This window comes from Polaromonas sp. (genome assembly GCF_016185115.1).
Classification (GTDB): Bacteria; Pseudomonadota; Gammaproteobacteria; order Burkholderiales; family Burkholderiaceae_C; genus Polaromonas.
In genome coordinates this window covers 1-53,967 of the sequence record NZ_JACPOF010000005.1, presented here as the reverse complement: position 1 = coordinate 53,967, position 53,967 = coordinate 1, and the positions used below count along the sequence as shown (strand labels likewise).

62 protein-coding genes and 1 pseudogene (1 of these 63 only partly in view) are annotated in these 53,967 nt (G+C 60.5%); 21 read left to right on the top strand and 42 right to left on the bottom strand.

Annotation, left to right across the window (positions count from 1 at the left end):
• The 7 genes from atpG to HYX42_RS04470 form a co-directional block, all read right to left on the bottom strand.
• Positions 1–800 carry the 5' portion of a F0F1 ATP synthase subunit gamma gene (gene atpG / locus HYX42_RS04500; protein ID WP_293400290.1) on the bottom strand. 67 nt of this gene lie to the left of the window's left edge, so the window shows 800 of its 867 coding nt (coding positions 1–800); its start codon is at positions 798–800; its stop codon lies off the left edge, out of view.
• A 52-nt stretch (positions 801–852) separates the two neighbouring features.
• The gene (gene atpA, locus HYX42_RS04495) at positions 853–2,406 is read right to left on the bottom strand and encodes a F0F1 ATP synthase subunit alpha (protein WP_293400288.1); all 1,554 of its coding nucleotides are present in this window, start codon (positions 2,404–2,406) and stop codon (positions 853–855) included.
• 58 nt (positions 2,407–2,464) lie between these two features.
• Positions 2,465–2,995, bottom strand: coding sequence for a F0F1 ATP synthase subunit delta (locus tag HYX42_RS04490; protein ID WP_293400286.1), 531 nt, complete (start codon positions 2,993–2,995; stop codon positions 2,465–2,467).
• A gap of 22 nt (positions 2,996–3,017) precedes the next feature.
• A complete protein-coding gene (locus HYX42_RS04485; protein ID WP_293400284.1) occupies positions 3,018–3,488 on the bottom strand; it encodes a F0F1 ATP synthase subunit B in 471 nt (156 codons plus the stop codon).
• A gap of 37 nt (positions 3,489–3,525) precedes the next feature.
• Positions 3,526–3,774 carry a F0F1 ATP synthase subunit C gene (gene atpE / locus HYX42_RS04480; RefSeq protein ID WP_293400282.1) on the bottom strand — a complete coding sequence of 83 codons (249 nt, stop codon included), beginning with the start codon at positions 3,772–3,774 and terminating at the stop codon, positions 3,526–3,528.
• A 75-nt stretch (positions 3,775–3,849) separates the two neighbouring features.
• The gene (gene atpB / locus HYX42_RS04475; RefSeq protein WP_293400280.1) at positions 3,850–4,707 is read right to left on the bottom strand and encodes a F0F1 ATP synthase subunit A; all 858 of its coding nucleotides are present in this window, start codon (positions 4,705–4,707) and stop codon (positions 3,850–3,852) included.
• A 13-nt stretch (positions 4,708–4,720) separates the two neighbouring features.
• Positions 4,721–5,209, bottom strand: coding sequence for an ATP synthase subunit I (locus HYX42_RS04470; RefSeq protein WP_293400345.1), 489 nt, complete (start codon positions 5,207–5,209; stop codon positions 4,721–4,723).
• 284 nt (positions 5,210–5,493) lie between these two features.
• On the opposite strand from HYX42_RS04470, the gene HYX42_RS04465 reads away from it, so the two are divergent.
• The 8 genes from HYX42_RS04465 to HYX42_RS04430 all read left to right on the top strand — a co-directional run bounded on the left by HYX42_RS04465 (position 5,494) and on the right by HYX42_RS04430 (position 11,751).
• Positions 5,494–5,937 carry a CopD family protein gene (locus HYX42_RS04465; RefSeq protein WP_293400343.1) on the top strand — a complete coding sequence of 148 codons (444 nt, stop codon included), beginning with the start codon at positions 5,494–5,496 and terminating at the stop codon, positions 5,935–5,937.
• 17 nt (positions 5,938–5,954) lie between these two features.
• The gene (locus HYX42_RS04460; protein WP_293400278.1) at positions 5,955–7,064 is read left to right on the top strand and encodes an MBL fold metallo-hydrolase; all 1,110 of its coding nucleotides are present in this window, start codon (positions 5,955–5,957) and stop codon (positions 7,062–7,064) included.
• Complete coding sequence (locus HYX42_RS04455) at positions 7,061–7,561, top strand: DUF2062 domain-containing protein (RefSeq protein WP_293400276.1); 501 nt, start codon at positions 7,061–7,063, stop codon at positions 7,559–7,561. Before HYX42_RS04460 ends, HYX42_RS04455 begins: the two co-directional genes overlap by 4 nt.
• A gap of 169 nt (positions 7,562–7,730) precedes the next feature.
• Positions 7,731–8,651: a D-amino acid aminotransferase gene (locus HYX42_RS04450; protein ID WP_293400274.1), complete on the top strand. Its 921-nt coding sequence runs from the start codon at positions 7,731–7,733 to the stop codon at positions 8,649–8,651.
• Positions 8,648–8,968: a DUF493 family protein gene (locus HYX42_RS04445; protein ID WP_293400272.1), complete on the top strand. Its 321-nt coding sequence runs from the start codon at positions 8,648–8,650 to the stop codon at positions 8,966–8,968. The genes HYX42_RS04450 and HYX42_RS04445 overlap by 4 nt, the downstream gene beginning before the upstream one ends.
• A gap of 227 nt (positions 8,969–9,195) precedes the next feature.
• A complete protein-coding gene (lipB, locus tag HYX42_RS04440; protein ID WP_293400270.1) occupies positions 9,196–9,882 on the top strand; it encodes a lipoyl(octanoyl) transferase LipB in 687 nt (228 codons plus the stop codon).
• Positions 9,883–9,907: 25 nt separating this feature from the next.
• Positions 9,908–10,921 carry a lipoyl synthase gene (gene lipA / locus HYX42_RS04435; protein WP_293400268.1) on the top strand — a complete coding sequence of 338 codons (1,014 nt, stop codon included), beginning with the start codon at positions 9,908–9,910 and terminating at the stop codon, positions 10,919–10,921.
• A gap of 47 nt (positions 10,922–10,968) precedes the next feature.
• Positions 10,969–11,751, top strand: a complete 783-nt coding sequence (locus tag HYX42_RS04430; RefSeq protein ID WP_293400266.1) for a hypothetical protein — start codon at positions 10,969–10,971, stop codon at positions 11,749–11,751.
• A gap of 12 nt (positions 11,752–11,763) precedes the next feature.
• Here HYX42_RS04430 and HYX42_RS04425 read toward each other — a convergent pair whose 3' ends face one another.
• Complete coding sequence (locus HYX42_RS04425) at positions 11,764–11,964, bottom strand: hypothetical protein (RefSeq protein ID WP_293400264.1); 201 nt, start codon at positions 11,962–11,964, stop codon at positions 11,764–11,766.
• 155 nt (positions 11,965–12,119) lie between these two features.
• Here HYX42_RS04425 and HYX42_RS04420 point away from each other — a divergent pair, with 155 nt between their 5' ends.
• Together HYX42_RS04420 and HYX42_RS04415 are read left to right on the top strand one after the other, a co-directional pair.
• Positions 12,120–12,959, top strand: coding sequence for a DMT family transporter (locus HYX42_RS04420; RefSeq protein WP_293400262.1), 840 nt, complete (start codon positions 12,120–12,122; stop codon positions 12,957–12,959).
• Positions 12,960–13,145: 186 nt separating this feature from the next.
• A complete protein-coding gene (locus HYX42_RS04415; RefSeq protein ID WP_293400260.1) occupies positions 13,146–16,136 on the top strand; it encodes a CHAT domain-containing tetratricopeptide repeat protein in 2,991 nt (996 codons plus the stop codon).
• Between the two features lie 23 nt (positions 16,137–16,159).
• On the opposite strand, the gene HYX42_RS04410 is transcribed toward HYX42_RS04415, so the two are convergent.
• The 9 genes from HYX42_RS04410 to HYX42_RS04370 form a co-directional block, all read right to left on the bottom strand.
• Entirely contained in the window at positions 16,160–18,175 is a 2,016-nt protein-coding gene (locus tag HYX42_RS04410) for a caspase family protein (protein WP_293400258.1), read from the bottom strand.
• Complete coding sequence (locus HYX42_RS04405; protein WP_293400256.1) at positions 18,172–19,881, bottom strand: CHASE2 domain-containing protein; 1,710 nt, start codon at positions 19,879–19,881, stop codon at positions 18,172–18,174. Before HYX42_RS04405 ends, HYX42_RS04410 begins: the two co-directional genes overlap by 4 nt.
• Positions 19,882–19,930: 49 nt before the next feature.
• Positions 19,931–20,473, bottom strand: a complete 543-nt coding sequence (locus HYX42_RS04400) for an OmpA family protein (protein WP_293400254.1) — start codon at positions 20,471–20,473, stop codon at positions 19,931–19,933.
• Positions 20,474–20,538: 65 nt separating this feature from the next.
• Positions 20,539–22,239, bottom strand: coding sequence for a caspase family protein (locus HYX42_RS04395; RefSeq protein ID WP_293400252.1), 1,701 nt, complete (start codon positions 22,237–22,239; stop codon positions 20,539–20,541).
• Positions 22,240–22,351: 112 nt separating this feature from the next.
• Positions 22,352–24,124, bottom strand: coding sequence for a phosphoenolpyruvate--protein phosphotransferase (gene ptsP / locus HYX42_RS04390; protein ID WP_293400250.1), 1,773 nt, complete (start codon positions 24,122–24,124; stop codon positions 22,352–22,354).
• Between the two features lie 139 nt (positions 24,125–24,263).
• A complete protein-coding gene (locus HYX42_RS04385; RefSeq protein ID WP_293400248.1) occupies positions 24,264–24,533 on the bottom strand; it encodes an HPr family phosphocarrier protein in 270 nt (89 codons plus the stop codon).
• The gene (locus HYX42_RS04380; RefSeq protein ID WP_293400246.1) at positions 24,502–24,945 is read right to left on the bottom strand and encodes a PTS fructose transporter subunit IIA; all 444 of its coding nucleotides are present in this window, start codon (positions 24,943–24,945) and stop codon (positions 24,502–24,504) included. Before HYX42_RS04380 ends, HYX42_RS04385 begins: the two co-directional genes overlap by 32 nt.
• Positions 24,942–26,201, bottom strand: a complete 1,260-nt coding sequence (locus HYX42_RS04375) for an MFS transporter (protein WP_293400244.1) — start codon at positions 26,199–26,201, stop codon at positions 24,942–24,944. The genes HYX42_RS04380 and HYX42_RS04375 overlap by 4 nt, the downstream gene beginning before the upstream one ends.
• Before the next feature lie 52 nt (positions 26,202–26,253).
• A complete protein-coding gene (locus HYX42_RS04370; RefSeq protein WP_293400242.1) occupies positions 26,254–26,793 on the bottom strand; it encodes a hypothetical protein in 540 nt (179 codons plus the stop codon).
• Positions 26,794–26,972: 179 nt separating this feature from the next.
• On the opposite strand from HYX42_RS04370, the gene HYX42_RS04365 reads away from it, so the two are divergent.
• The 7 genes from HYX42_RS04365 (at position 26,973) to cynS (ending at position 33,326) form a co-directional block, all read left to right on the top strand.
• Positions 26,973–28,181 carry a PAS domain-containing sensor histidine kinase gene (locus HYX42_RS04365; protein ID WP_293400240.1) on the top strand — a complete coding sequence of 403 codons (1,209 nt, stop codon included), beginning with the start codon at positions 26,973–26,975 and terminating at the stop codon, positions 28,179–28,181.
• The gene (locus tag HYX42_RS04360) at positions 28,178–28,837 is read left to right on the top strand and encodes a response regulator transcription factor (RefSeq protein ID WP_293400238.1); all 660 of its coding nucleotides are present in this window, start codon (positions 28,178–28,180) and stop codon (positions 28,835–28,837) included. The genes HYX42_RS04365 and HYX42_RS04360 overlap by 4 nt, the downstream gene beginning before the upstream one ends.
• A 125-nt stretch (positions 28,838–28,962) precedes the next feature.
• Positions 28,963–29,382: a CBS domain-containing protein gene (locus HYX42_RS04355; RefSeq protein ID WP_293400236.1), complete on the top strand. Its 420-nt coding sequence runs from the start codon at positions 28,963–28,965 to the stop codon at positions 29,380–29,382.
• Between the two features lie 327 nt (positions 29,383–29,709).
• Positions 29,710–31,113: a CmpA/NrtA family ABC transporter substrate-binding protein gene (locus tag HYX42_RS04350; protein ID WP_293400234.1), complete on the top strand. Its 1,404-nt coding sequence runs from the start codon at positions 29,710–29,712 to the stop codon at positions 31,111–31,113.
• 2 nt (positions 31,114–31,115) lie between these two features.
• Positions 31,116–31,985: a nitrate ABC transporter permease gene (gene ntrB / locus HYX42_RS04345; RefSeq protein ID WP_293400232.1), complete on the top strand. Its 870-nt coding sequence runs from the start codon at positions 31,116–31,118 to the stop codon at positions 31,983–31,985.
• A gap of 55 nt (positions 31,986–32,040) precedes the next feature.
• The gene (locus HYX42_RS04340) at positions 32,041–32,835 is read left to right on the top strand and encodes an ABC transporter ATP-binding protein (protein WP_293400230.1); all 795 of its coding nucleotides are present in this window, start codon (positions 32,041–32,043) and stop codon (positions 32,833–32,835) included.
• Between the two features lie 47 nt (positions 32,836–32,882).
• A complete protein-coding gene (cynS, locus tag HYX42_RS04335) occupies positions 32,883–33,326 on the top strand; it encodes a cyanase (RefSeq protein ID WP_293400228.1) in 444 nt (147 codons plus the stop codon).
• A 175-nt stretch (positions 33,327–33,501) separates the two neighbouring features.
• Here cynS and HYX42_RS04330 read toward each other — a convergent pair whose 3' ends face one another.
• From HYX42_RS04330 to HYX42_RS04290, 9 genes are all read right to left on the bottom strand, one after another.
• The gene (locus HYX42_RS04330; protein ID WP_293400225.1) at positions 33,502–34,155 is read right to left on the bottom strand and encodes a cysteine hydrolase; all 654 of its coding nucleotides are present in this window, start codon (positions 34,153–34,155) and stop codon (positions 33,502–33,504) included.
• A gap of 14 nt (positions 34,156–34,169) precedes the next feature.
• The gene (gene fahA / locus HYX42_RS04325) at positions 34,170–35,504 is read right to left on the bottom strand and encodes a fumarylacetoacetase (protein ID WP_293400222.1); all 1,335 of its coding nucleotides are present in this window, start codon (positions 35,502–35,504) and stop codon (positions 34,170–34,172) included.
• 72 nt (positions 35,505–35,576) lie between these two features.
• Complete coding sequence (locus tag HYX42_RS04320) at positions 35,577–36,383, bottom strand: cyclase family protein (protein ID WP_293400219.1); 807 nt, start codon at positions 36,381–36,383, stop codon at positions 35,577–35,579.
• 49 nt (positions 36,384–36,432) lie between these two features.
• Positions 36,433–37,485 (bottom strand): SMP-30/gluconolactonase/LRE family protein, encoded by a 1,053-nt coding sequence (locus HYX42_RS04315; protein ID WP_293400216.1) that lies wholly within the window; start codon positions 37,483–37,485, stop codon positions 36,433–36,435.
• A complete protein-coding gene (locus HYX42_RS04310) occupies positions 37,482–38,186 on the bottom strand; it encodes an ABC transporter permease (RefSeq protein ID WP_293400341.1) in 705 nt (234 codons plus the stop codon). Before HYX42_RS04310 ends, HYX42_RS04315 begins: the two co-directional genes overlap by 4 nt.
• A 98-nt stretch (positions 38,187–38,284) precedes the next feature.
• Positions 38,285–39,058, bottom strand: a complete 774-nt coding sequence (locus HYX42_RS04305; RefSeq protein ID WP_293400213.1) for an ABC transporter permease — start codon at positions 39,056–39,058, stop codon at positions 38,285–38,287.
• A complete protein-coding gene (locus HYX42_RS04300) occupies positions 39,051–39,830 on the bottom strand; it encodes an ABC transporter ATP-binding protein (protein ID WP_293400210.1) in 780 nt (259 codons plus the stop codon). The genes HYX42_RS04305 and HYX42_RS04300 overlap by 8 nt, the downstream gene beginning before the upstream one ends.
• 150 nt (positions 39,831–39,980) lie before the next feature.
• Positions 39,981–40,934, bottom strand: coding sequence for an ABC transporter substrate-binding protein (locus HYX42_RS04295; RefSeq protein ID WP_293400207.1), 954 nt, complete (start codon positions 40,932–40,934; stop codon positions 39,981–39,983).
• Complete coding sequence (locus tag HYX42_RS04290; protein ID WP_293400204.1) at positions 40,931–41,719, bottom strand: TetR/AcrR family transcriptional regulator; 789 nt, start codon at positions 41,717–41,719, stop codon at positions 40,931–40,933. Before HYX42_RS04290 ends, HYX42_RS04295 begins: the two co-directional genes overlap by 4 nt.
• 122 nt (positions 41,720–41,841) lie before the next feature.
• Between HYX42_RS04290 and HYX42_RS04285 the strand changes: the two genes are divergently transcribed.
• A complete protein-coding gene (locus tag HYX42_RS04285) occupies positions 41,842–43,077 on the top strand; it encodes a CaiB/BaiF CoA-transferase family protein (protein ID WP_293400201.1) in 1,236 nt (411 codons plus the stop codon).
• A complete protein-coding gene (locus HYX42_RS04280) occupies positions 43,077–43,580 on the top strand; it encodes a hypothetical protein (RefSeq protein WP_293400198.1) in 504 nt (167 codons plus the stop codon). Before HYX42_RS04285 ends, HYX42_RS04280 begins: the two co-directional genes overlap by 1 nt.
• Positions 43,581–43,839: 259 nt before the next feature.
• Here the strand turns inward: HYX42_RS04280 and HYX42_RS04275 are convergent, their stop codons facing one another.
• The gene (locus HYX42_RS04275; RefSeq protein ID WP_293400195.1) at positions 43,840–44,553 is read right to left on the bottom strand and encodes a DUF4197 domain-containing protein; all 714 of its coding nucleotides are present in this window, start codon (positions 44,551–44,553) and stop codon (positions 43,840–43,842) included.
• A gap of 69 nt (positions 44,554–44,622) precedes the next feature.
• On the opposite strand from HYX42_RS04275, the gene HYX42_RS04270 reads away from it, so the two are divergent.
• Positions 44,623–45,081: a TlpA disulfide reductase family protein gene (locus HYX42_RS04270; protein WP_293400339.1), complete on the top strand. Its 459-nt coding sequence runs from the start codon at positions 44,623–44,625 to the stop codon at positions 45,079–45,081.
• A gap of 92 nt (positions 45,082–45,173) precedes the next feature.
• Here HYX42_RS04270 and HYX42_RS04265 read toward each other — a convergent pair whose 3' ends face one another.
• Entirely contained in the window at positions 45,174–45,767 is a 594-nt protein-coding gene (locus HYX42_RS04265; protein WP_293400192.1) for a YceI family protein, read from the bottom strand.
• Between the two features lie 48 nt (positions 45,768–45,815).
• Positions 45,816–46,640, bottom strand: a complete 825-nt coding sequence (locus HYX42_RS04260; protein WP_293400190.1) for a hypothetical protein — start codon at positions 46,638–46,640, stop codon at positions 45,816–45,818.
• Positions 46,641–46,997: 357 nt separating this feature from the next.
• Here HYX42_RS04260 and HYX42_RS04255 point away from each other — a divergent pair, with 357 nt between their 5' ends.
• Positions 46,998–47,492, top strand: a complete 495-nt coding sequence (locus tag HYX42_RS04255) for a GNAT family N-acetyltransferase (RefSeq protein WP_293400188.1) — start codon at positions 46,998–47,000, stop codon at positions 47,490–47,492.
• 130 nt (positions 47,493–47,622) lie between these two features.
• Here HYX42_RS04255 and HYX42_RS04250 read toward each other — a convergent pair whose 3' ends face one another.
• The 13 genes and pseudogenes from HYX42_RS04250 to tuf form a co-directional block, all read right to left on the bottom strand.
• Positions 47,623–48,129 carry a peroxiredoxin gene (locus HYX42_RS04250; RefSeq protein ID WP_293400186.1) on the bottom strand — a complete coding sequence of 169 codons (507 nt, stop codon included), beginning with the start codon at positions 48,127–48,129 and terminating at the stop codon, positions 47,623–47,625.
• A gap of 197 nt (positions 48,130–48,326) precedes the next feature.
• Positions 48,327–48,596: a 30S ribosomal protein S17 gene (gene rpsQ, locus HYX42_RS04245; RefSeq protein ID WP_007866526.1), complete on the bottom strand. Its 270-nt coding sequence runs from the start codon at positions 48,594–48,596 to the stop codon at positions 48,327–48,329.
• Entirely contained in the window at positions 48,596–48,802 is a 207-nt protein-coding gene (rpmC, locus tag HYX42_RS04240) for a 50S ribosomal protein L29 (RefSeq protein WP_293400183.1), read from the bottom strand. Before rpmC ends, rpsQ begins: the two co-directional genes overlap by 1 nt.
• A gap of 12 nt (positions 48,803–48,814) precedes the next feature.
• The gene (gene rplP / locus HYX42_RS04235) at positions 48,815–49,231 is read right to left on the bottom strand and encodes a 50S ribosomal protein L16 (RefSeq protein ID WP_007866520.1); all 417 of its coding nucleotides are present in this window, start codon (positions 49,229–49,231) and stop codon (positions 48,815–48,817) included.
• A gap of 24 nt (positions 49,232–49,255) precedes the next feature.
• On the bottom strand, positions 49,256–50,155 hold the full coding sequence (rpsC, locus tag HYX42_RS04230) for a 30S ribosomal protein S3 (protein WP_293400174.1): 900 nt from the start codon (positions 50,153–50,155) through the stop codon (positions 49,256–49,258).
• A gap of 12 nt (positions 50,156–50,167) precedes the next feature.
• Entirely contained in the window at positions 50,168–50,497 is a 330-nt protein-coding gene (gene rplV, locus HYX42_RS04225) for a 50S ribosomal protein L22 (protein ID WP_293400171.1), read from the bottom strand.
• Between the two features lie 10 nt (positions 50,498–50,507).
• The gene (gene rpsS, locus HYX42_RS04220; RefSeq protein WP_056178820.1) at positions 50,508–50,786 is read right to left on the bottom strand and encodes a 30S ribosomal protein S19; all 279 of its coding nucleotides are present in this window, start codon (positions 50,784–50,786) and stop codon (positions 50,508–50,510) included.
• Between the two features lie 9 nt (positions 50,787–50,795).
• The gene (gene rplB, locus HYX42_RS04215) at positions 50,796–51,620 is read right to left on the bottom strand and encodes a 50S ribosomal protein L2 (RefSeq protein WP_293400160.1); all 825 of its coding nucleotides are present in this window, start codon (positions 51,618–51,620) and stop codon (positions 50,796–50,798) included.
• Positions 51,620–51,955 (bottom strand): 50S ribosomal protein L23, encoded by a 336-nt coding sequence (gene rplW, locus HYX42_RS04210; protein WP_293400157.1) that lies wholly within the window; start codon positions 51,953–51,955, stop codon positions 51,620–51,622. The genes rplB and rplW overlap by 1 nt, the downstream gene beginning before the upstream one ends.
• Positions 51,952–52,572 (bottom strand): 50S ribosomal protein L4, encoded by a 621-nt coding sequence (rplD, locus tag HYX42_RS04205; RefSeq protein WP_293400154.1) that lies wholly within the window; start codon positions 52,570–52,572, stop codon positions 51,952–51,954. Before rplD ends, rplW begins: the two co-directional genes overlap by 4 nt.
• Entirely contained in the window at positions 52,572–53,255 is a 684-nt protein-coding gene (gene rplC, locus HYX42_RS04200) for a 50S ribosomal protein L3 (protein WP_293400151.1), read from the bottom strand. Before rplC ends, rplD begins: the two co-directional genes overlap by 1 nt.
• 203 nt (positions 53,256–53,458) lie before the next feature.
• Positions 53,459–53,773, bottom strand: coding sequence for a 30S ribosomal protein S10 (rpsJ, locus tag HYX42_RS04195; protein ID WP_007838118.1), 315 nt, complete (start codon positions 53,771–53,773; stop codon positions 53,459–53,461).
• 25 nt (positions 53,774–53,798) lie between these two features.
• A pseudogene (gene tuf / locus HYX42_RS04190) lies at positions 53,799–53,967 on the bottom strand (elongation factor Tu); the annotation flags it as partial.

Below are 53,967 nucleotides of genomic sequence, written 5' to 3'. Positions count from 1 at the left end.
TTGTAAACCAGCTTGAGTTCGCCAATAACGCTGCCAGCATTGTCGGTTGCGGCCTTCATGGCCACCATCCGCGCCGACTGCTCCGAAGCCATGTTTTCCGCGACAGCCTGGTAGACCAGCGCTTCAACATAGCGAACCAGCAAATCGTCAATTACCGTCTGTGCATCAGGCTCATAGATGTAGTCCCAGCCATGCTGGTCCTTGTCGGCCTGCATGTGGGCTGCCGTCAGTGGCAGCAACTGCTCAACCACCGGTTCCTGGCGCATGGTATTGACGAACTTGGTGTAACAGAGATAGACCGCCTTGATCTTGCCTTCGCTGTAGGCATCGAGCAGAACCTTGACTGGCCCGATCAGCGCGTCAAGGTGGGGCTTGTCGCCCAGCTGCGTCACATGCGAGATCACCTTGGCGCCGATGCGGTTCAGGAAGCTGAAGCCCTTGTTGCCGATGGCCACAGCCTGGGCATCTTCACCGGCCGCCTGCAACTCCTTGAGCTTGACGGTCAAGGCGCGCAGCACGTTGGTGTTCAAACCACCGCACAGGCCCTTGTCGGTTGTCACCACGATAAACCCGGTTGTTTTGGTGTCGTTGGACTCCATGAACGCATGGGTGTATTCGGGGTTGGCTTGCGCCAGGTTGGCGGCGATGTTGCGGATCTTGTCGCTATAAGGACGTGCGGCACGCATCCGTTCCTGCGCCTTGCGCATTTTGGAGGCCGCCACCATTTCCATGGCTTTGGTGATCTTTTTGGTGTTTTCCACCGACTTGATCTTGCCGCGTATTTCCTTGCCTGCTGCCATATTTGGTCCTAAATGGTTTCTAAGCCCTGGGCTTTGATATTTTCAGGCCGACTCAGGCGAAGGACTTCTTGAATGCGGCAGCTGCGGTAGCCAGTTCAGCTTCGGCATCCTTGTCCATGGCCTTGTTGGCTTCCAGCTTGGCCATCAGTGCAGCATGCTTGTCCTTGAGGTAGCTGTGCAGCCCGGATTCGAACGCCAGCACCTTCTTGACTTCGATGTCATCCATGAAGCCCTTGTTCACTGCAAACAACGTGGCGGCCATGTTGGAAATCGACAGTGGCGAGTACTGGGCCTGCTTGAGCAATTCGGTCACGCGGGCACCGCGGTCGAGCTGCTTGCGGGTGGCTTCATCCAGGTCGGAAGCGAACTGCGCAAACGCAGCCAGTTCACGGTACTGGGCCAGATCGGTACGAATACCGCCAGACAGGTTCTTGATCAGCTTGGTCTGTGCAGCGCCACCGACGCGGGACACCGAGATACCGGCGTTGATTGCAGGACGGATACCGGCGTTGAACAGGCTGGTTTCCAGGAAGATCTGGCCGTCGGTAATCGAGATCACGTTGGTCGGAACGAAAGCGGACACGTCACCGGCCTGGGTCTCAATGATCGGCAATGCGGTCAACGAACCGGTCTTGCCCTTTACTGCGCCCTTGGTGAAATCTTCAACGTATTTTTCGTTCACGCGTGCTGCGCGCTCAAGCAGACGGCTGTGGAGATAGAACACGTCGCCGGGATAGGCTTCACGTCCTGGTGGACGGCGCAGCAGCAGCGAAACCTGGCGGTAAGCCACGGCCTGCTTGGACAGATCGTCATACACAATCAGCGCGTCTTCACCGCGGTCGCGGAAGTACTCGCCCATGGTGCAGCCCGAGTAGGCGCTCACATACTGCATTGCAGCCGATTCGGAAGCAGATGCAGCAACCACAATGGTGTATTCCATTGCACCGGCCTGCTCCAGCGAACGCACAACGTTCTTGATGGAAGAAGCTTTCTGGCCGATGGCGACATAGACGCAAGAAACGCCCTTGCCCTTCTGGTTGATGATGGCGTCAATCGCGACGGCAGTCTTGCCGGTCTGGCGGTCGCCGATGATCAGTTCGCGCTGGCCGCGGCCGACGGGAACCATGGAGTCGATGGACTTCAGGCCGGTCTGCAGGGGCTGGTCAACGGATTTACGGGCGATCACGCCGGGTGCGACCTTTTCGATCACGTCGGTGAGCTTGGCATTGATCGGACCCTTGCCGTCGATAGGCTGGCCGAGTGCATTGACCACACGGCCAAGCAGTTCAGGGCCGACAGGCACTTCGAGAATCCGGCCCGTGCACTTGACGGTGTCACCTTCAGCGATGTGCTCGTACTCACCCAGAATCACGGAACCGACGGAGTCGCGCTCCAGGTTCAGTGCCAAGCCATAGGTTGGCGTGCCGTCGGCGGTCGCCGGGAATTCCAGCATCTCGCCCTGCATCACATCGGACAGGCCGTGGATACGCACGATACCGTCGGTAACGGACACCACGGTGCCCTGGTTACGGATGTCGCTGCTGGCAGTCAGGCCTTCGATACGGCTCTTGATCAGTTCAGAAATTTCTGCGGGATTGAGTTGCATGACTCTTTCCTTCTTTCTTCGGTTATTGGCGAGAACTTCAGGGCTTGCACAAGGCAAATCAGGAAATCAGCGCTACTTTCATTTGCTCTAAACGGGCTTTGACCGAGGTGTCCAGCACCTCGTCACCCACCACGACACGTACGCCGCCTATCAACTCGGGCTCCAGCTCGACCTTGAGGTTGAGCTTCTTGCCAAAGCGTTTTTCCAGCGTTGCAGCCAGATCGGCCAACGCGGCGCCTTCCAGCGCGAAAGCGCTGTAGACAGTAGCGTCGGACGAGCCGCTCTGCGCGTTTTTAAGGACGCGGAACTGGCTGGCGATTTCCGGCAGGACACTGATGCGCCCGTTGTCAATCACGGCGCGCAGGAAATTTTTGGCGGCCTCGGGCAGCTTGCCACCGGCAACACCTGCAATCACTTCAAACGCCTGGGCAGAAGTCACGCTGGGGTTGTCGGCGTACTGCTGCAGTTGCGCATTCGAGGCAATCGCCGCGAGCCCGTCGAGCCACACAGCGGTACCAGCAAGGTCACCGCCAGCAGTCTTGAACAATGCTTCAGCGTAAGGACGCGCAATGGTGGCTAGTTCGGCCATGTTGATGCTCGCTTCGTTTCAGTCAAAGTTCAGTCTTCAGGCGACCCAGCAAGTCGGCATGCACACCGGCATTGACTTCCTTGCGCAGGATCTGCTCAGCACCCTTGACGGCCAGCGCGGCAACCTGATCACGCAGGGTTTCGCGAGCCTTGACGGTCTGCTGCTCAGCCTCAACCCTGGCGGCCGCAATGATCTTGCTGCCCTCTTCGGTTGCTTTTGCCTTGGCTTCTTCAATCATGGCTTGCGCACGGCGCTCGGCCTCGGCCAGACGCGTGGCGGACTCGTTGCGCGATTTCGCCAGTTCTTCTTCCACGCGCTTGTTGGCAACGGAGAGTTCGGACTTGGCTTTATCGGCAGCGGCGAGGCCGTCGGCGATCTTCCGGGCGCGTTCGTCGAGGGCGGCTGCAATCGGGGGCCACACGAATTTCATCGTGAACAGCACCAGGATCGCAAACACAACGAGCTGCGCAAAGAATGTGGAGTTAATACTCACAGCAGCACCTCTCTAGGTTGATGTCTGGAAAGGCGGATTACTTGAGGACAAACGGGTTCGCGAATGCGAACAGCATGGCGATACCAACGCCGATCAGGAAAGCCGCGTCGATCAGACCGGCCAGCAAGAACATCTTGGTTTGCAGTTCGTTCATCAGTTCTGGCTGGCGTGCAGCTGCTTCAAGGTATTTGCTACCCATGATGCCGATGCCGATACATGCGCCGACAGCGCCCAGGCCAATGATCAGGCCAGCGGCCAAAGCGACAAAACCGAGTACGTGTTCCATTTAATGCTCCTATGGATTTAACTAACTAACAAAAATAAAAGAAAACCGAAACCGAAAGAAAACTGATTCAGCGAATCAATGGTGATCGTGGGCCTGGCCCACATACACCAGCGTCAACATCATGAAAATAAACGCTTGCAGCGCAACAATCAGGATGTGGAAGATGGCCCAGCCGGTACCTGCCAGCACATGGCCGATAAACAGGAAAATGCCGGTAGCAGAACCGAAGCCGACAGCACCCATCAGGGCGATCAGCATGAAGAGGAGTTCGCCGGCATACATGTTGCCGAAGAGTCGCAGGCCGTGGGACACCGTCTTGGCAGCGAATTCAATCATCTGCATCAGGAAGTTGACGGGATAGAGAAACCACTTGTCGCCGAACGGGGCAGAAAACAGCTCATGAACCCAGCCGCCAATGCCCTTGATCTTGATGTTGTAGTAGAGGCAGACCAGCAACACGCCGCAAGACATGCCCAGTGTGGCCGAGAGGTCGGCGGTTGGCACAACACGGAAGTAATGGATGGTGTGGTCGAGGCCGGTGGCGGCGAAGATGCTGTGGAACAGGTCGACAGGCAAAAAGTCCATCGAGTTCATCAGGAAAATCCAGACAAACACGGTCAGCGCCAGCGGGCCGACCATCTTGCGGGATTCAGCATTCTTGACAATGCCCCTGGCCTGGCTGTCCACCATTTCAAGCAGGATTTCAACGGCAGCCTGCATGCGGCCGGGCACGCCGGAATGCACACTTTTGGCGACGCGCCACATGACAAAGAGGCCGATCACGCCGAGGGCGATGGACCAGAAAATGGTGTCGAGATTGAAGTAGCTGAAATCAACAATGCTGGTTTGCTTTGCAGCCTTGTTCTGCAGATGGACCAGGTGGTGGCCAATGTACTCACCAGCGGTCAAAGCGTTTCCGGAAGATTCGGCCATCTCTCAAGTCTCTTTAATTGATTACGCTTAACTTTTTCAGCCTCGGCTGGAGCAGGAGCACCAGCCAGACCACCTTCATCGTCACCACCAGGCCAACCAGCATGACCGGCCAGCTCAAATCCGAAACCAGCCGGGGCGCGGCAAACAGCATGGCAATCACCATGCCGATCTTGACCATTTCCCAGAGGAAAAACCCGGCTACTGCAGCGCCCGCATTCATGGACGCCACCTTGCTCATCAAACCACGGGCAAACAGGGCCCCCGGTATAACCACCGCCAGCGCGCCATACAAGGCGGACCAACCGGTGCTTTGCCGGCCTGTCAGGCCCCAGGCCACCAGCGCCACAATGACCCCGGTTGCCAACTGGCCTGCCAATACCACCCAGGGTGATATTGAAGGACTGCTCAGCCTTAGCCTCTGCGCTTCATCACGGGTCAGCGGCCGGAAAGCCGCTTCGCCCGAATCCGCTGCATCAGCGCCTGCAGACCATCTGTCTGCCATGGCCGCCGTATTCGTATTTGCCGGGTCTTCTATTTTGTTCATCACAAATTACAGGAAGGTTACAGGGCAGTTGCGAACCGGCAGTGCCAGCCGTATTTAGCAAAGCCCCTGATTATACGTAGAAACCCGCTAAGGTCCCGAAAAACCCTCAATCACGGTTTGAATGGGCATGGCATGCCCTCTGACAGACGGGCGCATGCAGCCTCGTTCACAATGGGTGAAATCGCCGATTCAAGCCTGCCGCGATGGCGCGCATTGATCTTCATATCCAGAAAAAGGACCCCATGCCCGCCCTGATGAAATTCCTGCACATTGCCGCCGCCATCGCATGGCTGGGCGGCGTCAGTTTCATGCTGTTTGCGCTGCGCCCCGCTGCAGGACAACTTGCGCCGCCCATGCGCCTGCCCCTGATCGCGCAGGTGCTGCGCAGGTTTTTCGCGCTGGTGTGGCCGTCCATCGCCATCCTGCTGCTCACAGGCCTGGCCATGCTGCTGCGCGTGGGCATGAAGAACGCCCCCATCGGCTGGCACCTGATGCTGGGCATCGGGCTCGTGATGTTCCTGCTGTTCGGTCACCTGTATTTCGGGCCGTTTCGCCGGCTCAAACTGGCCGTTGCCGCAAGTGACTGGCCGGAGGGTAGACGCCGTGTCGGGCAGATCGCCACGCTGGCCACGGTCAATCTTGTCCTGGGTGCGATGGCCATTGCAGCCGTGATCTTTCTGGTGTGAGGCTGGCGGGGAGTTCCATGCGGTTTCCCATCGCCATCCTTCTGCTCACACTTCTGGGGAGCTGCGCGGCAATCAACCCGAACCATGACCCGGCCAAACCTCACCACACTGCAGAAGGCTTTAAAAACAACTACAGCGGCTCGGTCAACAAGAAGTTCAGCGAGCTGGTGCAATGGCAAATCGAGCGACGGCAACAAAACCTTCCCAGGCCGCCAGACAATCCCGTGCCTGTGCAGGTGGCAGACCTGACCGCCATCAGGGACTACAACACACCGGGGGCGACAGCCAGACCACCGGCCATCACCTGGATAGGTCACGCCACCATGCTGGTGCAGGCAGGCGGGCTCAATGTACTGACCGACCCTGCACTGTCGGAACGCGCCAGCCCCTTCCGCTTCCTGGGGCCCAAACGTGCGCAGCCCCCGGGCATTGCGCTGGCAGATTTGCCCCTCATTGACGTCGTACTGATCTCGCACAACCACTACGACCACCTCGATGAGGCATCGGTGCTGAACATTGCAGAGCGTTCAAAGGCCGCTGGCAACCCCACGCTTTTTCTGGTGCCGCTGGGCATGAAGTCATGGTTCACAGACCTTGGCATCGCCAACACCATCGAGATGGACTGGTGGGACAAACAGGTCATCAGGGGCGTCGAGTTCAACTTCACGCCCGTGCAGCACTGGTCAGCCCGCAGTTTCTGGGACCGCAGCCAGACCCTGTGGGGCGGCTATGCGGTGTTCGCGCCGGACTTTCACTGGTACTTCAGCGGCGACACCGGGTATTCGAAAGATTTTGCAGATACCAAAGCGCGTTTTGCAGACCGGCTGACAGCCGGGACAGGCGGCGGCTTTGACCTCGCCCTGATCGCCGTCGGCGGTTACGAGCCGCGCTGGTTCCTGTCCGGGCAGCATGTCAACCCGGCAGAAGCTGTGCAGATCCACAAGGACCTGGGCGCCAGGCGCAGTGTCGGCGTGCACTGGGGCACGTTTGAATTGACCGATGAGTCGCTTGACCAGGCGCCGAAAGACCTGGCAGCCGCGCGCACCGCACAGGGACTCAGGGATGCCGAGTTCAGCGTGATGGCCATTGGAGAAACCCGCGTAATGCCCGCCCGGCCCCAACCATGAAGGCACGCAAGCCAAAAGGCAAGCCCCACTGGGCCGACCGCGAAACGCTGGCCACCAGCCGCTGGCTGAAACCCGTCGCACACCACGTGCTGGACCCCCGCCTGTGGCACCTGCAGCATGAGGCCGTGGCACGCGGCGTGGCCATCGGTATTTTCTGGGCGTTTTGCCTGCCGGTCGCACAGATTCTTGTCGCGGTGATCCACAGCATATGGTGGCGGGGCAATATCCCGGTCGCCGCCGGCGCCACGCTTGTCACCAACCCGTTCACCATCGGTTTCTGGTTGTGGCTGGCCTACCGCACGGGCAGTTTTTTCATGGATGCGCCTCCGCCGGAGCCCCTGACCCGCGGCGACAATATCGTGGACTGGCTGGCTTCTTTTGGCGGCCCGGCCATACTGGGCATGGGCATTTTTGCGGTTGCCGGATCAGCCTTCGCCTATATTGCCGTCAAACTCGGCTGGCGGCTGCGCATCTGGTTCAAGCGCCGGGGGCGTTGACCCCCACGCTCCGCCGCTACGCGGGTCGCTGCCCCCAGAGGGGGCCGTCCGCCTGCAGACCGGCAAAGCCGGATCTGCGGCTCCGCTGGAACAGATACTTCGTGTAGCGCGGTGCCGAATATCCCAGGCGCGACAATTGGCGCCTCCAACGTTTTATTGGCAACTTCACATGACCCAACTGCCTGTCCAGCCGCCGCTTCCCGACAGCCTGTGCTACCTCAACGGCGAGTACACCGCCCTCAAGGACGCCAAAATCAGTGTGCTCGACCGCGGCTTCATCTTTGGTGATGGCATTTATGAAGTCGTGCCCGCCTACGAGGGCAAGCTGTTTCGCTTTGCCCACCACATGGCGCGGCTTGAGCGCAGCCTGGCCGAGTTGCGCATCGCCAACCCGCTCTCCCGGGAGCAATGGCGCAGCATCGCCGACAAACTCATCGCGGCCTACGCCCGGGCCTCAGGCGCAGCATCGCCGGGCAACCAGATCATCTACATACAGGTCAGCCGCGGCGTCGCCATGCGCGATCACCCCATGCTGCCGGGCTTGAGCCCCACCGTATTTGTGATGACCAACGCCATGAAGCTGCCCAGCCAGCAGCAGCGCAGCGAAGGTGTGGCCTGCGTGACGGCCGATGACTTCCGCTGGGAAAAGGCCCATATCAAAAGCACCAGCCTGCTGGGCGCGGTGTTTGCGCGCCAGATCAGCGTTGATGCCGGTGCGATTGAAACCGTGATGTTCCGCGGTGATTACCTGAGCGAAGCCGCCGCCAGCAATGTCTGGGTCGTCAAGGATGGCAAGGTTTCTGGCCCACCGAAAGACAAACTGGTGCTTGAAGGCATCCGATATGGCCTGATGGAAGAGATGTGCCGGGCCAACAACATCCCGTTCGAGCTGCGCCGCATCACCCGCGCCGAGGTGCTGGCGGCCGACGAACTGCTGCTGTCATCAGCCACCAAGGAGGTTCTGCCCGTCACCCTGCTCGACGGCCAGCCGGTCGGCAATGGGCTGGAAAAAGGCAGGCCCGGCCCCATTTACAAAAGCTTGTACGACGCCTATCAACTTGAGAAGGCAAAGCAGGAATCCCCCACATGAACGCCACACCAGACACCCCACCCAAAATCATTGGCGCGACCGACACTGCATCGTCGGTTCAGGAATCGCTGATCGAGTACCCTTCGCAGTTCCCCATCAAGGTCATGGGCGAAAAGGTCGACGGCATGGTTGCGGCCATCACCGCGATTGCCCACAAATTCGATCCCAACTTTGATGCATCGACCATTGAGCTGCGCGAAAGCAAGGGCGGCAAGTACCTGGGCGTGACCGTGACGGTGACAGCCACCTCGCGCGAGCAACTCGACGAGCTTTACCGCACGCTGAGCACGCACCCCATGGTGAAAGTGGTGCTTTGAAACGCACTATTTCGACAAATTTGCTATAAATTCAGTAGCTACTCACGTGCGTATTTATTGGCCTGCAGCCCGATTTGATGCCTGAAATGAGCCATTTTCCCGCTTTTTTGGACTTTTTGAGGGCGTTTTGACCGCCCCAAACAGCCCAAAAGCAAAAATGTTAAGTTGCAAGTTAACTTTTGGGGTTTTCAGGCCAGGTACCACCCGGTAACAAACAACAGTCCTGCATGTCGCTCCCACTCACCATCCAGACCACTGCCAAAGGCCGGGTCGACTACCTGCCGACCTTTGAAGCCATGCGGGCCTTCACCAGAGCGAGGGATGCCTCCACATCCGACGAACTCTGGGTCTGCGAGCACCCGCCGGTCTACACGCAAGGCCTGGCAGGCAAGAGCGACCACATCCTGAACCCGGGCGATATTCCCGTTATCCACACTGACAGGGGCGGCCAGGTCACCTTTCACGGGCCGGGCCAGGTGGTCGCGTACCCGCTCATGGACCTCAAGCGCGCCGGTTACTACGTCAAGGAATACGTCTACCGGATTGAAGAGTCGGTGATCAAAACGCTGGCTCATTTCGGCGTCACCGGCCATCGGGTGACGGGCTCGCCGGGCATTTATGTACGGCTCGATGACCCTTTCTCACACGCTGCGCTCACCGGCCCACTGAACCCGCTGGACCCCTTTAGCGGCCTGGGAAAGATCGCTGCTTTGGGCATCAAGGTCAGCCGGCACTGCACCTACCACGGGGTGGCGCTGAACGTGTCTATGGACCTTGAACCCTTCTCGCGCATCAACCCCTGCGGCTATGCGGGCCTGAAAACCACAGACCTTTCTACAATCGGTGTATCGGCAAGCTGGCAGGATGCGGCGGATGTGCTGGGCAAAAAGCTCGCCACCTACCTCGCGCCCTGACCACACCCCACCAGAGAAGCACACCATGAGCACCCAGGAAGTCGTTCGAGATATCCAGAGCACCGAGGACTACAACCCGCTGGCCAAGCAGAAGGCGGCGGCCAAGCTGTCGCGCATCCCGGTCAAGGTGGTGCAGGGTGAATTGCTGAAAAAGCCGGAGTGGATCCGCGTCAAGGCCGGCAGCCCGACCACACGCTTTTACGAGATCAAGCAGATCCTGCGCGAAAACAAGCTCAACACCGTCTGCGAGGAAGCCAGTTGCCCCAACATCGGTGAATGCTTCGGCAAGGGCACGGCGACCTTCATGATCATGGGCGACAAGTGCACCCGGCGCTGCCCGTTTTGCGACGTCGGCCATGGCCGGCCAGACCCGCTGGACGTGAATGAACCGCTCAACCTGGCCAAAACTATCGCGGCCCTCAAGCTGAAATACGTGGTGATCACCAGCGTGGACCGCGATGACCTGCGCGACGGCGGCAGCGGGCATTTTGTGGAGTGCATACAGAAAATCCGCGAACTCTCGCCGGAAACGACGATTGAAATCCTCGTACCGGACTTCCGCGGCCGCGACGACCGGGCGCTGGAGATTCTGAAAGCCGCACCCCCAGACGTGATGAACCACAACCTGGAAACCGCGCCGCGCCTCTACAAGGAAGCACGCCCCGGCAGCGACTACCAGTTCAGCCTCAACCTGCTGAAAAAATTCAAGGCCCTGCACCCCGATGTGCCGACCAAGAGCGGAATCATGGTCGGCCTGGGCGAGACTGATGAAGAAATTTTGCAGGTGATGCGCGACATGCGCGAACACAACATCGACATGCTGACGATTGGCCAGTACCTCGCGCCTTCAATGTCGCATCTGCCGGTACGCCGGTATGTGCATCCTGATACGTTCAAGATGTTTGAAGCAGAGGCCTACAAAATGGGTTTTACCCACGCCGCCGTCGGCGCCATGGTGCGCTCCAGCTATCACGCCGACCAGCAGGCCCACGCCGCTGGCGTGTCCGACAAGCCGTCTGCGGGCGTTGCCCACACCTGAGACGCCTTTTCTTTTCACACTGACCGCCGGGAACCGGCCTCGGGCTCATGCAAAACCTGAACGACATTCCCGCCCCGATATTTGCCATCACGCTGTTTTGCGCCCTGCTGGTCGCCATAGAAGCCGGCTTTCGCACAGGCCGCAAGATGGACTTCGAAAGCTGGGACAACATCAGCAGCGCTTTTTTCTCGGTCTCCGGTGCCACACTGGCCTTGCTGGGCCTCTTGCTGGCCTTTTCATTCAGCATGGGCGTGACACGTTACGAAGCGCGCAAGGTGGTCATCCTCAAGGAAGCCAACGCCATAAGCACGGCCTGGGTGCGTGCCGACTTCCTGCAGCCCGGGCAATCGCAGGCCGTCAAAACACTGTTGCGGGAGTACATCACCTCGCGGCTGGCCTATCACGACTCGGCAGCCGAAAGTGCCAAATCGGAAGCACTCGTCAGCGACGCGCAGGGTATCCAGGCGCGCATCTGGGCTGTCGTATCGGCCCTGGGCAATTATCGGGAACCCGTGCAGAACACCTACTTTTCGTCCCTGACTTCGGCAGTCATCGACATGGGCACGATACGCAATGAGCGCCGCTATGCCATCGAGAACCAGATACCGTCTTCAGTGATTGGACTGCTGGTCATCATCACCCTGCAGGCGGCAGCCCTGGCGGGTTTTGCTTTCGGTGCCAACCAGCGGCGCCTGCGGCTGGCGCTGATCGGCTTCCCCTTGCTGCTGTCGCTGGTGATCTACACAATTCTGGATCTGGACAGGCCCACCCAGGGCTGGATCGTCGTGGACCAGACGCCGATGCTGGCCCTGGAAGCCAGCCTCAGGTAAACATTTTGCAGATCAATAACGATAGGGGTCTGACGGGCGCCGGTCATAGCGGTTGGGTACACCATCGCCATCACAGTCACGCCTGTAACCCGGTGCCGGTGCTGGTGCCTGACGGTAATGCGGGCCGTTGTCGTAGCCCACAGGGTAGGCCACGCAGCCCGACAATGCGCCCAGGCCGGCCAGGGTAGCCAGAAGGATCGAAATTTTTCTCATGCTGTTCTCCTTGATGCGGTGGTTAAACTTCCGCACGCCCATTTCAGCGCTCAAGCATGGCCGCTTGGTGTAGGCCATATGCCTGAAGGGTGAAGCTGGTTACCGCATGTAGACCAGGGAGCTGCCTTCCGCTTTACCGGGAATCTTTACAGACCATGCCAGCCAACCTGTACGCCATGGGCGCCATTGCCCTCTGGGCCCTTCTCGCATCACTCGGTGTGTCGCTCAGGCACGTGCCGCCCTTTTTACTGACAGGTCTCGCGCTGCTGATCGGCAGCGTGCTGGCCCTGCCCTTTGTAGCCAGGGACAGATCGCCATGGCGCATCCCCGCATCGACCCTGGCGCTGGGTGTCTACGGCCTGTTTGGTTTTCACTTCCTGCTGTTCATTGCGCTGCGCATGGCGCCGCCGGTAGAGGCCAACCTCGTCAACTATCTGTGGCCGCTTTTGATGGTGGTGCTGGCTCCGCTTTTTCTGAAGGGCGTACAACTGCGGCCCCTCCACCTTATCGCGGCGGTGCTGGGGTTTTCCGGTGCTGCGGTGGCCATATTGGGCGCCAGCAGCAGCGCAACATCGGCGCTCTGGTCCTGGGGTTACCTGCCAGCTTTGGCATCAGCATTTATCTGGGCCAGCTATTCGCTGCTGACGCAGCGCGTACCGCCGTTTTCCACCGCAGCCGTCGGTTTGTTCGGGCTGGTGTCGGGGCTGCTCTCCTTGCTGTGCCACTGGGCGCTTGAACCTCAAGCCTCCCTGTCGACGCAGGACTGGCTGCTGATTGCGGCAATGGGTCTGGGTCCGCTGGGCGCAGCGTTTTTTCTCTGGGACAAGGCGCTCAAGCTGGGTGATGCGCGGCAGATCGGCATCCTGAGCTACATCACACCGCTGGCATCGACTGCCCTGCTGATGCTGGCCAGCGGCAAACCCCTGAGCTGGAGCATTGCCCTGGCCGCAGCGATGATTACTGGCGCGGCGGTGCTCGGTACACGGGGCCCCTAGTCCGGACACCACGCGAAACCCGACATGCCCGGTGATGTCCGTGATACCCGGTGCCGTCCCCAACACCTGGCGGATTCATGCTCTACGCCACAACACTCGTTACAAGGTATGGCAACAGGTATGAAGACGTGTCAACATCAACGCCCCAAATCTGGTTTCCACAAGTTAACGACACCGATGACACGCATGACATTCATCAGCTGGACTTGCACCATTTCCCTGTCACTGGCCTGCTTTCTGGGCGCAATGCCGGCGCATGCACAGACCGAAGATGCGCTTGAAGCTGCGCCGACCATGGTCCTGAGTCCCCAGGACAAGGAAAAAGCACGTCAGAAAGTACTGGAGCCCGCACCGGCGGGCGCCAGCCGCGCGGCTCTCGAAGAGTTCTTCGAGAGCCGCAAGACCCTGAGCGAACAGCAGGGGGATCTGGGCGTCAGCGAGCAGTTTGCGCGCAACTGGCTGCAGGCCTTGCCAGACGACTGGCAGGCGCACTGGCGAATGGCGCTGGCGCAGATCAGGGGGGGCCGGCTCGCAGACTATTTTTCCTATGCCCAGGACGCAGCCAGACTGGCCCCCAATGATGCGTGGCGGGCTTTTGTACAGGCGGAAATAGCCCTCAAATACCTGCATCTGCAGGCCAATATCAAGGACGCCACCAGCACCATGGCCATGGCCGAGGCGTCGCTCGCGCGGTTTCAGGGCCAGCTACGTCCGAACCGGCCGGGGCCGCAGTACCTGCTGGCGCGCACCGAGGCGCGCGTCTATACCTCGAAGGGCGACATGGAGTCGTTCATGTCGCAATACGATGCGGCAGCCCGCTCAGCCAACAGGGCTGTGCTGGCGGCGCGACGTAGCGTGGCGCTGGGCAGCCAGATGGACGACAAGCGGGCATTTTTTGGACGCAACGAACTGATCAATGCCCTGACGTACGAGGCCCGGTCCCAGAACATGCGCGGTGCACTTTTTGACGCCGACCAAAGCCTTCGGCAGGGACTGCAAATCATCGCTGCCGGAGAGGTGTCAAACCACCTCGTCGCCCAGCTCTTCACCACGATAGGCAGGCTTCGTATCCAGGAGGGGCGTTTTCGCGAAGCGGAGCAGTGGGCGCGCAAGGGTGCCGACAGCATGCTCAAGGCCAATGCACCGGCCACCTCGGCCCCCCTGCTGGCAGCGCGGGGGGTAGAGCAGACCGCGCTGGCCGGCCAGGAGCGCTGGGCTGACGCATGGAAGAGTTTTGAAGCTGTAGACCGCGACTCCCAGGGCAGCACCGAAGCGCAGCAATTTGCGCGCAACGGACTGACGCGGGCCATCGTGCTGCTCAAGCTGCAGCGCTGGCCGCAGGCCGAAAGCGTCCTCACCGCGTCCTGGACGCGCCAGAAGAATGATTTTGGCGCAGGCCACCCCACAACAGCATTGTCAGAGGGACTGCTGGCCTGGGCCCTGTGGGAAAGTGGCAAGCGCGGCGAAGCGCTCGCGCACTTCAATGTCGCCCTGCCAAGCCTGATGGCCAGCGGCGAAAGCCCGGAGGGCAATGAAGACCAGGGTCTGCGCAAACTGGCACGCAAAAGCGTCGCCGAAGCCTACCTCAAGGCGATTGCCAATGGTGCCGACGCGCAGGCGCTGGAAAGAGGCTTTGCCATGGCCGAATGGCTTTCCGGTTCATCCGTACAGCAGGCCCTGAACGATGCGGCTCAACGCACCCGCTTCACCGATCCCCGTCTGCAGGAAGCGTTGCGCAACGAGCAGGACATCCAGCGGGAACTGGACGTGCTCTACCGCTACATCAACCAGCAGGGCAGCGAAGCCACAGCAAGACAAACGCCGGCAGTTACCGAACAAATGCGCCAGCGCATTGCGCAGTTGTCCGGGCAGCGCCAGCAACTGCACCAGCAAATCCGCCAGTCGTTTCCCCAATACGAACAAATGGTCAGGCCGCGCCCCCCCACAGTGAAGGAAATCGCCGCACTGCTGGGCGAAGATGACGTGTTCGTACAGTGCCTGAGTACTTCACTGGGTACCTATGTGTGGGCGATCGACCGGCAGCACGGTGTCGTCGGCGCCTATTCGGCGCTTGACGAAGCAGCCGTCGCCACACTGGTGCAGCGCCTTCGGGTCACGCTGGACGTGGCCGGCATGGGTGTGCGGGCTCCAAAGTTTGATTTTGCGGCGTCGGCCACGCTGTACGAGGCCTTGCTCAAGCCCTTGTCTGCATCGCTGGCAGGGAAAAAGCACCTGATCGTGTCGACCTCCGGCGCGCTGGCGCAAGTGCCGTTTTCGGCGTTGGTGACAGAGTCATTCAGCGGCGACCCGGCCACTGCCCCCTGGTTGATCCGGCAAAGGGCCGTCAGTCATGTACCCGGTGCGAGCGCCTGGATGGCGCTCAAGCAGTTAAGCCAGTCAAAGCCGGCGGTGCAGGCGTTTATGGGCTGGGGGGATCCCCTCTTCGATGCACGGCAGGTTGCACAGCCGGGCAACACACGTAACGTCAACCTGACCCGCTCTGCCGCTGGTGCTGCTGGCAACAAACCGGAGGACGAAGTTACACGCAGCGCACTCAAATACGCGCAGATCCCGGCCCTGCCGGAGACGCGCGCAGAGGTCGAGGCGATTGCCGACCTGCTCAAGGCCGACAGGCAAAAAGACACGCACTTCGGGAAAGACGCCAACCGCGAAAGCGTGCTGCAAGCCAGCCGCAGCGGCCAGCTGGCGCAAAAGCGCGTGATTGTGTTTGCCACCCACGGTCTGGTGCCCGGTGACCTTCCCAATTTGCGCCAGCCGGCGCTGGCCATGGCCGCAGGCGGTCCGGAAGACGCCGACCCGCTGGCCCCGCTGCTGACACTGGAAGACGTATTGGGCCTCAAACTCAATGCCGACTGGGTGGTCCTTTCCGCCTGCAACACCGCCGCTGCAGAAGGCCGCGCGGAAGAAGCGCTCAGCGGTCTTGCCCGGGGCTTTTTTTACGCAGGGTCACGCAGCCTGCTGGTGACGCACTGGTCGGTCGAAAGCGAATCTGCAAGTTTGCTGACCACGGGCACTTTCGCCCACCAGGCGGCGAACCCCGGCGCCAAAAGGGCCGAGAGCCTGCGCGAAGCCATGCTCAAGGTCATGGCGGACCCGAAATTCTCCCACCCGGCTTTTTGGGCGCCGTATGCGCTGGTGGGAGAAGGCGGCCGCTAGGGCCTGTTACAGACCCTTTGTTTTTATTTGACTTCGTCGACAGACACCATGGCCGCACCGTATGCATCAGAGCAAAGCGGGTTGTTTTTACGGCTTGCGCTCGTCTGGCATGCCTGGCTCGCGACCGTGGCCGAGGCCGTCATCAGGGCACCAAGTTTTGCGCGGCCCCCTGCATCGTTGAGAGACATGACAAATGGCCCTGCCTTGGACGCAGAAAGCTGACCGAGGTCGCGCGGCCCGTCAGCGACAAATACCAGCAGGTTGTTGGTGCCGGCCGGGCCACCAGCCTTGACGCGCCAGTTGTCACGGGGCAGCTTGAGGGTCTCCCCGGCCGCTATGCGGTTGTTCTGGTCCAGATCATTCGGGAAAAGCATATAGACCGACTTGTTGTCTGACCCGGCCAGGGCCACATACACATAACCGGCCTTGGCGGATTGCACGCTCAATTCCAGAGTGTCCTGCGCGATCTTGAGTTGTGTCTTGCCCAGACTGACATTCACGCGGCGCTTGGCATCACGTTGCTCGAACATCTGCCGCAAGGCCTGCTCACCCGTGAGCGCAGCCACCACCGGTGCAGGCGCGGCGACCACTGCCGGAGGAGGCGCAGCTACCGCGACAGGCGCCGGGGCTGCAGGAGGCTTTGCCGCCGGAAGCATGGCGACAACAGGTGGCGCAGCAGGCACAGTCCCGGGCGGCGGCCTGACCGGCGCAGGAGCCACGACCACTGGTGGCACCTGAGCCGCTGGCACCGCAACCGGCAACGCCACTGTCTGGGCAAGCGGGCCGGCAGCCAGCTGGACCTGGCTGAACCAGGCCGGTACAAAGCCGATATTGCCCGACAACATCAGGTTATGCGCCTTGAAATTGGCGTCGTTTTGCATGCGCTGGTTGATTTTCGCTTGCGCGCACTGCCGGATCTCCTCCATGCTGATGGCGCCGGACTTGTCGATGTCCACCGCGTCACGAAGCATGCAGTCGCGTACAAACTGCGTGGCCAGACCGCCCTTCATCGAATCGTCAAAGCTCACCTCGTTATCACGTGATGCACTGATATGGATGATGTCCTGCGGCAATGTGCCCGCAGTGACGCTCTCTACCAGCAGATTGCGCGTTTTGACATTGACCGGCCGCCCGCATTCCTCGCTGATATTCGCAACTTTCGGACTCAAAAGGCCTTCGTCGTTTCCGTTACCCAGAGGGTCCATGCGGGAACCCGCCATGCCGAGGCCGCGGGTACGCACTGTAGAGGCATTGCTCACAATGCCGCCTGAATGGCAGGCGTCGTACATTACAAAGAGCTTGTCAGTCTTGTTTGTGATCGGCTTGAGCAGGCTGGCCATTTCGCGGTTGGTCAGCAGGGCCTTGTAAGTGCCTTCATACCCCAGCAGCGCTTCCACGCAACCGCCTGATTCGGCATCGTATGAACGTGTTCCATGCCCGGAGTAATGGATGAACACCCGGTCGCCCTCCTGGACCCGGTTTTCCAGGCTCTTGAGGGCTGCGCGTATGTTGTCGCCGGTGGCCTGCTCGTCCTGCAGGTAGCTGATATTGTCGGGAGGCACCTGCATGGCGGTGGCCATCTGGGTCGCGCTCTCCCTGTCTATGCGCGCACCGGGCAGCGGCGATATGCCAGGATCGCCGTACTTGCTGATGCCGATGATCAACGCGTGGCGATTGCTGCGCGGGCTCAGGCCACGCGTACCCAGCGTCAGTGCGGTATTGCCGGAACCCTGCCGGCCACTGTCCATTCCAGAGGCCGCAGAGCTGCCCGACTGGAGGTTCAGGGCATTGGCCCTGACCCAGCCACGCGCGCCTGATGACTCCACCAAAGCCCAGCCGCCTTCAACACTCAGCACATTCAGGCGTGCGCCGGCCTGCAGATTGCCCATGACCGGCGCAGAGCCCAACTTGTCCGAACGCAGTTCGGTGTCGCGCACCGCCGTCGTGAACTGTATGGCGGGCTGTCCTGCGACATGGAGGGTCAGTGCACCTCCCGCGATGGCAAGTGCAATGACTGCCAGTGTGTGATGACGCTTCATTGTGTAACTCCTTGAATGACGGACTGGCTGGCAACGTTGGTGTGTGGCTGTGTCTGCGGTAGCGGAACCAGATCAGCCCAGCCGGCCATGGCGGCGGCGCAGACAGCGCCCCGCGACACGCCGACCGGCAAGGCTTGCAGTGACCCATGATTGAGGCCGCGCAGAGCGGCAATTCCAGAAATCTCTCCGGCCAGCGCGTGCTGCGCTTGTTCGAGTTCTGCACGCGGGCCGCAAATCGCGAGATAGCCCGCCAGCTCAGGCCAGTGCAGGGACGACGGCCAGGACACGGAGATGTCCGGCGTGACGATGCGGCAGTTGGGCGCGTGCTGCTCCAGGGCATCCATGGTGCGGTCCAAGGCCGCATCTACCCACGGCGCCTCACTGCGCCAGCACCAGATGACGTGCTGCCCAGAGCCAGGATCAGCAGGGGAAGACCAATGGTCCCGGCGCCACCCGTTCCACAAGCGCAGCGCCGCCAGAAAGGCCAGCCCTATACCCGCCGTGAGGTGCAGGTCTATGAACAGCGGCAGGCCATGGAGGCTGAGATAACTCACGCAAAGCAGCGAGGCCGGCAATACAAGAATGGCAGGCGCCAATGAAGCCACGCCATGCACACGGACCCAAAGTGCAATGCCTACGCACAGCGCGGCAGCCAGCAGCACCTGGAACCAGCGCGGCAGTTCTGCGATGTGGCGTTCATGCAGGATGTTGTCAATCACCGTGGCGAGCGAGTCCACGCCCGCCTGGGTCGGTGACAAAGGTGTCGGGTGCACGTCATGCAGGCTGGGCGCAGTGGACCCGATGATCACGACCTTGCCGGCAAAGCCAGGCACCCGCGACAGCGGCGCGCCCCCATCGGCCAGCGCAAATACATCGGCGAAGGGAACTGTCGGATAAACGCCCGCCTTCTTGCGCCAGGCCACCAGCTCATCGGCGGGCCTGAGTCCTCTGACAGGAAAGCTCCCCTGGGCAGCAGGCAATGCAGCATTGATGTCCCGGTGAATGCTGAGCGGCAGAGACTGGATGACGCTGCCGTCGGCAAGAACTTCTGCATAACGAAAGCGCCTGAGAACCCCGTCGCCATCAACGTAGCCGTTGTTGTAGCCCAGGCGTCCGGAAGCCACTGCCGGCAGCACAGGTGGAATCAGCGCCACCGTGGACGGCCCACCGCTGGAAACCTTCTGAACGGCAGAAGGCAGCCACAGCCCCGGCAGCACCTGGCGGGTGATCCGGCTGAGGCCATCATTGGCGGACGGAAGGCGAACAACTGAAAAATGGTTCTTGTTACTGCGCCGCACGGCCGCATCGAATGCGGCGTCACCACCAGGGCTCAGGCGATCGGCGTCGGAAAACACCACATCCCATACAACCGCAGCAGGCTGCTGTTTGCCGATATGGTCCAGCACGGCGGCCAGCGTATCCCGGGGCCACGGCCAGCGGCCAAACTGCGTACCCATGCGCAGCAAAGATGCTTCGTCGATGTCCACAATGACGATGCGCGGATCCGGCGCTGCGGCATACAGGCGCATGCGAACCATGGCATCGTAGGAAGACTGGGCAATGCCACTGCCTACACCCAGAAACAGCGCATCAGCCAGCAACCAGACACTGAACAGGCCGACAAGCCCCCAGGTCACGCGCCCGGCCGGCCAGCTGCCAATGCGCAGCTGCAGGCCCCGAATGGCCGTCTTGACCTTCAGCAGCATTGCCGCCCGTGCAACACTGCAGGCGACCGCGCCGCGCGTGCAGGCCTTTTCACTGCACCACCAGATTCACTACGCGCACACGCCGGTTTTCGGCAGCCAGGGGGTCTGCCGCGTTGGATGGTTCTGTGGACCCTTTGCCTACGCTGACGAGACGAGCGGCCGTCACGCCATGGCCGACAAGAATGCTGCTTACCGCATCGGCCCTTTGCTGGCTGAGCTTGAGGTTGTAGTCGGCTCCGCCCTTGGCATCGGTGTGCCCTTCGACGGCAAACTTCGCATTAGCCAGCTCTTTCGACTGCATGGCCTGCGCGAGATTGGCCAGCGTCTGCTGGCTGTCGGGCCTGACGCGCGCGGAGTTGAAATCGAACTGGATCAGCAATGAAAGCGATGGCGCTGGCGGGGGCTCTACCGCCTCCACGGTCAGGTTGCGCAGACTGCGCGTACGCGGTCCCGCAGAAGGAGGTTGCACCTTGAGCTGCTCAACCATTTCTGCGGCGCTGGGCGCACCCTGCGCCTGGAGCGCGCCGGACATGCACAGGAAAAAGAGGCCAGCAACAAACCTGGAACGTAGCGCAGCAGAACAATTGAACATGGTGAAAGCCAGAGTATTTATTGCGAATCTTGATGTTGTAAGTGCGGCCCGGGTATCCGCGCGTTTTAACTGCGGTCGGCCTTCAGTGCTATCAGTTCCCGCCGCTCACTGCGGTAAATACGCGAACCAAAACGGCCCATTTCCTCACGCTTGATGGCATAGCCGTAGCGCGGATCGTGCCACGACCTGATGTTCAGGGTGCTGCCACCCTGAACATAAATGACCGTCTCCACCATATAGGTCTGAAACGTGCCGGCAGGCACAGTCACCACTTCACGCCCCTTGATTTTTGACTCCTGCTGAAGCTCATAAGTTTGCCCGTCATTGGCCTTTTGCGTGGTGCGCCCTGTCCATTTTTTCCCTACCTGAAACTCGGCAGGAAGGCCTCCGAAAGGGGTCGCAAAAGTCCCGCGTTCATTTTTCAGGGTCGCGCCCAGAACGGTGTAGATGAGTCCCCCATTGTTCAACTGCACCAGGTCACCATCGGCGGAGGTCACATTGAACGACAGCTTCTCTCCAGGAACATTGGTCAGGACATCGCTGACCTGGAACTGAAACATGTCACCCACCTTGAAGCGGGGCCCCATGTAACCCAGACTTGCATCCTGCCCCTTTCCCAGAGAGGCAATGACTTTGGGTTTGGCAAGCTGATCCAGCCGGTACTGCGCGGCCTCGCTCAGGTCGCCGCCGCTGGGGAAGCGCTGCAGAAAGGTATAAAAATCTTCAGGGTTGTTGCTCGTCTTGATAAAGTCCCAGGCCGCCTTCTCTTCCTTGAAGGCCAGTTCCCTTAATTGCTCCTTGCCCAGCCTGGTGTCGGCCGGGCGGGCGAGCGCGGCCAGGCGCTGTACTTCCTGCAGACGGGCTGCTTCAGCCGCGCGGTCTTTTTCATTGACCTTTGCCAGTGCACTGGCTGCCATTCGCTCCAGGTCCTCCGGCTTGATGGTGTACCGGGCGCCATCATTGAAAAAGAAGTCGTCTTCAAGCGAGGTGGACTCCCACGGAATCTGCCTGCCCTGGCTCTGTTTTCGCACGTTCAGCCGTACGCGCTTGAACACATCTTCGATTTTTGCGGTGGGCCGCTTCAGTTCCTGCAGTAGGTACTGCGTATACAGGCCATTGCCGCTTTTTTCATCCCCATCCTCGGCCACATTTCCTGGCGCAGTGGCATAGGCCAGAAAGGTACTCGGTGGTGCATCAAGCTGTGCCAGCCCCTTGCCCGAACTGGTGTTGCCGCCAAACGGGTTGTCGCGGCAGGCATCGAGTACAACAATATTCATGCGGTTGCCAGCAACCTTGAAGACATCAACCACGCTGCTCAGGTCAATCGTTTGCTGGGTAACGTCTGCCGCGTTCTTCAGGTTGGCATCCACCGGCACCATGTAATTGCGCCAGTCCAGTTGCAGGCCATGACCAGCGTAGTACAGCATGCCAACGCCCTGTTTGCCCTTGAGTGAATCACTGGCTTTGGAAATCGCCGCGGACATCTGGGCCCTGGTGCCATCGCGCAGTTCGATGACATTAAAGCCAAGCCTTTTGAGCACATCAGCCATGGCCTGCGCATCGTTGGCCGGGTTGACGAGCGGCGACGTCGCGTAAGCAGAATTGCCAATGATCAAGGCCACGCGCACGTCTATGGGCGCCTGTGCCGAAACAGAAACCGCAGCCAGCGTCGAGGCGACGGCAACCAGTCTGAGGACTGGAAGCGCAGACTTGGCCAGCCTCAACTTTGTTGCTATTTCTGCGATGGCAGTGGCTGATTGGCTCACAAGGCGTTCACCCTAAATAATTGGGTTCTGATTTTTACGTAGAAGCCGGTCTTGTACAAGTGCTTACAAACCCTCAATCCCATCAAGTTTGACTGCCGGAGACGGGGCAGCGTCAAAGAAGCAACGCAGGCTCTTCACTGTCAAGAACCTGGCGGGCCCAGGCCTGCAGCTTGCCGGCATCGGCACGCAAAATCTGCTGCTTGACCGCCAGGATCTGCGAGGGGTGCATGGAAAAACTGCGCAGACCCATGCCCAGCAGAAGGCGCGTCATGTTGACGTCACCGGCCATCTCGCCGCACACACTCACACTCTTGCCCTGTGCATTGCATTCGGCAATCGTGTCGGCGATCAGGCGCAGCACCGCCGGATGGCAGGGGTCGTAGAGATGCGAGACGGATTCATCCGCACGGTCAATCGCCAGCGTGTACTGGATCAGGTCGTTGGTGCCAATGGACAGGAAATCAAAATACTTCAGGAACAGCTTGAGCGTGAGCGCAGCTGCGGGGATCTCGATCATCGCTCCCAGCCGCACAGGGCCATTGGGGATGCCCTTGTTGTCCAGCCCGGCGCGTGCGTGGTCAATCAGCGCCAGCGTCTGGCGAATTTCGGTCGCGTGCGCCAGCATGGGCACCAGCAGGTTGACGGGGCCATGCACTGCGGCGCGAAGAATGGCGCGCAGCTGCGTGAGAAACATGGGCGGGTCGGCCAGGCTCCAGCGAATGGCGCGCAGGCCGAGCGCAGGGTTCAGGTGCGTCTCCTGCGACTTGCCGCGCTCCAGCGGTTTGTCAGCGCCGATATCAACCGTGCGTATGGTCACCGGCAGGCCATGCATGCCTTCTATGGCCTTGCGGTAGGCAAGGTACTGCTCTTCCTCATCGGGCAGTTTGCCCAGGCCTTTTGATTCACGGCCCATGAACAGGAATTCAGTGCGGAACAGCCCGACGCCAACGGCACCGGCATTGACAGCACCCGCCGTGTCTTCGGGCATTTCGATGTTCGCCAGCAGTTCTATGCGCTGGCCGTCAATCGTCAGTGCCGGCGTGTGCTTGAGGCGGTTCAGGCGCTCGCGTTCGAGCTCGCCCTGGCGCTGCTTGAAGCCGTACTCGGCCAGGATGATGGGCGACGGGTCAACGATGAGCACGCCCATATCACCATCGATGATGACCCAGTCGTCCTGCTTGATGAGCTGGCTGGCACTGCGCGCACCGACGACGGCAGGAATGTCCATGCTGCGTGCAACGATGGCGGTGTGCGATGTTTTGCCGCCCACATCCGTGGCAAAACCTGCAAACAGGCTTTGCTTGAACTGCAGCATGTCGGCAGGCGAAATGTCGTGGGCAATCAGCACCAGCGGCACATCCACCGTGTCGTCGAGCAGCAGGCCCTGGTTGGAGTCCTTGCGGCTGGCGCCCGCCTGGCGTGTGGGCTGCTGCATGGGCGAGGGAGCGCCCTTCATGCGGCGCAGTATGCGTTCAACCACCTGTTCCAGGTCAGCCTTGCGCTCGCGCAGGTACTCGTCCTCCATCTCGTCGAACTGGCGGGCGATGACTTCGTACTGCGTGGTCAATGCCCATTCGGCGTTGTAGTGGCGCTCGGCTATCCAGTGCTTGACGCCGCTGATGAGCTGCTCGTCCTGCAGCAGCATCAGATGTACATCGAGCAGGGCGGCGAGCTCGTGCGGCGCATCCCTCGGCAAATCCTGCTGGACGCGCGTGATTTCTTCCATCACCGCATTGCGCGCCACACGAACCCGCGTGATCTCCGCATCGGTCTTGTCGGCATCGATAAAGTAGTGCGCCACATCGGCGCGGCTGGACGCCACAAGCACGGCACGGCCAATCGCGATACCCCGCGACACAGCCAAGCCGTGGACCGAAAACGTCAAGTGGGCGCCCCAAGACGCGATGCGAAGCGAGCCGGGAAAGGCAAGCAGGAGCCGCGGAACCGGCTTCGCCGGGCCGCAGGCGGGGCGGCCCCCCCGGGGGGCAGGGCGCTACACGCAGTGAGCAATCGTGGGGGCAACATCACTCCCCTTCTCCAAATTTGTCAGCAATCAAGGCAAGGAGTGCATCCATCGCCACCTGCTCATCCGGCCCATCGGTTTCAATCAGCACCGTGCTGCCCTGGCCAGCGGCCAGCATCATCACGCCCATGATGCTTTTCGCATTGACGCGGCGCTCGCCCTTGCTCATCCACACCTCGCAGGCAAAACTGCCCGCCAGTTTGGTGAGCTTGGCGGATGCGCGGGCATGAAGGCCAAGCTTATTGCTGATGTTCGTGCTGGTCTGGATCATGTTTTCTTCGGGCCTGATTTTGCGGTGCGGTAATGGCCACCTGCATCACGCCTTGCGTGGCGCCGGCCAGCGCGCGGGTCACCAGTAAATCGAGCGATTCGTGCCGGTAGGACACCGCGCGGAGCAGCATGGGCAGGTTGATGCCGGTAATGAGTTTGGAATTGACGCCATCAACAAGTTTTTGCGCCACATTGCAGGGCGTGGCGCCGAAGACGTCGGTCAGTACCAGCGCATGCGATGTCGCCATCTGCTCGAACATGATGCGCGCCTGCGCCAGGGTTTCTTCCGGCGGCATGTTGGGCTGTACATCAAGGGCCACCAGCCCCATGGGATTGTCCGGAAACACATGCAGTACGCACTGCCGGAAGGCCGAAGCCAGCGGGGCGTGCGCGATGATGAAAATGCCGTTCATTGCGGTGAATTATCAGCGGTGACGCTCACGAAATAGGCGTATGACGCGATACAGCAACACAAAAACACAGCCATGGCGCCCTGAAAACTGGCCACTGTGCCCCAGCCCAGTCCGGCAAAAGCATCAATCAGCAGGCCCAGGCCCCACTGCACAACAAACACCCCGCCGAAAATCCCGAGGTTGTAGGCCGACAATGCGCGCCCGGCGAGCGCAGGCCTGAAGGCCAGGCCAATCGACGATTGCGCCAGCCCCAGCACGCTCGAAGCCATGCAGAAAACGGCCCAGCCAAGCCAGCCGGTACTGGCCCCGCCCCAGATGTTGGCGGCCAGCACCAGCAAACTCAGGGGCATGCCCCAGCCCATCAGCCGGTCGGCGCTGAAGCCGTTGCGCGCAAGCCAGGGGTTGACCATGCCCCAACTCCAGAAGGTCACCAGCATGGTGGCGTTCAGGTAAAAAAGCCCGGTTGCGGCCTCGAGCGGTGTGTAGCCCGCCACCCTGATCATCCAGGGCGTGGCCCACAGGGTCTGGATGGCCACCATGCCGCCGTAGTTAAAAACGGCCAGCGGCAGGAGTTTGCGGAAATAACGGCTCCGCCAGACCTCGGCATAGGTGCTGGCGGGTTGGGCATCAGCAGATTTCCCGGGCAGTTGCCATGTGGGCGCCAACCAGGCAATGGCCGCGATGGCCAGCAGGATAAGCGCGGCCAGTATCCAGAACAGCGGGCGCCAGCCCATCAGCGGCAGCAGCCACTGCACCGGCAGGGTGGACGCCAGCATGCCCAGTGAACCTGTCATGAGCATCCATGAATTGGCGCGCAACTGGCTGGGCGCATCGAACCAACGCCTGTAGCCGGTCATGGGGGCCATCAGGCAGGCACTGACACCCACACCGACAAGAATGCGCGCGACCAGCAGCCCGGTAAAGGTTGTGGCGACGGAAAAAGCCAGGCAGCCCATGACGGCAACCGCCAGAAAGCAGACGCTGACGCGCTTGGGGCCGTAGCTGTCCAGCCACTTGCCCATGGGCAGTTGCACGGCCGCAAAACCCAGGAAGTAACCCCCGGCCAGCAGGCCCAGGTCGCGCGCATGCAGCGAGAAATCCTGCGTCAATACGGGTGACAAGGTTGCGTTGATGGCGCGAACAAGCGCCGAGCAGAAATACGCCGCGGCAAAAGCCAGAAACACAATCGCGCCCGTCCTGCGGTCGAGCAAGTCGGAACTTCGCGATATCGGCAACGCGCCGGGTACGGCGCTCATGCCCGTACACCTTGCAAAAGAATTTTCATCATCTCTGGTTCACACCCATTCATCATTCAAATTTGAGGCTGGAGAAAAAGGTCTCACTGGCTTCCGGCGCCGCCTTGCCGGCATACATCACCACCTGGAACACCTGCGTTCCTTTTGCGAAATAAGCCGCCTGCCCGCTCACCGCCTGGCCGTCGGCACGCTGGCCCTGCGCCTTGACCAGCACGGCGGGCGGCAGCGGCGCAGAGCCCGCCACCTTTAGAGGCAAGACCTGCGCGCCCGGCGCAGCCTTCATATTGGAAAGCGTGAGTTTTTGCCATTGCGCCAGCACTTCGGCCACGTTGGCAGCGTTGCCGATATCTGCGCTGGCCACGGCAAAGGTCGCACCGCCGGCATCGCAGCCCAGCATGTTCAGTTCGGTGGCAGAACCCCCGAGCGGCACGGTTCTTTGGGCTTTGTCGGGCTTGCAGGGCAGCAGCAGGGCCAGGCCGGTGCCTTCGGGCCGCACGTCACGCCAGTTCAGGCTGGGGCTGCAGGCCTGCAACAGCACCATGCAGCCCACGGCCAGAAAGAAGGAGGTAAATCTGTGACTCGGGCGTGGCATCGGTCGGCTTGAGCAAAGATCAATATAGTAAGCAGGCATAGGACTTTAACCTTTCATGCGCCTGTCCGGTGCATGGCCTTGCGTTTTGCACCAATCTGGGCACGATGTTTGCTCACTGGTTTTCTTCACAGATGCCGCCTTCCTGCAATTTTTTGCCCACCCGAAACACCATCAGCCCCATGACCACCCCCCTTGCCACGCCACCAGTGCCTACCCACCTCCCCGCCAAAGGGCAGGTGGTCTGGCGCGACCGGCTGTCGCAATTGCTGGAATCGACCGGTGAAGGCATCTTCGGCATAGACATGGCCGGCTGCTGCACCTTCATCAACCGTGCAGGCGCCGAGCAACTGGGTTATGCGCCGGAGCAGGTGCTGGGCAAGAACATGCACGAGCTGGCCCACCACACCCATGCCGAGGGAGCTCGCCAGGGTGAGCACTACCCCGAGCACTTGTGCCCCATCTTCAATGCCTTCCGCATGGCACTGCCCTGCCGCATAGACACCGAGCATTTCTGGCGCAGGGATGGCTCGGCTTTCGCCGTCGAATACTCGTCCTACCCCATCGTCGAAAACGGCCAGGTCCAGGGCGCCGTGGTCACCTTTGTCGACATCTCCGCGCGCCGCCAGGCTGAAGCCGCACTGCGGCAGGCCCATGCGGTTCTGGAGCAGCGCGTGAGTGAGCGCACGCATGAACTCTCTGAAGCATTGCAGCAACTGCGCGAACTCTCGGCCTATACCCACACCGTGCGCGAGGAAGAGCGCACGCGGATCGCCCGCGAAGTTCACGACGAGCTGGGCAGCCTGCTGGTGGCCCTGAAGATGGATGTCGGCTGGCTGGACAAACGCCTGGGCGAACAACAGCAGCGCGAGCCGGAGGCTGCACAGGCCATGCGCGACACCATGCGGGGCAAATGCCAGAACATGGGGCGGCAGATTGAAACCGCCGTTGAAAATGTGGGCCGCATCATCACCGACCTGCGTCCGAGCATCCTGGACCACCAGGGCCTGTGGGCCGCGCTGGACTGGCAGGCCCATGAGTTTGTGCAGTCGGCCGAACTCGAGCTGGACTGGCAGATGGACGTGGCGCAGGCCATAGCCCTGCCGGAGCCGGCTGCCATCGGCGTGTTCCGCATCTTCCAGGAAATGCTCAGCAATGTGGGCCGCCACGCACAGGCCAGCCGGGTCGCGATTCACATCACGGCCACGCCGGAAGCCATCAACATTCGCGTGAGCGACAACGGCAAGGGCGCGGACACATCCGCCTTTGAGGCCGTCGATGCCTATGGCGTCATGGGTATGCGCGAACGCGCGCTGCACTTGGGCGGCACCCTCGGCATCACCAGCCGGGTCGGCGCCGGCACCACCTTTCACCTCAACATACCTTTATGAACACCGTCAAAATTCTCATCGGCGACGACCACCGCATCGTGCGCGAAGGCCTCAAGCAGGTGCTGGCCGATGCGCCTGAAATCGAGGTTGTTGCCGAGGCAGAAACCGGCCCGGACATCCTTGCACGCGTCGATGCGCTGGGTGGCCACGCCGGGCTTGACGCGGTGTTGCTGGACATCGCCCTGCCCGACCGCGATGGCATGGACGTGTTGCAGGCGCTTAAAAAGAGCTGGCCGCTGCTGCCCGTACTCATGCTCAGCACCTACCCCGAAAAACAGTACGCCGTGCGCTGCATCAAGCTGGGCGCGGCGGGTTACCTCAACAAAAGCGCCAACCCCGACGACATGATTGCCGCAGTGCGCAAGGTTGCTGCGGGTGGACTTTATGTTTCAGCCGTGACGGCCGAAGCCCTCGCGGGCGTCATCAGTGGCCAGACGGCACGCGCTGGCGCAGATGCGCTGTCCCATCGCGAACACCAGGTCTTCCGCCTGCTCACTGCGGGCAAGTCCGTAGGTGAAATCGGCACGCAGCTGGGCCTGGCATCCAACACGGTCAGCACCTACCGCACCCGCATCCTGGAAAAAACCGGTACCCGCAACGATGTTGAACTGGCGCTCTATGCAGAGCGCCACGCCAGGCCGCCATCAGGCGACTGAGACAGCGGGGACAGCCGCGAGCTTGTCCTACGCGAGTGCGAGAGGCATCTGATGCATGACGGCTTCAGGGCAGCCTATGCTGTTCTCTCAGCCGGCACATGCGGGCCCAACCAGAGGACAAAACCATGACCACCGTGAATAAAGTAATGACTGCCGATGTGAGAAGCCTGACGCCTGCCGACTCCATCGCGACTGCGGCTCAAGCCATGAGCGAACTGAACGTCGGTGTTATACCGGTCTGCGATGCCGGCAAATTGCTGGGCATGGTGACGGACCGCGACATCGTGATTCGTGCAGTGGCCAAAGGCATGGATGGACAAGCACCGCTCTCCGGCATCATGAGCAAGCAGGTTCAGACCGCGTTGCCGGAAGACAAGCTGGAAGACGTGCTCAAGCGCATGTCCGGCAGCCAGGTACGCCGCATGCCCGTGGTGGATTCCGCTGGCGCACTGGTGGGCATCATTTCACTCGGCGACATTGCAGTCAACGGCAGCGAAGATGAGGCCGAAGTCGGCGAATCGCTGGGCGCCATCTCGGCACCCTGATCCGCAAGATAGCGTCCGAAGCGGCAGTTCGACTCGCGACACCCTGTGAGGGCACTGCAGCACCAGGCCCCGTGATGGTGCATGGCCGTGTTGCAAGCCCCTTAATCTGACCTTCCTACGCTGGATGGCCGGTTGGCCACCTCCCGGCTTCACGGAGGTCAACCGGACTTCTGAACCGCAAGGGGCCTCATCGCCCCCCGATTTGTAGTGCCCGCCCTACAGGCAGTTGCAGGGTCTGCTGCTAAATCAGCCCGCCATGTCGGGAAGCGCATGTGGTGGCCCACTGTTTGCAAGACAGCCGCATCTTCAACAGAAAAGGTGCGCGCCATGTCTGAATTCTTCTCACCCTACGACGCCGACCAGCCGCTGATGCTGAAATGCAGCTGCGGCAAGGACCACACAATCGCCGACCATCACGCTGCAGTCGCAGCCGATGCGGCCGCGGTCGAATTGCGCAAACGCAGCCTCACCAGCGAGTTTGAGGCGTATTCCAATGAATTCATCGAGGCCACGCTCGTCAAGGCGCTGTTCCCGCAGGACGAAGTCCGCCGCCGCTTTCTGCGCGCCGTCGGCAAGGGCACGGCCATGGCCGCCATTGCCAGCGTGTTGCCGGTCGCCAGCATGCAGGCCATGGCACAGGAAAAAGGCAAGCTCGAAAAGACCAACCTGAAGATCGGCTTCATCCCCATCACCTGCGCCACGCCCCTGATCATGGCGCACCCGCTGGGCTTTTACAAACAGCAGGGGCTTGAAGTGGAAGTCACCAAAACCGCGGGCTGGGCGCTGATACGCGACAAGATGATCAACAAGGAATACGACGCCACGCATTTCCTGTCGCCCATGCCGCTGGCCATCTCGATGGGCCTCGGCTCCAACGCCACGCCGATGAACGTGGCCACCATCCAGAACATCAACGGCCAGGCCATCACGATGGCGCTCAAGCACAAGAACAACCGCGACCCCAAGAACTGGAAGGGCTTCAAGTTCGCGATTCCGTTTGAGTATTCGATGCACAACTTCCTGCTGCGCTACTACCTCGCAGAAGCCGGCCTCAACCCCGACACCGACGTGCAGCTGCGTGTGGTGCCACCCGCAGAGATGGTGGCCAACCTGCGCGCCGGCAACATCGACGGTTTCCTCGGCCCCGACCCCTTCAACCAGCGTGCTGTTTATGAAGAAGTGGGTTTCATCCATATGCTCACCAAAGACATCTGGAACGGCCACCCCTGCTGCGCCTTCGGCACCTCGACCGAATTCATCCAGAAGAACCCCAACACCTTCGCTGCGCTGTACCGCTCTGTGCTGACAGCGGCTGCCATGGCACGCGACCCCAAGAACCGCGAACTCATCGCCAAGGTGATTGCACCGCAGGCTTACCTCAACCAGCCTGAAGCCGTTTTGAATCAGGTACTGACCGGCAAGTTTGCCGACGGCCTGGGCAACATCAAGACGGTGCCCGACCGCGCCGACTTTGACCCCATGCCATGGCAGTCCATGGCGGTGTGGATGCTCACGCAGATGAAACGCTGGGGCTACGTCAAGGGCGAGGTCAACTACAAGCAGATCGCTGAAAAGGTCTTCCTCATCACTGATGCCAAGAAATACATGAAGGAACTCGGCCAGCCCGCGCGTGAAGGCGCGTACCCCAAGTTCACCATCATGGGCAAGGAGTTTGATGCGGCCAAGGCTGATCAATACGCCAAAGGGTTTGCCATCAACAAGATGTCCTGAACATGAACATTTTCAAAACCCTCGGCTTCCGGGCCGGCGTGGTCTCAAGCGTCTTGCTGGTGGTCTTCATCGCCATCTGGTACGCGGCCACCGCCTCTAACGCAGGGCCAGCGGGAAGCAGTACAGGCATGACCACCGAGCAGATCGAATACCAGAAGATGATGGGCAAGGACCCGGGCGCGGCCAAGGCATCGGGCTTTCCCACGCCCCTGCAAATGGGCCAGACCTTTGTCAAACAGCTCAGCGACCCCTTCTACGACCGCGGCCCCAACGACAAGGGTATTGCCATACAGCTCGCACATTCGCTGGGCCGCGTCGGCCTGGGTTTTCTGCTGGCCTGCCTGGTGGCGATACCGCTGGGGTTTGTGATCGGCATGTCGCCTCTGCTACGCCGTGCTTTTGATCCCTTCATACAGGTGCTCAAACCCATCTCGCCGCTGGCGTGGATGCCGCTGGCGCTCTACACCATCAAGGATTCGTCGACCTCCGGCATCTTCGTGATCTTCATCTGCTCGGTCTGGCCCATGCTGATCAACACCGCCTTCGGCGTCTCCGCTGTCAAGCGTGAATGGCTGAACGTCGCCAGCACGCTGGAGGTCAATCCGATACGCAAAGCCTTTCAGGTCATCCTTCCCGCTGCGGCGCCCACCATATTGACGGGCATGCGCATCTCCATGGGCATTGCCTGGCTGGTCATCGTGGCGGCCGAAATGCTGGTCGGCGGTACGGGCATCGGCTACTTCGTCTGGAACGAGTGGAACAACCTCTCGCTCACCAATGTGATCTTCGCGATTTTTGTCATAGGTGTGGTTGGCATGCTGCTGGACCTGGCCTTTGCGCAGATGCAGAAGGTGGTGACCTATGTGGAGTGATGCGGAATCGCGTATCGCTACAGAAGTTGCCAGACCCAAAAAGAAAGACCACACCATGCAGGGATTTTTGAAAATCGAAGGCCTGAGCAAGGCCTACATCCCGGCCAAACCGGTGTTCGCCAACGTCGGCTTCACGATAGACAAGGGCGAATTTGTCATCATCATCGGCCATTCGGGCTGCGGCAAGACCACCATCCTGAATGTGCTGGCCGGGCTGGACACCGCCACCTCGGGCCATGTCTTCATGGACAACCGCGAGATCTCCGGCCCCAGCCTGGAGCGCGGTGTGGTCTTTCAGAGCCACGCGCTCATGCCCTGGCTGACCGTACGCAAGAACATCGCGTTTGCGGTCGTCTCGCGCTGGCCTGAGTGGAGCGCGGCACAGGTGAATGAACACGTTGAAAAATTTGTCGCACTGGTGGGCCTGAGCCTTGCCATCGACAAGAAGCCTTCGCAGCTTTCGGGCGGCATGAAGCAGCGCGTCGGCATTGCGCGGGCCTTCGCCATTCAGCCCAAGATGCTGCTGCTCGACGAACCGTTCGGCGCACTTGATGCGCTGACGCGCGGCACGATTCAGGACGAACTGATGACCATCGTTCGTGAAACACACCAGACGGTGTTCATGATCACCCACGATGTGGACGAAGCCATCTTGCTGGCCGACCGCATTTTGCTGATGAGCAATGGGACCGAGAACGAAGGCGGTTACTCCCCCGGCAACATCGCCGAAGAAGTCATCAACCCGTTGCCGCGCGAACGCACACGCGCCGGCCTGCACCACCTGCCCGGCTACTACGAGCTGCGCAACCACATCGTCGATTTCCTGGTGTCACGCGCCAAAGCGCACTGAAACCCCCACCTTTTCACATCACCATTTATTTAACAGGAGCCATAAAAATGAACCGCAACGACATCACCGAAAAAATCATCACCGCCAAGGTTGCCAAAGGCATCACATGGGAATCGGTTGCCAAAAAGGTCGGCCTCAGCAAGGAATGGGTGACCGCAGGTTGCCTGGGCCAGATGACCTTTGACGACAAGCAGGCCAAGGTCATTGGCAAGATCTTCGGGCTGAACGCCGAAGAGCAGAAGTGGCTGCAGGTCGTGCCGTACAAGGGTTCGCTGCCCACGCCTGTGCCGACCGACCCGCTGATCTACCGCTGGTATGAAATCGTCAGCGTCTACGGCACGACGATCAAGGCACTCATCCACGAAGAGTTCGGCGACGGCATCATGAGCGCCATCGACTTCAGCATGGACATCGTGCGCCAGCCCGACCCCAAGGGCGACCGCGTCAACGTGGTGCTGTCGGGCAAGTTTTTGCCCTACAAACAGTACTGATGTGGGATGGCCCGGCAATGCCGGGTCATGCAAACGCTACGATATCAATAGCTGCTCACGTGCGTATTTATTGGCTTGCAGCCATTTTCAGGGGTCAAAAACCGGCTTTCTGAGGTCTGAAAATGGTTTTCAACGGCAAACCGGTTGCCCCGGCCATCAAAATGTAAAGTCGACTTTACATCGACAATGACCGGCCTTGCCAGACCGCTGCCACCTCGGCGCTGGTCGCCACATTCGCCCAGTCACGCAAAAAGGCAATGCTCCTGTCGTGGCTGGCCTGTGCATAGGCGCCGCAGGCGTCTTCGGCAACGACTGCGTGGTAACCGAGCGCATTGCCGTGGCGCACCGTCAGGTCCACGCCGATGTCGGTGGCAAACCCGGCCACGACGATGGTACGTATGCCGCGCGCCTTGAGGTGGCTGTCGAAGGGCGTGTCGAGGAACAGCGAGGGCTGCTGCTTGGGCAGCACCAGGTGATGCGGCAGCGGCGCAAAACCATCGAGGAATTGAGTCGCCTCAGTCCCGGCCTGAAACATGGGTTTGAGGTCTTCAGGCCGGGCCACGCCCTGCTTGCGCATCATCCACGCCAGCCAGGGGCCGGGCATGTTCTCCATCGCCGGAAAGCTGTGCTGGCTCCAGGCGACCAGCACGCCGGCTTCTTCCGCAGCGGCCAGCAGCAGCGCGGCGGCGGGCTTGAGCGTGGCCAGATTGGGCGCATTGCCAGCCAGCCCCTTTTGCATGTCCCACATCACCAGCACCGTGCGCTTCGCATCGACGAGTTCCGCAAACGAAGTGGGCAACTGCTGAAAGTTAAGCGGCCTGCTGCTCATAGCGTTCCGCGCGCTTATTTGCCTATGGCCGGCAGGATGGTGCCCTTGCTTTCACCAAAACCGATGCGCGCATGGCCGGGCTTCTCACACCAGCCGCGCAGGATGACGGCGTCGCCATCGTGCAGGAAACCGCGTGTCTCGCCATTGCCCAGCGGCACGGGTCTGGTGCCGCCGTAAGCGAGCTCTATCATCGCGCCGGCCTGGCCTTCGCCGGGGCCGGAGATGGTGCCGCTGCCCAGCAGGTCACCGCTCTTGAGGTTGCAGCCGCCCATGGTGTGGTGGGTGACCATTTGCGCAATCGTCCAGTACTGGTGTTTGAAACTGGTGCCGGAAAGGCGGGCCGGCGGTTTGCCCTCGGCGCGCAGTTTGTCGGACTCGAGCAGCACCTCGAGCGATATGTCGATGGCACCCTGCGCCTTGTTGGCGGCATCATCCAGATAAGCCAGCGGCTGCGGGTCACCGGCGGGCCGTGTGAAGGCCTGGCGGTAAGGGGCCAGTGCCTCCATCGTCACTATCCACGGTGAGATGGTGGTGCAGAAGTTTTTGCCGAGGAAAGGGCCGAGCGGCGCCATCTCCCAGAACTGGATATCGCGTGCAGACCAGTCGTTGAGCAGGCAAATGCCAAAGATGTGTTTCTCGGCATCCTTGATCGCAATCGGCTCGCCCTGCGCATTGCCGGTACCGATATAGATGCCAAGCTCCAGCTCATAGTCAAGCCGCGCGCAGGGCGCATAGACCGGTGCGCTGGCGCCGGGTGCCATGGCCTGGCCCATGGGCCTGCGGTACTTCTGGCCGCTCACGCCTATGCTGGAGACACGGCCGTGGTACGCAATCGGTATCCACTTGAAGTTGCTGGTGATGGGGTCGTCAGGCCGCATCATCACGCCGATGTTCATGGCGTGGTCCAGCGAGGTGTAGAAGTCGGTGTAGTCGCCAATCTGCGTCGGCACGGTGAACTCGACCTCGCTCTGCGGAATGAGGCAGGCGCGCAGCGCGTCCACCTTGGGCCCGTAAAAAGCTTTCTCAAGCAGCTCGAACAGACCATGCCGCAATGCAGACCACGCGGCCGGCCCCATCGCAAAAAAATCATTGAGCACCGGCTTTGCGCAGTTCTGCGCTGCGGCATGCGCCAGGCCGTCAAGGCAGTCGGTCTTTGCGACCCGCGCCATGTCAATCACCTGGTCGCCAATGGCCACGCCGCCCCTGAATGCTTCGCTGCTGCCGGCGCGACGAAACACGGCGAAGGGCAGGTTCTGGATGGGGAAATCGCAGCTTTCGGCGTTGGCAGATGCCACCCAGCTTCTGGCATGGGCATTGTGGGTGGGGTTGAGTTCGCTGCTTGTGGTCATGGTTCAGTCTGAAGAAGAGGGGCATGGACCCCGGATCAAGTCCGGGGTGACAGGGTTCATAAAAAAAACGCTTCAGGCCGGCGCCATCAAACGGTCATCAAAGATCGCCACCGCGCGAGTCCAGCCCGCAGAGGCGCCGCGAATCTTGTGCGGGAAGCACGAAATATAAAAACCGGTAGGCGGCAACACTTCGAGGTTGTGCAGCTTTTCAAGATGGCAATAACCGATGTCGCGGCCGGCCTTGTGGCCTTCCCAGATCAGCGATGCGTCCTTGGTCTCTTCGTATTTTTTGGCGGTGTGCACAAAGGGCGCATCCCAGCTCCAGGCATCTGTACCCGTCAAACGCACGCCGCGCTCCAGCAGATACATGGTGGCTTCATAACCCATGCCGCATCCGGCAGACACATAGTCGTTTTGCCCATAACGTTTACCGGCAGCGGTGTTGACGACGACGATTTCCAGCGGCGAGAGGGTGTGGTTGATGCGCTTGAGTTCGGCTTCGACGTCTTCTGCGGTCACCACATAACCATCGGGCAGTTTGGTGAAGTCGAGCTTGACGCCGGGCTGGAAGCACCAGTCGAGCGGCACCTCATGAATGGTCAAAGATTTTTCCTGCTTGCCCAGCGCCTTGTTCATGGTGCTGTGAAAGTGGTAGGGCGCATCGAGGTGGGTGCCGTTGTGGGTCGACAGGTTGATCAGCTCGACCGCCCAGCCTTCGCCGTCGGGCAGGTCTTCTTTTTTCAGGCCCGGAAAGAAGGGCTGGATCTGCTCATAGGTGTCTTCGTGTGTGAAGTACTGGATCTTGGGCGCAAAAGCGGGCGGGTCGCTGATGACGTCGTTTTCAAGAAAGATGGAAAGGTCAACGATTTTTCTTGGCATGGGGTGTCCTGTTGTGAGTGGGGTTGAACGGAACTGAAAGCGTGCGAAATCAGAACGACTGGTGCCAGTGCACCATGGGCAGCCCGGCGACGGGCGAACGAAAGAAGGGAATGAGCGTGCCCAGCAGGCTGCCGATGTAGGCGGTGCGCAGGTCGGGGCCGCCGAAAGTGATGCTGGCCATCCACGGCGCGATGGTGCCGTGCGTGCGCTGCATGTCGGCGGCGGTGATGGTGCCGGCCTCCATTTTTTCGAGAAACGCGGGGGCGGTTTCCGGGTCGCTGTCGTCCATCAGCAGGCGCTTGTCACCCTGCGGTGTGATGGCAATCAGCTGATCGACCATGACCAGCGTGCACCAGAGATTGCCGAAGGCATCGAAGGCGATGCCGTCAGGGTAGCCGCCCAGATGCGCCGGGCCGTAGACCTCGCGGTCCTTCAGCGCCACACCGCCCGCCTGCTCATCGAGCCGCATGCGCGAGATGCAGGGGCCTGTGGTCTCGACGATGTAGAGCCACTCTTCCTTTGCATCAAGGCGAATCTCGTTGGTGAAATAAAAACCGTCGGCCACGACGCGTATGCCCTTGTCATCGACCACGCAGATAAAGCCGTCACGCACACGGCTGGCCGCGGCGCTGGTCCAGGGGTTCATGCGCGTCGACACCGTCAGCCAGATGCGGTTTTTTGAATCGCGCAGCACAAAGTTGACCTTGCCTATCGGCTTGCCGTCTATGCGGTCATGCAGGGTGCGTGTGCGGCCGTCACGTGTCATGACTTCAAGCAGGTCGGTGCCGAAATTTGATATCAGGATGTCGCCATTCGCTGCAAACGCCAGACCATTCGGCAGCGTGCCCTGCGTGAGGCGGTCTTCAAATTTCGCAGCTTCATCTTCCATCGAGCCCGCTGCAAAACGGTTATCGGCTGTCTGGCCGATAAAACGCTGCGAGCCGTCGGCTGCAATGCGCGTGACACCGCCACGCGCATCGGCTGCCCACAGCGTGCCGTCACGTTCGGCCAGGATGCATTCGGGACGTTGCAGGTCTTTGCCAATGTAGCCAATGGCTGCGCGGTCGACTGTAAAACCGTCAAGCGGATTGGATGCTGTCATGGGTGTTGCCATTTCAGAAAGCGTTTTTCAAAAGCGGCGAGCATCGCGCTGCTGGCAAACCCGATCAGGCCCAGCAGCACAATACCGGCAAACAACTCGCTCGCGCGAAAGGCGCGTGCAGCCAGCAAAATCGCCTGGCCCAGCCCCGGCTGCGAGGCAATCATTTCACCGACCACAGACACGATGAGCGAAACCGTCAGCGACAGCCGCATGCCGGCCAGGATGTCGGGCAGCGCATTCGGCAGGCCGACCTTCCACACGAAAGCACCACGCGACAGCTGCAGGCAGCGCGCAACTTCCTGCAGGCGCGGCTCGACAGCAGCAAAGCCGTGAACGGTAGCCAGCAGCACCGGCCACATCGCGCCGAACGCCACAACAGAAAGCACCATGTTCGGGTTCAGGCCGAAGATGGAGATTGCCAGTGGCAGCAATGCCGACGCAGGCAGAGGCCGCATGAACTCAAGTGTGGGCTGCAGCCAGGCGCGGGCATTGGCAGAGATGCCGATCAGCGCACCCAGCGCCACACCAATCAGCGAGGCCAGCAGCCAGCCTTCAAACATGCGGGTGATGGTGGCCCAGGTGAACTCTTTCAGCTCGCCGTCGGTCAGGCCATTCTTCAAGCTGAGCCAGGTGGCTTCGGGTGTCGGCAAAAATACCTTGCTGATCCAGCCCTGATGGCTGGCCAGCCACCACAGCGCCATGATGGCGATAAACACCGCCGCAGAACCGGCCCATGACGCCGGCCCGGTGCCTGAGGGCCGCAGCGGCTTGCTGACGAGTGGAACAGTGGCTGCCGTACTCATGCCACAGCCCCCATGCGGCGGTTGACCCAGCGCTCCAGCCGGAGCGCGCCAAAGTTGATGGCGTAACCGACCACACCAATCCAGAACAGCCAGGCCAGCATCAGGCTCGGGTCCATGCTTTGCTGCGCAATCATCATGGCGTAACCCATGCCATTGGGATTGGCCGCGACCTCTACTGTCACAGCCACTACCAGCGCAATCGACACCCCCAGACGCATGGCGACAAACAGGCGCGGGACTATGGCCGGCAGGATGATCTTGAAGGCGCGCTGCGCCGGGCTGAGGCCCAGCACGCGGCTGACTTCCAGCAGCCGCGGTTCAACCTGCTGCACTGCCGCCTGCGTGAGAATCATCAAAGGCCAGAATGATGCAAACGCCACGATGGAAAACTCCATGCGCAAACCAAAACCGAAGACCAGCATGGACAGCGGTATCAGCGCCACCGATGGCACAGGCCTGAACACCTCAATCGAAAAGAAGGCCATGCGGGCCGTGCGTTTTGACAGCCCGAGAACAATGCCCGACGCAATGCCCAGCACTGCTGCAATCAGCAAACCAAGCGCTGCAGCGCCCAGCGTGAAACCGGTCGCACCCCAGAGCGAGCCGTCGGTGACGGCCGTGACGAACGCCTTGATGGCGGCTGTGGGCGGCGCAATCGCATCACTGTTTTTGCCTATGGTTCGGGCGTACCACTCATAACCGCCTAACGCCGCCACGGGAAACCACCATGGTTTCAGTTTTTTGACAACCCACCCCATTGGATCAGTCATGGCTTTGCTCGATAAACGCAAACAGCTCACGGCGCAGCTTCAGGAACTCCGGATGCTCCTTGGTCGATAGCTGGTCGCGGGGGCGTGGGATCTGCACATCAATCATGCGCGCCAGACTGGGCCGGCCGGGGCCGGGGTTGGCCTGCAGTGCAATGACGCGGTCGCCCAGGTAAATGGCTTCTTCAAGGTCGTGCGTGACAAACAGCACCGTGAGGCCTTCGTCGCGCACCAGCCTTGCGAGTTCGTCCTGCAGGCTCTGGCGTGTGAGCGCATCCAGCGCGCCGAAAGGCTCGTCCATCATCAGCACTTCGGGCTTTTGCGCCAGGCAGCGTGCGATCTGCACGCGCTGCTGCATGCCGCCTGAAAGCTGTGCAGGAAATTTGTAGGCGTGTTTGGACAGCCCCACTTTGGCCAGCACGTCGGCAATGCGCGCAGGCCTTTCGGCTGCAGGCACGCCCGCCGCTTCAAGCGCCAGGCTGATGTTGCCTTCCACACTGCGCCAGGGCAGCAGCGCGCGGCCGTAGTCCTGGAACACGAAGGCGACTTCGCGCGTGGGTTCTGTCACCAGCTTGCCGTGGCGCCGCACCTCGCCGCCGCTGGCCAGCAGCAATCCGGTGGCGGCACGCAGCAAGGTGGTCTTGCCGCAGCCGCTGGGGCCGACGATGCAGACAAACTCGCCCCGCCCCACCTCAAAGGAAGTGGGCGAGAGAATTTCGCGCCCGCCGAGGTGAATGGCCACCTCGTTAAAGGTCAGTATCGGGGTGCTTGTCATTTTTTTGTATAGGTCGGGGACTTACCGCAGGGCACAGGCCCTGGCGTATTCCACTTTCCATTGGAGGCGATAACAAGGCGCGAAGTCGAGGGCAGTGCTATAGCAGGGCAAGACGAAGCAACGCAGTTATCGCTTTCAACGGGGATGGAATTACTTGAAGATCAGGTTCGCGACCTTGGGGTCGGTTTGCAGCATGCCCTGGTCCTTCATCAGGCCAACCCAGTAAGACATCTGCTTTTCAGACACGCTGGGGCCGGGGGGCGAGATCTGCACCTTGGCCACGACTGCCGGCGGCAGCTTGGTGTATTTGGCGATGGCGTCGCGCACGGCACCGTCGTTTTTGGGCTGGCCGATGAAGGTAGCGGCTTCCTGTACAGCTTCACGGAACAGCCTGACCTGCGGTGCATTCTTCGTTGCCCAGTCGCGTTTGGCCGCGTACAGGATGGTGTGGTTGCCGGCCTCAAGGAAGGTTGAGTAATACGAGGCCACGTAACCCACGCCGCTGTCGACGATGCGGCTCATGAACGGGTCGGCCGTGACCACCGCATCGATGGAGCCGCCACGCAGCAGGTCGCCGTGCTGCGGGAAAGACGCCTCGACAAAGTTGACCTTCTTGTAGTCAACGCCGCTTTGTTTGAGCCATGCGCGGAAGGTCACGTGCAGGAAAGCACCCAGGCCAGGAACGCCGACCTTTTTGCCAATCACATCCTGCGCGGAACGGATGCCGGAACCGGCCTTGGCCACCAGCCCGAAACCGGTGATGGTCTTGGAGGTGATACCACCGCCAGCCACCACCACGTGGTCGAGCCCGCCTTCCACCGACTGCAAAAACACGGAAGGCGTCGGGCCGCCCATCTGCAGTGAGTCGGACTGGATGGCCGCCGGAATGGTGGAGTTCAGCGGAATGAACTTCAGCTCGACATCGAGCTTGCGTTTGGTGAAGTAGCCCTGCTCTGCCGCCACAAAGACCGAGGCGAAATCAGTGACTGCCGTATAGCCGAACACGATCTTGCCGGACTGCGCCAAAGCGGGGAAAGCCAGCGCGGCGGATGCAGCACCTATGGTGCCCAGTGCTGCGCGGCGATTGAGGGTGAGGTTGTTCATGCTTGTCTCTTTCTGTTTTTGAGGTTGCGGGTTTTGGGTGAGGGTGAAGTGGAAACCGGGGGACTTGCAGGAGCGAGCGCAGCACGCAGCCCGCCCACGATGAAATGCGCCAGCATGCCGGCCGCCGAAGGGTCGGCCGGGCTGGCGTCGCCCTGCGCCAGGCGTTTGACGCGGTGGTCACTGATGTGATGCAGCAGGGCACCCAGCAGGAACTGGTAACCCCAGGCGACCTGCCCGCGCGTGGCATGCGGGAAGACCTTGTTCATCGCATCGATAAAGGCGTGCGCCAGCGGGTCGAAAAAATCACGCAGCACGCGGTCTGTCTGGTCTTGCGAAATATAAAGTTCGCGCGCTACTAGCAGGGCGTAGTACTCGCCCTCGGGGCTGGCGCGCAGCCGCAGCACCGGGCCTATGAAGGCCTCGATGATGCGCGGCAGGGTGTCGGGGTGCAAGGGGTCACCCTTGACATCGCGCAGGCCCTGAAGCCGCTCTTCAATGGTGTCGTTCCAGTGCGCAAAGATGGCATAGAACAGCTCATGCTTGGGGCCGTAGTGATAGCCCACCAGCGCCAGCGGCACGCCGGCCTCATCGGCAATCTGGCGGATGCTGACCGCGTGGTAACCGTGCTGCGCAAACAGCTTTTCAGCCGCAAGCAGGATGTCGGCCTTGCGGTCGGTTTTTGTTTTGGGTGCGGGCTTTTTGACGGAGGGCGTCAGCGCAATCTTCGGCAGGCGCGTGCGCCCCGCCCTGGCGGGTGCGGATGGGGGGCGTGTGCTGCTCAGCATGAGCTGGTACTGTACGACCGTACAAAAAAATTGAACACGCGTACAAACCCTGACCAGGGCCTGTTGGCCCGCCCACGGCACCCCAGGCGACGGGACCGCGGGCAAGCGGTCAAAATAGCGGGATGAATTCTTTAGACGGCATCCGCGTTCTCGATCTTTCCCGTGTACTCGCGGGCCCCTGGTGCACCCAGAACCTTGCCGACCTTGGTGCCGATGTCATCAAGATCGAGCGCCCCGGCGCAGGGGACGACACTCGCACCTGGGGCCCGCCCTTCCTGAAGGACGACCAGGGCAACGAGACGCGCGAAGCGGCCTATTACCTAGGTGCCAACCGCAACAAACGCTCCGTCACCTGCGACATCGCCAAAGCCGAGGGCCAGTCGCTGATACGCGATTTGGCCTTGCATTGCGATGTGTTTGTTGAGAACTTCAAGGTCGGCGACATGGCGCGCTACGGACTGGATTACGCCTCGCTCAAGGCCATCAACCCGCGCCTCGTGTACTGCTCGGTCACCGGCTTCGGCCAGAACGGTCCCTACGCCGACCGCGCCGGTTACGACTACGCCATCCAGGGCATGGGCGGGCTGATGAGCGTGACCGGCGAGCGTGACGACATAGGCGGCGGGCCGCAAAAGGTCGGGGTTGCCGTCGCTGATTTGATGACCGGCATGTACGCCACGGTCGGCATCCTCGCAGCGCTGCGTCATGCCGAAAAAACCGGTGAAGGTCAGTACGTGGACATGGCGCTGCTCGACACACAGGTGGCCATGCTGGCCAATCTGGGCGCGAACTATCTCGTCAGCGGCAAGGTGCCCGGCCGCATGGGCAATGCGCACCAGAACATCGTGCCCTACCAGGTGTTTGAAACTGCGCCTGCTGCGGATGGAACCAAAGACCACCTGATCCTGGCGGTCGGCAACGACTCGCAGTACGTCAAGTTCTGCGGCGTCGCCAACATCCCCGAACTGGGCGTGAACCCGCTGTTTGCGAAGAACAGCGACCGCGTGAAGAACCGCGCGCAGCTGGTGCCGATTCTGGAGACCGTGCTCAAGACCCGCAGCAAGGCCGACTGGCTGGCCGCGCTTGAAGCGGCCAAGGTGCCCTGTGGCGCGATCAACAACCTGGCCGAGGTCTTCACCGACCCGCAGGTCGAGGCGCGCAAGATGGTGACCGAATGGCAGCACCCTTTGCGGCATGACCTGCGGCTGGTGTCCAGCCCCATCAAGCTCAGCGCCACGCCGGTACGCACCGACCTGCCGCCGCCGCGCCTGGGCCAGCACACCGATGAAGTGCTGCGCAGCGTGCTGAACTACGGAGATGAAAAACTGTCTGGACTGAAAGACAGCAAGATCATCTGATGACACCACACATTTCAGTTTCGCCGCTTGGCAGCAGGCGGCATTCGCTGGCGCTGATCGCCGGCGCAGCGCTCGCATGCACCCTGGCTTCGCGGGTACTGGCAGCAGACACCGCCCTGCCCGTTCCGCCATCGCTGCCGCTGGCCGCGCAAACCGCAGCCGCCAAAGGCGAGCCGCTGGTGCTGCTCATCAGCCTGCCCGGCTGCCCATATTGCGAGCTGGTGCGGCGCAGCTACCTGCTGCCCATGCGCGCTGAAGGCCTGCAGGCCTGGCAAATCAACATCACGGACCGCCGGGCATCACTGACTGGTTTTGACGGCAAGCCCGTCAGCCCGGAAGTGCAGGCCGGCTTGTGGAAGGCGACTTTTACGCCGACGGTGCTGTTTCTGGGCCCGCAGGGCCAGATGCTGGCACCACCGCTGGTCGGCATTGCCGTGCCGGACTTCTACGGCGCCTATCTGGACGAGCGACTGGCCACGGCGCGCAAGGCGCTGGCCCGCTAGCAGTCAGAGCCGACTCGGGGCAGAGGATAGATCGCTATATTTTTAGTAGCTGCTCACGCACGTATTTATTGGCTTGCAGCCCGATTTGGCACTCAAAAATGGCCTTTTTTGGCCGTTTTGAAGCTCACCAGGGACTCAAAAACCATCCAGATTGGCAAAAGTTAATATGAAACTTAACTTTTCGGGATTTTTTAACGTACACGTTAAAAATAGCGGGCAAGAGCGATTCTGATCAATCTTCCGCCGCTTTGCCCCGCCATCACTTCATCGCGCCAAAGACCTTCTTCAAAATCGCACTGCCGGTGCCGACCGGGTCCTGGCGTATCTTCTTTTCTTCTTCGCCAATGATGAGGTAAAGCCCGTCCAGCGACTTGCCAGTCACGTACTGCTGGATGTTGGCGTCTTCCTTCTTGACCAGGCCAAAACCCGCTGCCTTGCCGGCGAACTCGTTGTATTTATTGGCCAAACCGACTTTTTCGGTGGCTTTGGTGACCACCGGCAAAAACTTCACGCCCAGCGGTGAACGGGTTTTTTCAGCAAAAAAGGTGGTGACCGAGGTTTCGCCACCCGTGAGAATGGACTTGGCATCATTGACGCTCATGTTGCGCACCGCACTGACCAGCAAATCCTTGCCCATGGGCACTGCAGCTTCAGCGGCGCGGTTGATCGACGTGACCAGCTCATCGATGCGCTTGCCCTGGCCGAGGTTTCTCAGCAGTTTGGACGCATCTTCCAGAAAACCCGGCAGCGGGATGCGAACTTTCGGGTTGCCGAGGAATCCATCTGTCTTGCCCAGCAGGGCAACGGCCGCGATGGCGCCTTTTTCAAGGGCGGTTTTCAGGCCGGCACTGGCGTCGGTATTGCTGATGCCGGCCAGGTCGCCCAGCGACAGGGCATGCGCCTGCTGGTAGGTGGCCAGTATCAGTGCGCCCAGCGCGCTGACACCGGCCTTGTTAAAATTGCGACGTTGCATATGAGTACCCCCATGAATAAATTTTTCGCCGCCCCAGTATGCCGCATGGCTGCAGCAGCGGTGCTTGCCATGGCCAGCGTGGCGGGGCTCTACGGATGCGGCGGCGCACAGACTGCGCCAAACTCGACCTTTGTGTTGCTCGACGGCAGCAAACAGACCACCGCAGACCTCAAGGGCAAGGTCACGCTGGTCAATTTCTGGGCCACCAGCTGCGTCACCTGCGTGGCGGAAATGCCTAAGGTCATAGCCACCTACAACAAGTACAAAAGCCAGGGCTACGACACCATGGCCGTCGCCATGAGTTACGACCCGCCCAGCTACGTCGTCAACTACACCGAAACCCGCAAGCTCCCCTTCAAGGTCGCCATCGACAACACGGGCGCCGTCGCCAAGGCCTGGGGCGATGTGCAGCTCACCCCCACGACCTACATCGTCAACAAGCGCGGCGAGATCGTCAAGCAGTATGTGGGCGAGCCTGACTTTGCGGCCCTGCACCAGCTGATTGAAAAGCTGCTGGCAGAAACCTGAGCCGGCAAGCGTTCCGCATACAAAAAAAAGGGGCTGGATTCGCATGAATCCAGCCCCTTCTTGTTGGGCCAGCTTAAGAACCTGAACCGCGCTTATTGCGGGTAGGCTTCGATGCTGATGCTCAGCTTGACTTCATCGGAAATGGCTGGCACGCCGAATTTCATGCCCCAGTCGGTACGTTTGATGGAGGTCTGCACGTCCGCGCCGCACATGGGCTTCTTGTTGAAGGGGTGAGGTGCACACTTGAAAGAAGTGACGGCGAGTTTGACCGGCTTGGTCACGCCGAGCATGGTCAGGGTGCCGTCAACGCTTTCAACGTCGTCACCCTTGAAGTTGAACTTGGTGGACTTGAAAACGACATCCGGAAATTCCGCGCTGTTGAAGAAGTCTGCCGAACGCAGGTGTTCGTCGCGCGAGCGGGTGCCGTCGGCACGTTTGGCGTCACCGCTGTTGACGGACGCGCTGGCGATCTTGGCTTCCAGCGAACCGGTCTTCGCCGCCTGGTCAAGCGTGATGGTGCCCGTCATGCGGTCAAAGCGGCCATGGATGGTGGTCATGCCGAGGTGATTGATCGCGAAGTTGGGGAAGGAGTGCAGCGGATCTATGACATAGGTCGCTGGTGCTGCCAGCACGGACAGCGACAGGGGAAACAGGCAAACTGCCAGGGCGGTCGAAAGGCGGGACATAAGTTAGCTCCTCTTGATGGGGTAAGGTGACGACACTAGACAATCCACTCAAGTGGACGATGATCCCGCAGTAAACCAGGCAATGGCCACTGCGAGCAACATGGGGACAAGCGCCGCCAGGGCGCTCAGGAAAGCGGTGAGCCAGACCGGCCATTTACCGGTGGGAACCACACGCGGGGCCCAGGAAATGGCCAGAGTCGGCAGCAGGCAGTACCACGGCAACGAGCCGGTAAAGACGGCCAGCAGGCCCACCAGGCCGGCGACCACGGTGGCCGGTAACGCCAGAGTCCATCCGGTAGGTGCACGCTTTCCAGTCAACATCTGCAGCAGAAGCGCAGCGCCAGAACTAGCGCCTATCGCGATGCCGACCTGGGCCAGGGAGGCCGATGCGCCAAGCAGCGCAAGACCGCCGCTGCACAGGCCCAGCATCAACGCGCCAGAGGCCGCACTTACCGAATCGTCGCCCGCGCGGTTGCCGGATTCCACCAGCGCTGCAAGGTAGAGGGCCGCAGCCGCACCTGCCAGCAGGGCGGGGCCGGTTTCCTTTTGCTGAAGAACGCGCAGCACGACCCAGACCGCTGCAGCCGCAGCGAGCAGGGCCAGCGCTGCTCGCACGGCTTTGCCTGACTGCACGCTGGTCAACTCCAGCACGAGCACCAGAATTGTTGTTGCCGTCCCGGCCAGAACCATCTTGCGTGCAGAAGTCAGCGAATCAAAAGAAAACCCCAGAGCCAGAAAAACGACGGTAAAAAAACCTGCGCCAATGGCCAGCCCGAGCAGGCGGGTTCTATGCAGCAACGCAGCAACGACCAGTGCAGCAACGAAAGGGGCGACGCCCGCCTGTATTGCCGGGTTGCTCAACAATTCATTCATGCTGTTTTCCTCTGCTTTTTGATATTTGGACTTGAAGGCGCATGCCGCGGCAGGAGCTGTCTGGACTCAGCAGGGGGCGGGTCCGCAGGCGTCAAGTAGCCGGAAAATCGGCATGACTTTCGCAGGTGCAGTGCAGGTGTCCGGTTTCATGATTCCCCTCTCGTTATTTTTGGTTCTAACCCGCGCAGGATTTTTATTCTCGCAAGCTGGCTTGAGTGGGGTGGAGCTTAACAAGTTCCGCAAAAATGGGGGGATTCGGGAAAGCACCGATAAATTTTGCGTGGCGGGCAGCAACAGGAAATTTCTCCGACGCATCTGTATAGTGGGCGCATCTTCCGAAACGCGGATGCAAACTCAGTGCCCCACAGTCCCATACAGCTCATCACCCCCACAAGTGCCGAACAGCTCGCGGCCACCAGACTGATCTTTCAGGAGTATGCCGAAGGGCTGGGCATAGACCTCGGCTTCCAGGATTTCGATGCCGAACTGGCCAGCCTGCCCGGCGACTATGCAGCGCCCGGGGGCGCCCTGCTGCTCGCGCTGGTGGACGGTGAGATAGCGGGTTGCTGTGCACTGCGCGCATTGCATTCCGCCGATTACCCCAACGCCTGCGAAATGAAACGGCTCTACGTACGCAAGGCCTTTCGGCGGTTTGGCCTGGGCCGCCAGTTGGCGGAGGCCATCATCGACATGGCGCGGGTAGCTGGCTACAGACACCTGTTGCTCGACACACTCAGCGACATGGAATCGGCTCGCGCGCTCTACACAGACCTGGGTTTTGAAGACATACCACCCTACTATCACAACCCGATAGCGGGCGCTCACTACCTGAAAGTCGATCTCGCCGCGTGAGCGGGACGAATTTGACCTGCCAGACGCAACACCGGGGACAGACATAAAAATGCCGCTGGCATGCAGCGGCATTTTTGCGGGAACGCGCCCGTGCGGGGCATCGTTGGCGAGCGCCAACTTCCCTCTAAATTCAGGCTTTGGCTTGTGCCAGCAAGGTGGCGGCGTCACTCACTTCAAACTTGCCGGGGCCCTCCACATTCAGGCTGGCGACCTTCCCGTCCTTGACCAGCATCGAATAACGGTTGCTGCGCACGCCCATGCCGCGTGCCGTCAGGTCAAGAAAAAGGCCGGTGGCCTTGGCGAATTCGGCACTGCCGTCACCCAGCATGCGCACCTTGCCGTCGGTCTTCTGGTCACGCGCCCAGGCGCCCATCACAAAGGCGTCGTTAACACTCACGCACCAGATTTCATCCACGCCAGCCGCCTTGAGCTCGGAGAATTTCTCGACATAGCCGGGCACATGCTTGGCAGAGCAGGTTGGCGTGAACGCGCCTGGCAGGGCAAACAGGGCAATGGTCTTGCCGGCGGTGGCCTTGGCCACATCGACCGGGTTGGGGCCGATGCTGCAGCCGTTGCCTTCAACTTCTGAAAACTCCATCAGCGTGGTTGCAGGAAGGGTGTCTCCGACTTTGATCATGGAATGCTCCGGTTTTGTGAGGTAAATGGGGATAAAAAGAAAACGCTATTCTTATCGATACAGGAAAGCCTTGCTTGCAGAGGGTTGGAGGCCGCAGTCAGCGTTCACTGACACCTCCGATACTGGGCCAAAAACAAAAACGGCCCACACAGTGAGCCGTTTTTTGACTTTTCAGTCATGAGCCTGTTTGCACAGGATCAGACGATGGCAGCCTTCTCAACCAGACGGGTCACAACCCAGTTCTTGGTCTTGGAGATAGGACGGCTTTCGGTGATCTCGATCACGTCGCCCGTGTGGTACTCGCCCTTTTCATCATGGGCATGGTACTTCGAGGACAGCGATACGATCTTGCCGTACAGCTCGTGCTTGACGCGGCGCTCGACCAGAACCGTGACGGTCTTGGCGCGCTTGTCGCTCACCACCTTGCCAATCAGGGTGCGCTTGAGGGATTTTTTAGCTTCCGTCATTATTTGGCTCCTTGCTTGACGATGGTTTCGGCCAGGATAGTCTTGGCGCGAGCGATGGAACGGCGTGTGGAACGCAGCGTTGCCGTGTTGTTGAGTTGTTGCGTGGCTTTTTGCATGCGCAGGCCAAAGTGGGCTTTTTGCAGCTCTTTGACTTCAGCTTTCAGGCCGGCAACGTCTTTTTGGCGGAGTTCAGTGGATTTGGTCATGTTCATTTCCCCTTACTGGCCGATCATGCGGCTGACAAACGTGGTGCGCAGCGGCAGCTTGGCAGATGCCAGGCGGAACGCTTCTCGGGCCAGTTCTTCAGGAACGCCGACGATTTCAAAAACGATTTTGCCGGGCTGGATTTCAGCCACGTAGTACTCGGGGTTACCTTTACCGTTACCCATACGCACTTCAGCAGGCTTTTGGGAAATCGGCTTGTCCGGGAACACACGGATCCAGATACGGCCGCCACGTTTGACGTGACGGGAAATCGCACGGCGTGCGGCTTCGATCTGGCGTGCGGTCAGGCGACCACGGTCTGTGCATTTGAGGCCAAAATCACCGAATGCCACCGAGCTGCCACGTGTGGCAACGCCGGTGTTACGGCCTTTTTGCTCTTTGCGATATTTTCTGCGAGCGGGTTGCAGCATTTGTATTCTCCGTAGTTAGACCGATTACTCGGTCTTGGCACCGTCAGCTGCTGCAGCTGGCGCGGCTTTACGGACGCGCTTAACGGTGGTTTTCGGGGCTTCGCTACCAACGGTAGCTTCAGCCGGCTTGTCGCTTCCATCTGCCGGAGCGGTGTTCGTGCCTGCGGCGCGGGGTGCGCGGGCACCACGTGGAGCTGCAGGACGGTCTGTACCCGGACGTGCATCACGGCGTGGGCCGCGCGGCTTGCGTTCTTCGTCAGCCACTTCGGCCATCTTGGCGCCTGGCGCATCATTGCGGCCCAGGGTATCGCCCTTGTAGACCCAGACCTTGACGCCGATCACACCATAGGTGGTCTTGGCTTCAGAGGTGCCGTAGTCGATGTCTGCACGCAGGGTGTGGAGGGGCACGCGACCTTCGCGGTACCACTCGCAACGCGCGATTTCGATGCCGTTGAGGCGGCCGGACGACATGATCTTGATGCCCAGGGCACCCAGACGCATGGCGTTTTGCATGGCGCGCTTCATCGCACGGCGGAACATGATGCGTTTCTCAAGCTGCTGGGTGATGCTGTCAGCGATGAGCTTGGCATCAATTTCAGGCTTGCGAACTTCTTCGATGTTCACGGCGACGGGCACGCCCAGCTGGCGGCTCAGTTCTTTCTTGAGGTTCTCGATGTCCTCGCCCTTCTTGCCGATCACGACGCCCGGACGTGCCGAGAAAATCGTGATGCGTGCGTTCTTGGCGGGGCGCTCGATCAGGACGCGCGAAACCGCAGCGTTCTTGAGCTTGGCCTTGAGGTATTCGCGAACCTTGATGTCTTCAGCCAGCATGCCGGCGAAGTCACGGTTGCTCGCGTACCAGCGGCTTGACCAGTTGCGGCTGACTGAAAGGCGGAACCCGGTTGGGTTGATTTTTTGTCCCATATCCTGCTGCCTTTAGTTGCCGACCACAACGTACACATGGCACGTGGGCTTGCTGATGCTGTTGCCGCGGCCTTTGGCGCGCGCGGAGAAACGCTTGAGCGTGGCGCCCTGTTCGACGTAGATGGTCTTGACCTTCAGTTCGTCGATATCGGCGCCGTCGTTATGTTCAGCGTTGGCGATGGCGGACTCAACCACCTTCTTGATGATTCCAGCAGCTTTTTTCTGCGTGAATGTCAGGATGTTGAGCGCTTGATCCACTTTTTTGCCGCGGATCAGGTCAGCGACCAGGCGGCCCTTGTCGACCGACAGACGAACGCCCCGGAGGGTTGCACGTGTTTCCATGGTCTTTTCCTTACTTTCTCACAACTTTTTTGTCAGCTGGATGGCCCTTGAAAGTCCGGGTGAGTGCGAACTCGCCCAGCTTGTGGCCAACCATCTGATCGGTGATGTAGACGGGGACGTGCTGCTTGCCGTTATGCACGGCGATGGTCAGGCCGATGAACTCGGGCAGGATCATGGAGCGGCGCGACCAGGTCTTGATCGGCTTTTTGTCTTTCGTGGTAACGGCTTTATCAGCCTTGGCTACCAGGTGATGGTCGACAAAGGGACCTTTTTTGAGTGAACGTGTCATGGGTTAGCCTTACTTCTTGCGACGCGAAACAATCATCACTTGCGTGCGCTTGTTGTTGCGGGTGCGGTAGCCCTTGGTCAGGTTACCCCATGGATCGACAGGATGGCGGCCTTCGCCGGTCTTGCCTTCGCCGCCACCGTGTGGGTGATCGACCGGGTTCATGACCACACCGCGAACGGTCGGGCGAATACCCATCCAGCGCTTCACACCGGCCTTGCCGAGACGGCGCAGGCTGTGTTCTTCGTTGGCGACTTCGCCAATGGTGGCACGGCATTCGATGTGGATCTTGCGGACTTCACCGGAGCGCATGCGCACCTGGGCGTAAGTACCTTCACGAGCCAGCAAGGTTGCCGAGGTGCCGGCGGAACGTGCAATCTGCGCGCCCTTGCCGATTTGCATCTCGATGCAATGGATGGTCGAACCCACAGGGATATTGCGGATCGGCAGGGTGTTGCCGACACGAATCGGGGCTTCGGAACCGCTGATCAGCGTTGCGCCGACTTCAAGGCCGCGAGGGGCAATGATGTAGGCACGTTCGCCGTCTGCGTAGCAGATCAGGGCAATGTGGGCCGTGCGGTTGGGGTCGTACTCGATACGTTCGACCTTGGCCGGAATGGCGTCCTTGTTGCGCTTGAAGTCCACCACACGGTAGTGGTGCTTGTGACCGCCGCCCTTGTGGCGAACAGTGATGTGGCCGTTGTTGTTGCGGCCGGACTTCTGGAATTGCGGCTCCAGCAGCGGTGCGTGGGGCTCACCCTTGTACAGGTGGTCACGCGAGATCTTCACCATGCCGCGCATGCCCGGCGAGGTGGGTTTCATTTTAATGACAGCCATTACGCAGACTCCCCACCGAGGTTGAGCTCTTGACCTGGCTTGAGCGTCACATAGGCCTTGCGAACGTTGTCGCGGCGGCCGACGGACTTGCCGAAGCGCTTGGTCTTGCCTTTGATGTTCAGGACGGCCACCGACTGGACATCCACCTTGAACATCAGCTGCACGGCAGCCTTGATTTCAAACTTGGTGGCATCCTGCAGTACCTTGAAGGTCACTGCGTTGGTCTTGTCCGCAATCATCGTGGCCTTTTCAGACACGATGGGCGCGACCAGGACCTGCATCAGGCGGCCTTCGTCGAATTTCAGCTTGGAAGAAGATGGGTTACGGACGCTCATGCGAACATCTCCTTGAGTTGGTCCATGGCAGCCTTGGTGACCAGAACCTTCTTGTAATGAACCAGCGACACCGGATCGGCGTAGCGGGGCTCAACCACAAGAATGTTGACCAGGTTGCGTGAAGCCAGGTACAGGTTCTCGTCGACCACGTCGGCGATGACCAGCACGGAGCTCAGGTTCATGGCCTTGAACTTGTCGGCCAGGACCTTGGTTTTTGGTGAATCGACAGTCAGCGAGTCAACCACAGACAGGCGGCCTTCGCGCGCCAGCTGCGAGAAGATCGACGCCATACCGGCGCGATACATCTTCTTGTTGATCTTCTGCGTGAAGTTTTCGTCAGGCATGTTCGGGAAGATACGACCGCCGCCGCGCCACAGTGGCGAAGACGTCATACCTGCACGTGCACGACCCGTACCCTTTTGTTTGAAAGGCTTCTTGGTCGAGTGACGGACCTGCTCACGGTCTTTTTGTGCCCGGGTACCCTGGCGGGCGTTGGCCTGGAAGGCCACGACCACCTGGTGAATCAGGCTTTCGTTGTATTCGCGACCAAACACGGTATCAGGCACGTCCACCTTGGACGAAGCCATACCCTGGTCATTCAGGAGTTCGACCTGCATCAGTTCGCTCCTTTTGCAGCAGCTGCTGGTTTGGCCTTGATCGCGGCGCGAACCGTGACAAAACCGCCTTTGGAACCAGGCACGGCGCCACGGATCATCAGCAGTTGACGGGCTTCGTCAATGCGAACGATGTCGAGGTTCTGTGTGGTCTTGGTGACGTCACCGAGGTGGCCCGTCATGCGTTTACCAGGAAACACACGACCGGGATCCTGCGCCATACCGATGGAGCCGGGAACGTTGTGCGAACGGCTGTTACCGTGCGACGCGCGCTGCGAGCTCATCTTGTGACGCTTGATCGTGCCGGCGAAGCCTTTACCGATGGAAGTGCCCTGCACGTCCACCTTCTGGCCCACGGCAAACACGTCAGCAGCAGGCACAACCGTACCGGCTGCGTATTTGCCTGCGACATCAGCGGTCACGCGGAATTCTTTAAGGATTTCACCAGCTTCAACACCTGCTTTTGCAAGGTGGCCGGCGGCCGGCTTGGTCACGCGCGATGCTTTGCGCGAGCCAAATGCCACTTGGAGGGCACTGTAGCCGTCATTTGCTTCGGTTTTAACCTGGGTCACGCGGTTGTTGGATACATCCACCACCGTGACAGGAACTGTGTCCCCATCATCAGTGAACAGACGCATCATGCCAACCTTGCGGCCCAGCAACCCGAGGGAGTTGCTCAGACTCATGATGTGTTCTTTCGTAACTTCCACCGCTGCGACTTCAATTGGCCACAGACGTTTTTGTGTAGAAGACTGTTAATAAAACCGCCCTCGCCGTGTGAACACGCCAAGGACAGCCCAAGAGTATAGCGCGGGCCGCCAAAAATGGCAAGCCCGCGCCAAAACCTGTTCTTTTGGGGTTCAGGCTGTTGCCCAAACCCCGATTCTCTTTACTGCAGCTTGATTTCGACGTCGACGCCAGCAGGCAGATCGAGCTTCATCAGGGCGTCAACGGTTTTGTCCGTTGGGTCGACGATGTCCATCAGGCGCTGGTGCGTACGGATTTCGAGCTGGTCGCGCGAGGTCTTGTTGACGTGCGGCGAACGCAGGATGTCAAAACGCTTCATGCGGGTCGGCAGGGGCACGGGGCCCTTGACGATCGCGCCGGTACGCTTGGCGGTGTCAACGATTTCAGCTGCCGACTGGTCGATCAGCTTGTAATCAAACGCCTTCAGGCGGATGCGGATTTTTTGCTTGGTGGCCATGGTAATTCCTTAAGTATTCGCAGAATTACGCAATGATCTTGGCCACGACGCCGGCGCCGACGGTCTTGCCGCCTTCACGGATGGCAAAGCGCAGGCCCTCTTCCATGGCGATCGGGTTGATCAGCTTGACGGTGATCGACACGTTGTCGCCCGGCATGACCATTTCCTTGCCTTCTGGCAACTCGATCGCACCG

What these genes read in the sequence shown, in the direction of transcription:
- lipB (WP_293400270.1), top strand. Translation starts at nt 9,196, where the DNA reads ATGTCGCTCCCACTCACCATCCAGACCACTGCCAAAGGCCGGGTCGAC.
- HYX42_RS04360 (WP_293400238.1), top strand. Translation starts at nt 28,178, where the DNA reads ATGAACACCGTCAAAATTCTCATCGGCGACGACCACCGCATCGTGCGC.
- HYX42_RS04280 (WP_293400198.1), top strand. Translation starts at nt 43,077, where the DNA reads ATGACACCACACATTTCAGTTTCGCCGCTTGGCAGCAGGCGGCATTCG.
- HYX42_RS04375 (WP_293400244.1), bottom strand. Translation starts at nt 26,201, where the DNA reads ATGAGCGCCGTACCCGGCGCGTTGCCGATATCGCGAAGTTCCGACTTG.
- HYX42_RS04320 (WP_293400219.1), bottom strand. Translation starts at nt 36,383, where the DNA reads ATGCCAAGAAAAATCGTTGACCTTTCCATCTTTCTTGAAAACGACGTC.
- rplP (WP_007866520.1), bottom strand. Translation starts at nt 49,231, where the DNA reads ATGCTGCAACCCGCTCGCAGAAAATATCGCAAAGAGCAAAAAGGCCGT.
- HYX42_RS04300 (WP_293400210.1), bottom strand. Translation starts at nt 39,830, where the DNA reads ATGACAAGCACCCCGATACTGACCTTTAACGAGGTGGCCATTCACCTC.
- HYX42_RS04460 (WP_293400278.1), top strand. Translation starts at nt 5,955, where the DNA reads ATGCGGTTTCCCATCGCCATCCTTCTGCTCACACTTCTGGGGAGCTGC.
- atpE (WP_293400282.1), bottom strand. Translation starts at nt 3,774, where the DNA reads ATGGAACACGTACTCGGTTTTGTCGCTTTGGCCGCTGGCCTGATCATT.
- atpB (WP_293400280.1), bottom strand. Translation starts at nt 4,707, where the DNA reads ATGGCCGAATCTTCCGGAAACGCTTTGACCGCTGGTGAGTACATTGGC.
- HYX42_RS04350 (WP_293400234.1), top strand. Translation starts at nt 29,710, where the DNA reads ATGTCTGAATTCTTCTCACCCTACGACGCCGACCAGCCGCTGATGCTG.
- HYX42_RS04385 (WP_293400248.1), bottom strand. Translation starts at nt 24,533, where the DNA reads ATGATCCAGACCAGCACGAACATCAGCAATAAGCTTGGCCTTCATGCC.
- HYX42_RS04465 (WP_293400343.1), top strand. Translation starts at nt 5,494, where the DNA reads ATGCCCGCCCTGATGAAATTCCTGCACATTGCCGCCGCCATCGCATGG.
- HYX42_RS04340 (WP_293400230.1), top strand. Translation starts at nt 32,041, where the DNA reads ATGCAGGGATTTTTGAAAATCGAAGGCCTGAGCAAGGCCTACATCCCG.
- rpsC (WP_293400174.1), bottom strand. Translation starts at nt 50,155, where the DNA reads ATGGGACAAAAAATCAACCCAACCGGGTTCCGCCTTTCAGTCAGCCGC.
- HYX42_RS04275 (WP_293400195.1), bottom strand. Translation starts at nt 44,553, where the DNA reads ATGCAACGTCGCAATTTTAACAAGGCCGGTGTCAGCGCGCTGGGCGCA.
- HYX42_RS04450 (WP_293400274.1), top strand. Translation starts at nt 7,731, where the DNA reads ATGACCCAACTGCCTGTCCAGCCGCCGCTTCCCGACAGCCTGTGCTAC.
- ntrB (WP_293400232.1), top strand. Translation starts at nt 31,116, where the DNA reads ATGAACATTTTCAAAACCCTCGGCTTCCGGGCCGGCGTGGTCTCAAGC.
- HYX42_RS04310 (WP_293400341.1), bottom strand. Translation starts at nt 38,186, where the DNA reads ATGGCGCTGTGGTGGCTGGCCAGCCATCAGGGCTGGATCAGCAAGGTA.
- HYX42_RS04270 (WP_293400339.1), top strand. Translation starts at nt 44,623, where the DNA reads ATGGCCAGCGTGGCGGGGCTCTACGGATGCGGCGGCGCACAGACTGCG.
- HYX42_RS04365 (WP_293400240.1), top strand. Translation starts at nt 26,973, where the DNA reads ATGACCACCCCCCTTGCCACGCCACCAGTGCCTACCCACCTCCCCGCC.
- HYX42_RS04455 (WP_293400276.1), top strand. Translation starts at nt 7,061, where the DNA reads ATGAAGGCACGCAAGCCAAAAGGCAAGCCCCACTGGGCCGACCGCGAA.
- HYX42_RS04445 (WP_293400272.1), top strand. Translation starts at nt 8,648, where the DNA reads ATGAACGCCACACCAGACACCCCACCCAAAATCATTGGCGCGACCGAC.
- atpA (WP_293400288.1), bottom strand. Translation starts at nt 2,406, where the DNA reads ATGCAACTCAATCCCGCAGAAATTTCTGAACTGATCAAGAGCCGTATC.
- fahA (WP_293400222.1), bottom strand. Translation starts at nt 35,504, where the DNA reads ATGACCACAAGCAGCGAACTCAACCCCACCCACAATGCCCATGCCAGA.
- HYX42_RS04420 (WP_293400262.1), top strand. Translation starts at nt 12,120, where the DNA reads ATGCCAGCCAACCTGTACGCCATGGGCGCCATTGCCCTCTGGGCCCTT.
- HYX42_RS04490 (WP_293400286.1), bottom strand. Translation starts at nt 2,995, where the DNA reads ATGGCCGAACTAGCCACCATTGCGCGTCCTTACGCTGAAGCATTGTTC.
- HYX42_RS04330 (WP_293400225.1), bottom strand. Translation starts at nt 34,155, where the DNA reads ATGAGCAGCAGGCCGCTTAACTTTCAGCAGTTGCCCACTTCGTTTGCG.
- rpsJ (WP_007838118.1), bottom strand. Translation starts at nt 53,773, where the DNA reads ATGGCCACCAAGCAAAAAATCCGCATCCGCCTGAAGGCGTTTGATTAC.
- HYX42_RS04380 (WP_293400246.1), bottom strand. Translation starts at nt 24,945, where the DNA reads ATGAACGGCATTTTCATCATCGCGCACGCCCCGCTGGCTTCGGCCTTC.
- HYX42_RS04290 (WP_293400204.1), bottom strand. Translation starts at nt 41,719, where the DNA reads ATGCTGAGCAGCACACGCCCCCCATCCGCACCCGCCAGGGCGGGGCGC.
- lipA (WP_293400268.1), top strand. Translation starts at nt 9,908, where the DNA reads ATGAGCACCCAGGAAGTCGTTCGAGATATCCAGAGCACCGAGGACTAC.
- rpsS (WP_056178820.1), bottom strand. Translation starts at nt 50,786, where the DNA reads ATGACACGTTCACTCAAAAAAGGTCCCTTTGTCGACCATCACCTGGTA.
- HYX42_RS04315 (WP_293400216.1), bottom strand. Translation starts at nt 37,485, where the DNA reads ATGACAGCATCCAATCCGCTTGACGGTTTTACAGTCGACCGCGCAGCC.
- HYX42_RS04295 (WP_293400207.1), bottom strand. Translation starts at nt 40,934, where the DNA reads ATGAACAACCTCACCCTCAATCGCCGCGCAGCACTGGGCACCATAGGT.
- HYX42_RS04265 (WP_293400192.1), bottom strand. Translation starts at nt 45,767, where the DNA reads ATGTCCCGCCTTTCGACCGCCCTGGCAGTTTGCCTGTTTCCCCTGTCG.
- HYX42_RS04285 (WP_293400201.1), top strand. Translation starts at nt 41,842, where the DNA reads ATGAATTCTTTAGACGGCATCCGCGTTCTCGATCTTTCCCGTGTACTC.
- rpsQ (WP_007866526.1), bottom strand. Translation starts at nt 48,596, where the DNA reads ATGACGGAAGCTAAAAAATCCCTCAAGCGCACCCTGATTGGCAAGGTG.
- cynS (WP_293400228.1), top strand. Translation starts at nt 32,883, where the DNA reads ATGAACCGCAACGACATCACCGAAAAAATCATCACCGCCAAGGTTGCC.
- rplV (WP_293400171.1), bottom strand. Translation starts at nt 50,497, where the DNA reads ATGGAAACACGTGCAACCCTCCGGGGCGTTCGTCTGTCGGTCGACAAG.
- HYX42_RS04370 (WP_293400242.1), bottom strand. Translation starts at nt 26,793, where the DNA reads ATGCCACGCCCGAGTCACAGATTTACCTCCTTCTTTCTGGCCGTGGGC.
- HYX42_RS04260 (WP_293400190.1), bottom strand. Translation starts at nt 46,640, where the DNA reads ATGAATGAATTGTTGAGCAACCCGGCAATACAGGCGGGCGTCGCCCCT.
- HYX42_RS04400 (WP_293400254.1), bottom strand. Translation starts at nt 20,473, where the DNA reads ATGTTCAATTGTTCTGCTGCGCTACGTTCCAGGTTTGTTGCTGGCCTC.
- rplC (WP_293400151.1), bottom strand. Translation starts at nt 53,255, where the DNA reads ATGAGTCTGAGCAACTCCCTCGGGTTGCTGGGCCGCAAGGTTGGCATG.
- rplD (WP_293400154.1), bottom strand. Translation starts at nt 52,572, where the DNA reads ATGCAGGTCGAACTCCTGAATGACCAGGGTATGGCTTCGTCCAAGGTG.
- HYX42_RS04405 (WP_293400256.1), bottom strand. Translation starts at nt 19,881, where the DNA reads ATGCTGCTGAAGGTCAAGACGGCCATTCGGGGCCTGCAGCTGCGCATT.
- HYX42_RS04410 (WP_293400258.1), bottom strand. Translation starts at nt 18,175, where the DNA reads ATGAAGCGTCATCACACACTGGCAGTCATTGCACTTGCCATCGCGGGA.
- HYX42_RS04430 (WP_293400266.1), top strand. Translation starts at nt 10,969, where the DNA reads ATGCAAAACCTGAACGACATTCCCGCCCCGATATTTGCCATCACGCTG.
- rpmC (WP_293400183.1), bottom strand. Translation starts at nt 48,802, where the DNA reads ATGACCAAATCCACTGAACTCCGCCAAAAAGACGTTGCCGGCCTGAAA.
- rplW (WP_293400157.1), bottom strand. Translation starts at nt 51,955, where the DNA reads ATGAGCGTCCGTAACCCATCTTCTTCCAAGCTGAAATTCGACGAAGGC.
- HYX42_RS04250 (WP_293400186.1), bottom strand. Translation starts at nt 48,129, where the DNA reads ATGATCAAAGTCGGAGACACCCTTCCTGCAACCACGCTGATGGAGTTT.
- HYX42_RS04470 (WP_293400345.1), bottom strand. Translation starts at nt 5,209, where the DNA reads ATGGCAGACAGATGGTCTGCAGGCGCTGATGCAGCGGATTCGGGCGAA.
- HYX42_RS04415 (WP_293400260.1), top strand. Translation starts at nt 13,146, where the DNA reads ATGACATTCATCAGCTGGACTTGCACCATTTCCCTGTCACTGGCCTGC.
- HYX42_RS04305 (WP_293400213.1), bottom strand. Translation starts at nt 39,058, where the DNA reads ATGACTGATCCAATGGGGTGGGTTGTCAAAAAACTGAAACCATGGTGG.
- rplB (WP_293400160.1), bottom strand. Translation starts at nt 51,620, where the DNA reads ATGGCTGTCATTAAAATGAAACCCACCTCGCCGGGCATGCGCGGCATG.
- HYX42_RS04355 (WP_293400236.1), top strand. Translation starts at nt 28,963, where the DNA reads ATGACCACCGTGAATAAAGTAATGACTGCCGATGTGAGAAGCCTGACG.
- HYX42_RS04425 (WP_293400264.1), bottom strand. Translation starts at nt 11,964, where the DNA reads ATGAGAAAAATTTCGATCCTTCTGGCTACCCTGGCCGGCCTGGGCGCA.